The sequence below is a fragment of the Flavobacterium chungangense LMG 26729 genome, from assembly GCF_000735715.2.
Taxonomy (GTDB): domain Bacteria; phylum Bacteroidota; class Bacteroidia; order Flavobacteriales; family Flavobacteriaceae; genus Flavobacterium; species Flavobacterium chungangense.
Genome location: NZ_JASY01000011.1, coordinates 1 through 57,671 on the forward strand (window position 1 = coordinate 1; position 57,671 = coordinate 57,671).

The window sequence follows — 57,671 nt, forward strand, 5'->3', positions numbered from 1 at the left end:
TTTTGTTTTTCGCTTGTCGTTTGTTTCTCAAAGCGGGTGCAAAAGTAGGCACTTTATTGAGATATCCAATACTTATTACCGGTTTTTTTTCAATATTTTTCGTTTTTTTTCTTAACCTACTGATAACATAAATTTTATAGTTTTTAAAAAATTAACAAAAAATAGGTTTTTTCTTATTTTAATTAATTTTTAAATAAAATACAATTTATAAAGTGGAAATTTAAAAGACATATTTTCCTGTATTTCTATTATTCAAAATAACATACACACACATGTAAATTGTAAAAACTGAAAATAACTAAGAATTTGTAATAATAAAAAACTTAAATAAAGAGGTAAGGTATAAAAACAAAAAAGGCATCTAATAATAAGATGCCTTAATTTACAAGATAACAAATAAGTTAAAATTAATAGAGAATATAATATTCTCTTAGTTTTTAATAATTGACTTGTTTACAATTGAATTTCCGGTTTGAATACTTAGTAAGTAAACGCCTGAAATTAAATGACTACAATTATAAGAAAGATCAATTCTACCAATATCATATATTTTATCTGTGATTACGTCTAATTTACGTCCATTGATATCAAATAATGAAACAGTAACTTTTTCATGCTCTGTTTGCATAAAAGAGATAATCAGATTACCTCCTGTTGGATTTGGATAAATATTTAAACTCACATCAGAAGAAGGATCTTCCTCCTGAGTTGCTTTTTTAGCGGTAACTGTAGTAACTGTACAATTTGGAGTTGTGCTAAATGCCATCGTCGCTGCCGAAAAATTGGTGAATGAAGCATTGATGTCAACGTTAGAAGTATCACTGGCACCTTTACCATCACAATCTGTTCTGCCATTTCTCCAATAAGGAAATTGCAAATAAACACCCGGAGTTGAGCAACTGCCAATCTCTGCATCTCCGCCCACTACAACTGAACTTCCAAAATTTCCGGCAAAAAGCATTGCATTTCCTTTAATATTAGCTGTATTTGAAACCGATCCACCTTCCATCCAGGCGTTTCCTTCTACTATTGCACTATTTGATATAGTTGCATTGTAAACACAGGCATTTCCTCTTACAATAGCATTTCCATTTATTGTTCCTCCATCTACCATAGCATAATCTTCTATACGAGCATTTCCTGAAACGGTACCGGCTCTGACCACCGCATAAGGACCAACATAAACTGTCGATGCAACATTCGCATTATTGGATACCCATCCTCCACCGTTAGTATGTATGTGCCCATTTGTTTTAAGAAAACTTCTAAAATTAGCAGAAGGCTGAAATCCTTCAGGAGTTGCATTTGCAATTTTAAGCTCATAAGGATATCTTCTCTGCTTAGGATAACCCACATCCATATTGTAATTGACATGAACTTTAGGTGCTGCAAAAACTACAAGAAAAATATTTGCTTCTGTAGACGTATTAAGTGTAAAAGAAGCTTCTCCATCTGTTTTATACATTGGACTGTAACGAGATATTGTCCCATCTGTTTTTGTGGTAACAAAACCATATCTCCATCCGGCCTGGGTAGTATTAACCTCTGTATGCCCTTTGAATTTAATGGTGACTTTCTTTTGGGTTCCACTGCAAGTTGGATATAGAGGAATAACATTCATACCATAATCCTGTGGAGCCCAGTCATTATTAGTATAAAATTGATCTGTGGTCCCTGTAACTTTAGTAAGAAGCGTATATTGTCTGCTGGTATAACGTGGCATATTGGTCTTTATACTATTGTACACGTTTCTAATTGTCTTTCCAAAATTACTGGTTGCATTTATTTGTGAATTCCATTGAATAGGATAGTCGAATGCAGGCTGTCTTTGAGCATATCCCCAGAGATAATCATCGAGTTGGTCCTGTGTAAAGCCTTTTAGTCGCTTAATTGTCTGAAGCGGGTGTTCTTCATTGATAGATTCTGCCCACATTCTTCTTGTAAAATCAAATCCTTCCTTTTCCTGAACATAATACATCAAGTGAAAGTTTGTGTAGTGATGTCTATTCGATGACCACATAAAATGTTTGGTCTGTATCCACCTGGTTAAAGTACCATCAATCTCTGCCCATTGGGGATAGGCCTGAGCTCTCATAAAATTGGCATGTCCTTCAAAAAATGGACCGCCCCAGTCATATCCTGCAAATGCAGTTCCGTTGCCCGGATTTTCCTGAATACGCATCATCATTTGCAGCGTATGCGCAAATTCATGCGATAATGCCCCTCCATCTCTGGTGGCTTCCGGATGTACAAACATAGCACCAATAGTATTACTAAATGAACTTGCCTGCGCAAATGCCTCTAATCTCGGATCTGTAGAATTCCATGTATTCATCATCATGATAATGATTTTGTACTTGCCTAAGTTTGTCGTTGGGGCATTATTGACAAAATGTAAATCGGTAATAAACCGTTTAAAACTGGTTTCAAGCGTATCTGCAACAGATTTTGGGGTAAACCTTAATGCGGTATTAGAATAAGTAGCAGGATTGGTACCTACTTTATCTCCCCAATATAGAACAAAATTGGTAGATTCATATTTTCTTGAGTTTGATACTTTATTGTAAAACTCATTATTGGGGTCGCTCCATTCTGTTGGAGTAAATAGGGTTTTCTGGGCTATTGCAAAATAACTGCACAGAAAAAGGGTAACTAGAAAGAAAAGTTTTTTCATGTTAACTAATTTAGTAGGTTAAGAACTTATGTTCTCTGCAAATATAATATTAAATTATAAGTTTTATAATACAATATTAACCATATTTAATACTATTTTACCTAATTAAAATTTACATATCTACCTACTAAACAAGAACTTAACAAACACAACAATACTTTAAAGCTAAAAAAACAAAAGATTCCTGAGAATTAATTCTTCAATTCAATATCAGTGATTTCCAAAATAACACTATATTCTGGTTTGGAAGAAGAAACTTTCAGTCCAATTTTCATCAGGAAATCACCAGAGAAAATAGTTCCAGATTCTTCAAATGTATTTTTGTTGTTTGACATCAAATTAATTTCTTTTACCTGATATTTTTTTGAAGCATCCAGTCCTTCTAACTTTACCAGACTATAATTAGGATCTGTAAGCGGATGCAAAGTGTATGAAAAAAGCACTGAGTGGGTTTTATCTTCATTAACATACATTAGTACTGCCCTGCTGTCCTCATACGGTGATACCAATCGATATAAATCTCCCTGCCAGATTACAGGAGCTAATCTTTTGTAATTGGCAACTGCCTGTTGACAAAATTTTAATTCGTCTTCCCTAAGTCCGCCAACATGAATATCAAAACCTAATTTTCCCATCATAGCAACATCGGTTCTGAATTTAATAGACTGATTTCCCATTGAAGTGACGTGATTGCAGGTTGCCAAAGCGGGATAAAAATTCGAATATCCCCATTGAATTAAAATCCGATCGAAAGGATCTGTATTGTCGCTTGCCCAAAATTCTGTAAAATAGTTCAGTAGTCCGTAATCAACCCTTCCACCTCCGCCCGCACAAAGCATCATCGGAAGATTTGGATATTTATTTTTTATTCGATCCAAAACTTTATACAATCCTTTTGTATATTCAATAAATAAATGCGATTGCTGATTTTTTAAATAATTAGAATAAGCGCTTGTCATCATTCTGTTACAGTCCCATTTAAAAAAAGCAACACCCGATTTGGTCTGCATAATATCATCAACTACCTTAAAGACAAAATCCTGCACTTTTGGATTGCATAAATCCAGAACCAACTGTGTCCTGTAGATACTTTTTTCACGATTGGGCAAACTTAAAACCCAATCCGGATGTTTTTCATACAGTTCGGTTTTTTCATTAATCATTTCGGGTTCGATCCAGATACCAAATTTGACATTGGTTTCTTTGGCTTTTTCCATCAGAAAACCAATTCCATCCGGCAATTTTGCTTTTGTGGCTTCCCAATCTCCCAAACCGGAAACCGAACCACTTCTCGGATATTTATTTCCAAACCAACCGTCATCAAGTAAAAACATATCAACGCCTAATGTTTTGGCATCTACAAACATATTGGCTAATTTAGCCTGGTCAAAATCAAAAAAAGTAGTTTCCCAATTATTTAATAATGTCAAGCGTGGCTTTTCTCCGTCTTTCAATCCATATTTTCTAGCCCAGGCATGTAAATTTCTGCTGGCTTGCCCCTTTCCATTATTAGAAAATGTATAAATAAAGACCGGGGTTTTAAATACTTCCTCTGGTTTCAGATTATATTCTGAAGCAAATTCATTTATTCCGGAAATGATTCGCAGTTCATTGTTATTATCAATATCAAAAGTATACTTAAAGTTTCCTGACCATGCAATTGTTCCTGCAATAACCTCACCTTCATTTTCTGCTGACTTTGAGTTTAATGAAAGAAAAAAACTTGGTGCGGCAAACATATTCGTTCTGACTCCCAGTTTTGAATCGATAACTTTTGAGCCTCTTGTAAGCTGACTTTCTTCCATTCGCATTTCTTCGACAACATCACTGTAAAATTGGGTCAGCCAATATCTATCAGCATCGAGATGCAAAGCTGATGATGCATAGTTATAAAGTGTCAGAGCCTTTTTTTCCTGATGCTGAATTTCTGTCCAGGACTCAATTACATTTTCTTTAGCAAATGTTTTATAATGAAGCGAAACATAAACAGGATATTGGGGATCTTTTAACTTAATAATGGTCTCTGTTGTATTCGAATCAATTTTCTGTGTGGTATGATTTTGATATTCCAATTCTAAAGAAGGATTTCCATCATTGTGCGTCATTCGTATTGCCGGTTCAAATAAATTATTGGTACCAAAAGTCGGATATGCCGAATGACGTAAATCGATTAAAGGATTTCCATCATTTATGGCAAACTTTTTTGTATTTTCTTTTGAAATAAATTCATACTCCTGATTATTATTCAGCTTTGAACCAAAATATGTTTGATACAATTTTTTATTTTTACCTACTTTTAAAACCAAAGCAGCACTTTTAGTTTCAATACAAATCAAAGGGTTTTCCTGTGCCTGACCTGAACAATATACAATGGTCAATAGTAAAAGTAATAAACGTTTCATATTTTATTTTTTAATAAAAATTAATACTCAAACGGATTCTCAACACTATCCATCGGAGCCGTAAACCATTTTGGTCCGTTTTCAGTCATGTAAAAATGATCTTCATGTCTGATTCCGAATTTACCAGGTATACAAATCATAGGTTCATTACTGACCACCATTCCTTCCAGCAGTTTTATCTTGCTACCGCGGACTAAATACGGGTATTCATGAATATCAAGTCCGGTGCCATGTCCTACTCTGTGTGGCAATCCGGGTAAATCATAATCAGGGCTTAATCCGGCTTCGGCCAATGTTTTACGGGCAGCATCATCTACAGATCCGCATTCAGTACCAATTTGTGCAGCTTCAAAAGCAGTTTGCTGTACCTTTTTTTCCAGATTCCAAATCGTTTTATATTCTTCTGAAGGAGTTCCAAAAACGTACGATCTTGTAATATCAGAAAGATAGCCTTCTAACCTGCAGCCTGTATCAACAATCACAGCCTGATTTTCTTTTAAAAGCTGAGGAACTGCTACTCCGTGAGGATATTGGGTATCATCACCAAACAAAATAATACAGAAGTAAGCTCCTGAAGTTATTCCTGCTTTTATATGTGCTTTATTTACAAAATCTGTCACTTCGCTAACGCTGATTCCAGGCCTTAATATTATGGCTGCGGCTCGTTGAACCTCCATTGTTATGTCTTTAGCTTTTTGAATGATAGCAATTTCGTTTTTAGATTTTTGCATTCGGCATGATGATGTAATGTTTTGTGCCGTTACAAAATCATAAACATTATTGGTTTTTGAAATTCCGTCAACTAAAAAATAAGCTGCCGATTCATCTATAGAAACAGTTCCGTTAGTCAAATTCTTTTTATTCAGTAATTTTCCGAATAAAACGTAGGGAGATTCATGTTCTTCCCAACAATTAATCGTTGATTCGACTTTCCTATATTTTTTAAAAGTCCCTTCCTCAAATTTTGGCACTATGTATTCTAAAGAACCGTCTTCAAAAAGTATTGCTCCAACCATTCGTTCAGAAGCACTCCAAAGTGTTCCTGTAAAATAATACAAATTTGTTCCCGCGTTAAGATACATTGCTTTAACAGAAAGTTGTTTCATTAAGTTTACCGCCTTTTTGATACGTTCCTGATATTCTTCTAATTGAATAGGTTGAACATCGAGTATTCTGTTTTCTATTTTTTCTAGTTCAATTGCAGCGCTTGAACCGCCTACACCTATTGTCATTTTTTTCTAATTTTACGTTAACCCGCTAAATTAATCAATCTTATTTTATTCTTTTTTAGGTTTTGTCTGGTTCATCATTTTTACTACTTCATCCTGATTTAAAGCATAATCATACATTCGTAATGAAGCGATAAATCCTGAAAAATTCTCTCCAATATCTGAAGCACCAATTATAATTTTAGCTTTATCGATGGCCGAAGATAAAAGCATATTTTGCGAATTATTTAAAACTCCGTCTACGTATACTTTCTCAACAACACCGTCAAAAGTCAGAACCAGATAATGCCATTCATTTGCTTCAGGAAGTTTGTTGAATTTCATATCAAAATGTCCGTCTAAATGTACTCCTGCGCCATAAGGCCCACTGTTGTAAGCTAGGGCATTATATGAATTTGCCAGACCAAATTGGGCTCTGTCACACCATGAAGCCAGAATTTCTCCTTCTTTTGCTATTTCCGGATTTTTAACCCACGTTGCTACGGTATAAGAACCATTCCATGATAAGGATTTTGGCAATGATTTGTCTAATGTAAGAGCACCTTTTTTGAAATTTAGTGCTTTTATTCCTTCGGTTTTTTCTAAAAATACTTCTCCACTTTTACTGAATATTCCCCCAATAGTTCCTTTATTTTTTATAGTAGCAATTGGTGTTTTATCAGCAATAGTAGCAGCGTCAAGATCAACCAATAATTTCTTAGTGCTTTTTGCTGCAGAAACTGTATTGGATTCTTTGTTTTTTAAATTTAACGGAACATCAAATAAGGAGCTGTATACTTTTATATTCCAGACTGCAGCATAAAGCCCGGTTTTTTCGGTTCCTAAAACAGTCAGTTTTATATAACGAGTCGTTACATCATGATCATCAATCATTGGGCTGCCGGCTGTTTTATTTTTGGATTTATCCGCATATTGCAACCATTTTATTCCATTTAGTGAATATTCTAATTTATATTGATAATAATAACTTGCAAATTCAAATTGGGTCATTACTCTTTTTACTTTTTTCTCTGAACCTAAATCGATAATTAAATGTTGTGGCGTTGAATTGTCTGCTGCTTTCCACATAGTGGCATTATTATCATCAGTCGCGTATGAAGTTTTATATTCATAATCGTATTGAGTCGATTTTAAATGATAAAACGACGAAGCCGCTGTTTTTGCTCCAAAAGCGATGTCTTCAGGAGCCACCGATTTTACCAAATCTTTTATTCCTCTACTTGAAGGAACAACTGTTTTGATTATGGAATCGTTTTCAAATACCATCTTATCCATGCAAACCTGCCTGGCAAGTCCGCCTCTGGTCATTGGATAATCGTGTTTATGATAAACAATATAATAATCGTCATTCTCTTTCAAAACCGAATGATGTCCCGGGCCATGTACCGTTTGATCGTTATTGGTACTCAAAATCGGATTATTTTTTCCTGGAATAAAAGGTCCATATGGTGAATCAGAATATGAATAGCGAACATTGTAAGTTTCATCATGACAGGATGCACCGGAATACATTAAAATGTATTTTGATCCTTTTTTCATCATGTAAGCTGCTTCAAATGGTGCCGGGGTTTGTTCAAGTGGAATGTTGGTTGAGTTTTTCATTTTACTCATCGAGTCTTTATCTAATTCACCCACTGCATAACCTCCGTTATAATGCACCCATGTACCCCAATAACTGTAGATTTTACCATCTGTATCTGTAAAAAACTGTGCATCAAGAGATGGAAAATTTTCTCTCGGATAACCATTTGAAATTACCGGAACATCTTTTTCGCTTAATTTTTTCCATGGACCAACAGGAGAATCTGAAACATAACCGTAGATATTACAGCCAATTTCGCAATTTCCAAAATACAAATAATATTTTCCATTATCTCCTTCTATAATATCAGGAGCCCAAAAATTTGTAATTGACTGGGCTGAAAAGGATGGGATTTCCATGATATAATTATACCAGTTTTTAAAGTCTTTGCTATACCAGACCGTTGGAGCTCCAGATGCGAGCATTTCATTATCTGTTGTCGCATATATATAATAAATGTCTCCAAACTTTTTAATTGTAGGATCGGCAAACCAACCCGGTAAAATTGGATTTTTTGCTCCGGGGGCATTTACATCAACATCTTTTTGTGCAAAAATAGTTCCTGCAAATACAAAGATAATTAGGCAGTAAAATAGTTTCATTTTCAACATTTCATTGTATGAATTAAATTGAATTAAATCTGTGGCTATATTTTATTCTCACTCTGATTTTGCAGATTCAGCGGATTTATTTTTAATGCTTTGATACAAAAAGACGCTTGCTTTTATAACGAAACATACCCCTGATTATGTTTGAGAAATGAGTTTTTTTTCAAACTGATACATAAAATCTATCCGTTGTGTGTTAGCAATTATTACATTCCAAATAAGTCCTGTTTAATATTTCCAAACCAATACACCAGTGGTTTTTATTGAAGGATTTCCAATAAAAACTTTAGTGTTTTTTGGTAAATTGATATTATAAACCTTATCCGAATAATTAACTGCTATCCCAAATCCATCACGATAATCGACCATTATTCCTTCAGGATAATCTTCTATTGCAACATTTTGTTTTTGGTATAGTTTTCTTAAAACCTGTTTTTCCAGATCGCCATTTTTAGAATCTACTCCAATATAGGTAACAGTTCCTTTTCCTAATTTGTGAGAAATAACGGCCGGTGTCCCTGCATAAAAATCACCTTCGTAGGTTGCCCAGATTTCGGTTTCTTTATTCGGTTTTAACAAATCTCCCCAACTTGTCCATCCAAATTCCTGATTATCAAGCTTTATTATTCCCGGAGATTGTGGCATCAGCAGATCGTACGATTCTATTTGAGAACCAATTAAATTCCACATTGGCTCATAAAATTTAGCTTCCCAAAGGTGTCCCTGACGATTTTGAATTCCGGACCGGCAACTCAAAACTAAATTCCCGCCATTTTTGGCATACAACGTTAGTTTATCAATCATTTTCTGATCAATCATCTGATATGCGGGAACAATTAAAAATGGATAATTCATAAAATTTGTAGTATCACGAACAAAATCGGTCGGTGTGCCAAAAGATTTTACTGCTTTGTAATATTTTAAAAAATGTCCAATAGTGTTCCATTCTTTTGTTTGCTTGTTCAATTCAATTCCCATGACATTATCACCATTGAACAGGATTCCTGTTTTACGTTTTAGATAATAATCCGGTAATGTTGCTTTTGCGTCGTATTTTTTTCGCAGCGTATCAATTTCTTTTATAAACAGCTTAAATTCTTCACCGCCCGGAGTTGGTGTAACGCCATCTGTACCTACAATTCCATAGTGAAATTGCTCATACCCATACAATGGCGAACGATAGCGATAGGTACATGCAAATTTACTTCCTCCTGCAAAAACGTGCCAGAGCCACATGCGTACACTTCCCGGTAACGGCTGCGGATTTATGCTTCCCCAGTTTACCTGTCCAGGCTGTAATTCCATACAGCCATACATACCTTTTAAGGGACGGAAAAAATCATTCGACATTCCGATAGCAGTATAATCGCCAAGGCGATACCCTTTTGAACCAATTCCGGTGCTTCCGCCATAAACTAAATAACGGGTGTAGCAATCAAAGTCCAGTTCTTTACTCATCCCAACAAAACTTTCATTATAATTAGACCTGTAATTAGAAGTAATCCATTGGTCTTTACTTACAAACTGGCGTATAGTAACTGCCTGTTCATCCAGAAAAGTGGCTGTTTCCTCATCGGCAAAACGATAATGATCTAATTGCGAATGTAAATTCATTCCCCATTCTTTGTGCAATGGAATATTTATCTGAGTAAAATCACTGTACGTTCCGCTCCAGAAATTGTTTCCCCAAGCCTGATTTAAGGTGGCGATGTTTTTATATTTCGCTTTAAGCCAATTGCGGTAACGCTGTTGTGCATCAGCACCATAATCCAGAAAACGTGACGGTTCGTTATCTACCTGCCAGCCTATTATATTTTTATTCTGTCCATATTTTTTTGCCAGTTGCTCAATCATCTTCATGGAATACGATCGATAATAATTGCTTGAAAATGTAGCATGCTGCCTTGAACCATGATCAGTTTTGGTACCGTCCTCATAAGTAGCGAGGATATCCGGGTGCTTGCGAACGAGCCATACGGGGGGTGTGGCTGTCGAGGTACACATCACAATTTTTAATTTATACTTTGTGGCAATTTCTACAGCTTTATCAAGCCATTTAAAATCATAAACACCTTCCTGAGGCTCTAATTCTGCCCATGCAAATTCACCAAAATGGGTAAACTCAAAACCCATTGCAGCAATATTTTTCAAATCACGATCCCATTGCGACGGATCCCAATGTTCCGGATAATAATATACTCCTACTGTGGTCAGGTCTTTTTTGGGAAAAAATTTGTCGAACTTTTGAGCCGTCAGATTTAAACTTAACAATAGGCCAAATACCGTAAATAGTATTTTTTTGAAAAAGTGTTTTGGTGATCTTTGCTTCATTTGATACTCTATAATTTAATTTGAATGGCTTTGCTTTTTAAAGCTATTTTGTATGCGCCTCTTACTTTTTCGTAAGGTAATTTTACATCGTGATCCACTCTTAAATATGCATTTGGCGTGTATGCTGTTTTAGGATCTAAAGTAATACTCACTACCCCGGTTTTAGTATTGTAGCTTACTTTATTAAAAGTTCCCGCATCCAATGTTAACCATAGTTTTTTTGGCGCAATAAATACTTTAGATTTTGCCGCAGTTGTAATGGTTACTTCAATCTCATCTCCTTTTTCTTTTAAGTTTCCTCCAAAAGCCAGCCAGCCGTATTCTTTTTCATTGGTAATAAAAGTAGCTGTATTGACCGCATAACCAAAGAAACCGGATCCGTAATCTCCGGATAAATAATCGATTCTTAAAGTTTCCGGATAAGAATGAAATGCAGCGGCCCCGAAACCATCTTCTGTAATATTTGAAATTCCGCCTAGCAGTCCGCCGTAACCCACTTTTAGCAAATGAAAATCATCAGGTGTTTTTCTGAATTGTTCCAGCACAGGAATAGCATTCAAAGTCGACCCATAATGATGAATCTGACGTTCTACTCTTGATAATTTTCCTCCGTATAAAAAGTCCCAGTATCTGCGGGCATTTCCATTGTAAGCCCAGTGTGGCATTGTTGGCATGTAGGCTAAAATGGCGTCCAGAGTAACTTTTGCTTTATCGTTATATCCAAAATAATCCGACCACATATAAACTTCTTCCTGACCTGTAGAATCCCAAGGCATTTCACTTCCAAAAGGATAATTTAATGTTCTCCAATGGTCTGCTCTTTCTTTCATTTTTGCTTCCAGATTATTCGCCATTTCCGTATAACCTTCTGCTTTTAAATCTTTCAGAATCAGTAAAAAAACAGTGCCTTCCATTTGTCCAAACTGAGCGTAATAAGGTGCTAATGTGGTCATGGCGATACTGGTTTCGTACGCATTTTTCAAATACCAGTCCCACGGATGGTTTGTAACCAGACCTTCGTGATATCTTGCTAAACGATACATTGTCCAGTGCGCTGCTGCAACATGTGGATAATTATAAGATCTTCCCGGATCATCAGAACCTTTTTTGTCCCAGGCCGCCCATGTTTTATAATTTACATCTTTGCTGTAAGTTCCTTCCGGCATTAACTTTGGTTCGTAATAAAAGACACTTTTTTTGACTCCATATTTAAGCGTATCCGCCGTATTATACTGAATTCCGCCCCATAGTGTTTTGTCGACAAACTGTTCCAGTTTCTGAATTTCTTCTTTATTTGGAGCAATTAATTCTTTCATCATAGCCCCCAGCCATCCGCCTGCTCCACCTTCGTCGCTTAAACCGGCAATCCAGACACGACTGTCCTGGCTTACTTGTTTTTTGGTTTCATAATCATAAGAAATCACCGAAGGATTTCTGTGAAAAGGATCATTTTTTTCATCAAACCATTGTGCTGTGGTCAGGAAATGCCCGAAATCATTAATTACGTTTGTTTCTGATTTTATTATTTTATAATTAATGGTTTGCTCCAGTCCGTCTTCATAAATCACGGTTAATCTTGCTCTCCCCCATTTTTTTCCATGAATGGTGTATTGAAAATATCCGTTTTTATTGGTTGGTTTTGCATCTATTACCAAAGCTCCTTCGGGTTCTATTTTAAAAGATTTTACTTCTTTTTTGTATTTCAAAAATAACTTCCCATCAACATCTTCTGGCAAAACATAACCCGGAACTCCAACAGCTACAGGACGTTGGTTTTGAATTAAGGATTTCTGAATATTTTCTATTTCGTCAACCAATACAAATCTCAAAGAAAAACTTTTAGACTCCCCGGCTTTTAATACTAATGAATTAGGTGTATTCCATTGGTCGGCGTTTTTCCATTCCTGATCTGCGTACGCTTTACTGAAAGGCATCCATTCGTGGAAACCTTCAAAGACAATACTCCTTGGAGTTTCATCATCCAATAAAGGGCGATAAGCTTCAAAAGGCATATTTTCCTCAGGAAGTAATAACAATGCCGGTCCGTGACCGCTTAATCTTTTTACTTCCAGATAACCCGCATCTTTTCCAATATAAGGATCAAAAAATACATTGTGAAGGTGTGTTTCGTCTAATGTTTTTCCTTCCAGGATGTTATTAAAAATCATTGGAACTCCCAAAGCTCCTATTTCCTGAGTGGAATTTGATTTGTTTGTAATTTCGAAACGCAGAATTAAGTTTCCATCTTTTTCTTCATAAAAACGTTTTATGGTCAAAGGAATATCAGCAGGCAAAGTATTCGAAAGATCGGCTGCTGCCAGAACATTTCCCGAAGCATTTAAAGCCGTTACCGAGGCGCGTTTTACAGCCGTTGAATAGCTTTTCCAGCTTCCGTCTGCTCCTTTTATGCGGAGATTGATATCTCCCAATTGATACAAACCATCTTTATCGCGAATCGACAGTCGGTCTCCCGGTGTAAAATCAAAAGTTTTATCTGAAATCGGAGATAAGGCTGCCACCGTTTGTGAAGCTTTTACTAATTTCAATTCAAAAGCTTTTGTATTCAGATTAATAAATCCCTTGTCTGTTTCCAGTGTTGATTTTTTTGCTTTAATCTTATCCCAATATTCCTGTGCCTGTACATTATCTGAAGCAATTAAGCAGCAAATCGTCAAAGCCAATACTTTTATTTTTTTCATAATTTGATATTTTAAAACTTGAATAAAAGCTATTCAGCATTACTTTTTATTTTTTAAAATCAGTCGAAAACTTCCAGTTTGTTTTATAATCTTCTGCCACAGGCAAATCCTCCAATAAAATCCGGAGCATCTCTACCGGCATGATATTCTCTTTTAAAACCCGGTCATGAAACTGTTTTTCTGTCCATCCTTTGACTAACAATTCATTTCTTAAAGCATAAAACTGTAAACCTCCAGTCATGTAGGCAACCTGGTATAATGGTGCATCTCCGCTGGCAAAAGAACGTCTTACTTCTGCTTCTGCGTTTGCATACTCATGACCTACTTCGTTTACTAACAAATTAATACATTGCTGCGGGGTCATTTCTCCCAAATGATATTTTAATGAAAAAATGATTCGGGCACAACGATGGATTCTCCAGAACAGCATGCCTAATTTTTGTTCGGGCGTTTGGGGAAATTCTTTGTTCCAAAGATTGATTTCCCAATACAAAGCCCAGCCTTCCATCCAGAAAGGGGTATCAAAAGGCTGGCGATATGATTTGTAACGACTGTTCATGAAAAACTGCAGGTTATGTCCCGGAAGCAGTTCATGCTGTACTGTTCCAAAAGAAAAATTAGGATTGTTACCACGCATGCTCATCAATTTGTCTTTCTGATCCATATCTTCAGTTGGGTACGAAATACTGATTTCCCAGCCTCCGGTAAAAAAAGGATTCACTTTCTGACGTTCCGGAGTCATCATAATCATCTGCCAGGTTTCTTTTGTCAAATCAGGTAAGGTGATCAAATCGCGGTCTTCTATAAATTTTACCGATTGATTGTAGAGATTCGTAATGGCCTGTGGCTGCTCGCCTGCCGGAACATAAGTATCTTTAACGTGTTCCAGTGCCTTTTTCCAGTCATTCCCATAACCTAATTCTGTAGCTGCTTTGATCATTTCTTTTTTGCACCACTCAAACTGATTTTGCGCAGTCGCAATCAACTCTTCCGGAGAATACGGAATATATTCGAATGCCAGACTTTTAATGATAGCTTCTCTGCCAATCGGTTTTCCAATAATCCCGCTTCCATCATCTTTTAAACTTGTTTTGGAATAATTGTTTCTTAAAAAATCTTCGTAAGCTTTTAGTTTTTCAGATAGTTTCTTATACGGTTTTTCCATCCACCAAGTAAAATCGGGATCATAACTGTAATAGAAATCATACCCTTCTTTTACTGATTTCTCAAATGAAGCTGCCGATTTTGCGGCTTTGTCTGCTGCAAACCAGTCTTTAAAGGGTTTATTTTTAAGCTGTTCTGTTTTTTTATCGATTGTAATTGCGGCAATATCAAATGCTTTGGCCAATTGACTGGCAACCGGGCGTTTTCCTCTTCTTCTTTCCTGAATAAAAAGATTGATATCTGCAGAAAAATCTAAAACTGAAGCTATTTCTTTATACGATTTGTATTCAATCTGCAAAAAATAATCTTCCCTGCTAATTAGATTTTTCAGTAACAGATAATCTACTTTTCCGTCTTTAGATAAATTTTTAAAATCAATACTTTTTACCTTTTTTTCCCACTCTCCGTAAAATTTAGAAAACCGCACATAATATTCTTCGGATTCCCTATTGGAATAAAAATTTTGCAGCGCTGTTTTGTCTGCCTGAAAAGTATTCACTACGTCGATAAGTTCGCTGCAGAAGGAAGGTGTTACTGTAAATAAAAATAATATCAGGCCTAGAATTAATTTTTTCATGCTTTAGTTTTGATGATTTTAAATGCTATTTTACTATTATTTTAAAGTCACATCCAGATAAACAGAATGACGTCCATAGGTTTCGTAAAATGGCTTGTACAGCGTTCCGTCGATTTTAAACTCTAATTTCTTTGGATCGCCTTCTATTGTTTTTCCAATATTTTTTACATCTAATGTTACTTTGCGCCAGTCTTTTCTTGGTTCTGTTTCCTGCGCTGCGAGCAATATTGGTCCGTAAAACAAACTGGCGATATTCTGTTGATCCATTACGGGTTCTAAGTGAAAATCAAATGGCATTTGCAATTCGATTGTATCACCATCTTTCCATTTTTTATTTAGTCTAAGATAGCTTCCCGGCGTTGCTTTTATTTTTTCGGATTTTCCATTTATCTTCACAAAAAATCCTTTATTTGCCCAATGTGGTACACGAACATTAATGGTAAAATCTCCATTTCCTTTTATGGTCAGTTGTGTATGATCTTCGTTTGGGAAAGAAGTTTTTTGCTCTATTGTAACATTCTTTTCTGTCCATTTTAATGTTGACGGAATATAAAGATTTACATAAAGCGCATCATTCGCAGCACTTTTAAAATAAATTGAATTCTGGAACTTCGTATTGCTTTCAATTGCCGTTCCGTTGCAGCAGGTAAAACCCGTCATGTGGGGATTTCCAAACTGTTTTACAGCACCCGGCCTTAACGAAACATGATACGTATTTGCCGGACTATTTTCTGCAACTGAAGAAAGAATGTGATTGTAAAGTCCGCGTTCGTAATAATCCATCAATTCTCCACGCTGATCGTACAAAAATAAATCTCCGGTTAGTTTAAGCATATTATATGTAGCACAGGTTTCGTTTTGGCCTCCGGATGAAAAACCATTTTCATAAATCGTTGCCGGCTGGCCGATAAAACATTCTGCATTTGCAGGGTTTCGAGCTCCGGCTACTCCACCAATACTGTACATATAATCGTTTACGGTTTTGTTCCAAAAATTATCGGCAACATGGTAATAATCTGCAGTGTCTGAGTCACGGTACATTTCAAGCGCTCCCATAATCTGCGGGATATGCTGATTGGCATGTAATCCTCTAAAAGTATCTACATTTTTTGCCAGCCCATGTGAATGATTAGCATCACCGTAAAATACTTTGATATTATCGAACAATTGGGCTACTTCTAAGTAATGAGAATCTTTTGTAATCCTGTACAATCTTGCCATCGCTTCGTTCATTCCGCCAAATTCTCCTGCAATATATCGGTTCCACATACTGATAAGGGTTTCGGTTGGCAATTTTTTCATACGGGCATATACCCAGTCTCCCATTCCTTTGGCTGTTGCAAGTGCTTTTTCATTGCCGCTTACTTCATAGACATCCATCAATCCGGCAAGAATTTTATGAAGTGTATAATAAGGTGCCCAAATTTGGGTTTTCTGACCACCGTAAGTCGCCCCGTTTTCCAGCATGATAAATTGGTCCGGCGGATAGGCGCTAATAAATCCTTTTCCCCAATTTTGGTAATCTGTACGAATTGTTTCCGGACTCAAATCTGAATCATAAGTTGTTTTGCCAGGGCCGGGCGGTACTGCTGTTGGATCTGCTATAAATTTCCCTCCGGCTTCTCTTGGATTTCCGGAAAGTTGTTCTAATTGATACAATGTGTTGACCATATATTCCATTTTTCCTGCAAAATTGGCCTGTAGTGTTTTATCATAACCGGTACTTGCATATGCCTGAGCAATTGCAGTCAGGTAATGGCCTGTTGCGTGTCCGCGTAATTTGGTTTCCTGTGTATCCCAAACACCAAGTGGTTCGGCTTCTTTGGGCTGTTCTTGTCCAAAAGCATTACGAAACATATACAAAAATGAATCCGGATCTGTTGTAGCCAGTGTTGTCAGGAACTTATCTCGATTCTCAATGAATTTGTTCTGGCTGCCTTTAGAATCTTTATTTAAAACCACCTGATCTAATTTGAAAGTTTCCAGATTGCGATTCGGTGTTTTTGTTTCCTTACCCTCTTTTACGCTTACAATCGCTTTTGGTTTTAAATCAGTCCCAGGAATAGTTCCGGTTATGGTATATTGTCCACTTTTAAGTACTTGAGTGTTATCTTTTGGCGATGGCCAAATAACGCGAACTTCAGGACCCTGAATACCATTTTTATAAACTCCTTTTATATAACCCGGTAATCTTGGAAGTGATCCTACAACGGTTTGTGCTTTGACATCCGAAACACTTGTTAAAAATTGATTGTAAAGTTGAGGAGTTGTACTGGCAAACTTTGGCAAATCTGCTGTTTGTTCTTCCGCGGACTCCTCTTCTTCCTGGCCTTCTTTTAATGCATTGTTGTAAATTCTGGTAATTTGTTTGTCTGTCAAAGGAACTCTGTAAATTCTGAAATCGTGTAATTTTGCATTCAGAGAAATGTTATCCTCTGCTAAATATTTTCCTACATAAAGCCTGTTTTTTTCGGCTGAATTGTAATCGAATAATTTTGCCAAATCTAATGCTGCATTCTTGGTTTCACATGCAAGTACGCCATTCACGTAAGTACTGATTGATTTTGATGGAACATTGATTACAACTGTAACATGATTCCATTTGCCTGTTTCTAAAGCTTTTGCTGTTGATTTAAATTTAGCTCCCGATTCAGTTACGACTTCAGTCTGGATTCCATCTTCTTTTTCTGTTCCTGCCGGTGCAAAAAACAAATGTGAATTGTTATTTTTTCCAAAGTCAAAAAATCGCTGCCCTTTTTGTGCAGAACGTAAATAAATCCATCCTGATATACTTAAAGATTCTTCACCTATTAATCCGTCAGCCGGAATTGAAACAAATGCTTTACTGTCAGCAGGCAAAGAAAGTACGATACCAAATTGATCGTCATTTACAAACTTTGCTTTTACATCCTGAATTTTAGCGTGTAAATTATTCCGGGACCAGTCTTTAGCATCGCCATCAAAAACATAGCGGGCAATTAGTCCCGTTTCTCCAATTCCGTCTAAAATCTGATCGCCGTTTTGTGCACGCGTCGTTGTTGTACATGATGCCCAAAAACTGAATACGAAACAAATAAATAACTGATGTTTTTTCATCGTGAATTCTTTTTCTTGTGATTTACAAAATCTCTTTATTTTCTCTTTTCAGAAATTTTCTACTTATAAATTTCTTCCCAGGCTGGCGGTATAACTCCTAATAAATGCTGTACAAAATAATCCCTGCGTTTGCGTTCACCAAAATCGCCTCCGGCAGAATGCCCCATTCCCGGAACGGTTACCAATTCAAAATTTTTATTGGCTTTGATTAAAGCATTTGCAAACTGCATGGTTGAAGCAGGATCTACATTATCGTCTAATTCTCCAAGAATCAACATTAAATTTCCGTTCAATTGTGCCGCATTAGTAGTATTCGAGCAAGCTTCATATTCTGGCCCAACCGGGTATCCCATCCATTGTTCGTTCCACCACATTTTGTCCATTCGATTATCGTGACAGCCACAAGACGCTACGGCAACATCATAAAAATCAGAATTAAAGACCAAAGCAGCACCGGCATTTTGTCCTCCGGCTGATGTTCCGTGGATGCCTACTTTATCAATATTCATATAAGGATATTTGGCAGCAGCCGCTTTCATCCAGAGCTTTCTATCGGGAAAACCGGCATCTTTGAGGTTTTTATAACAAACATCATGAAAAGCTTTTGAACGGTTTGAAGTTCCCATTCCGTCAATCTGAACTACAATGAATCCTAATTCAGCCAAAGATGACATGGCCCAATAGTAGGATTGAAAATTCTTTGGAACAAATGAATCCTGAGGACCTGCATAAATATATTCAATGATTGGATATTTACGATTTGGGTCAAAAGTGGTTGGACGTACGATTACGCCCCAAATATCGGTTTTGCCGTCTCTTCCTTTGGCTGTAAAAACTTCAGGAGCTATCCATCCTGTTTTTTGTAATGCCGAAATATCTGCCTTTTGCATTTCTAAAATCGTTTTTTGTGTATCGATGCTTTTCAAAACGGTAATCGGGGGTAAATCTACTCTTGAATACTGATCGACATAATATTTATAATCAGGTGAAAAAGTAACTTTATGATTGCCATTTTCAGTCGTTAACCGGGTAAAGTTTTTGCCATTAAAATCGATTCGGCAAAATTGTAACAAATATGGGTCCTGATTGCTGTCTAAACCGCTGGCCGTAAAATAGATTTGTTTTTTCTCTTCATCAACTTTTAGCACTTCCCGAATGGGCCAGCTTCCTTTTGTAATTTGATTTTTGACTTTTCCGGTAAGGGCATCGTACAAATACAAATGATTCCATCCATCACGTTCTGATGCCCAAATGATTTCATTGTTTTTTTTGATGTCGTAACGGTATCTTTTGCCACTGTATTCTACAAATGTTGGACTTGTTTCTTCTATAATAACTTTAACTTTTCCGGTTGTTGCATTGACCTCCAAAATACGATACACCTGATGTCCTCTTTGATTGTATTCAAAAGTGAAAGCGCTGCTGTCGTCTTTCCATTCAATTCCGGAAATGTCGTATTGCTCCTGAAATAAATCGGTTGCCACCGGAATTTGCTTTTTTGAAGCCACTACAAACAATTGCGGACTTTTAAAAGGCAGCTGATCACCCGGTTTTAAATAATCACGGGTTTGTAATTTTGGCTGAAACTGATCTTTTGGGCTTGATTCAACAAAATAGATTTTATGATCCTCGCCCGGACGTACTTTATAAGCCATAATAGTTTTGCTGTTTGGCGACCATTGCAAATATGACGAATAATAAAATCCTTTTGAACCGTCGTAACTCAGTTGGGTTTCTGTTTTTGTTTTTTTGTCTTTAATAAATAAATTATAGTTTTTTATAAACCCAACATACAAGGAATCCGGAGAACCAACAGGTTTATTGCCCAATTCATCAAAGTTATCTCCCCAATAATCCTCTTTTTTTAACGGCTTTTTATAGTCGCCGGTTTTCGTTAATTCACTCGTATTCAGATTATATAAAAATTTCAATGCTTCGGTTGTAAAAACTAATGTTGACAGGTTTTTATCAAATTCTAAATTTTCAATCGGAAGATCTTTATAATTTACTTCTTTACCTAAAATCTTTGACAATGACTGTGCTAATTTAGTATGATCAAAAGCTAATGCCTGCTTGTGATTTTTCGCATCAGCCAAAATAAATTCTTTTCCTTTCAATACATTATTACTGTACCATACGTAGTCATTCCCAATCCAATGAAACTCTTTTGGTGTATGGATTACTTTGTTCTTAAATAACGAATCGACGGCATTCGCTCTCTTGTACTCCTTTAACGTACCCTGAGCCTGAGCGATGAAACACCACGAAAGTGTTAAAAACACACTTATTTTTTTATTAGTTGTCTTCATAATTTTAATAATAATAAAAATATGTATTATTTATTGACGAATATGGGTTAATATTAGCATATAGTAAGATTATATTACCCATAGAAATAAGAATGTGATAAAAAACAGTTATTAAATACTAATTTGTATTGAAACGATAGACCTAACAGGTTTTAAAAACCTGTTAGGTCTCCAATAAACGTCAAATTAATTAGTAATTTTTTTCTTTTATCAAATAGTAAATCGGAATCCCAATTAGCATAATCAAAACACCCCATCCACAAGTAGAAAATTTTGTAAACAATAACGACACACACACTGCTGAGGCTATTATAATATACAATAAAGGTAAAAAGGGATAACCTAAAGCTTTATAAGGACGAACTGCATCCGGCATTTTTTTGCGGAGAATGATAATTCCGTAAATGGTCAGGATGTAAAAGATAAGTACGATGATAATTACAAAGTCTAATAAATCACCGTATTTACCGGTAAGACACAATACAGAAGCCCATAAACATTGTGCCCAAAGTGCCCACGAAGGAACACTATTGCCATTAAGATGAGCTGCTTTTTTAAAAAACAAACCATCTTTTGCCATTGTATAATAGACTCTTGCTCCTGCCATAATCAATCCGTTGTTACAGGCGAATGTTGAAATCATAATCATGAGTGCAATAATCAGTGTTCCGATATCTCCAAAAATATATTGAGCAGCCACCACCGCTACCCTGTCTGATTTTGCTCCGGCTATTTCGTTTAGCGGAATTACGGCAACGTACATTAAATTGGTCAATACATAAATTATAGTCACAATGAAAGTTCCTAAGAGCATGCTTAATCCCACATTGCGTTTTGGATTTTTAATTTCTCCGGCAATGAAGGTTACACCTGTCCAGGAATCGCTGGAAAACAAAGTTCCGACCATAGCTGCAGAAATTCCGGAAATTAAAGCTGTAGTACCAATTGGCATCCATGAACCTGATTCGGTATTAAACGCATGCGGTGTCCAGGCATCTGTCCAGTTGGCATTCCAAACAGAAGCTTTAGCGGCTAAAGTAAATCCGAAAATAATTAATCCTGAAATTGACAGAATTTTTATAATGGTTAAAATCGTTTGCAGAATTTTGCTGTTTTTTACACCCCTAGTATTCAGATAAGTTAGAAAAACAATCGTTATTATAGAAACAATCTGAGCAACATTAAGCTTGAAACTTCCTAGTTCATATAAGATATTTTCATCACTGACTGCGGGAATCAAATACGCTGCAAATTTAGAAAAGGCAACTCCCACTGCTGCAATTGTTCCGGTTTGTATAACGGCAAAAAAACTCCAGCCGTACAAAAACGCTATTAATTTATTGTAAGCCTCTTTTAAATACACATATTGTCCGCCTGCATTTGGAAACATGGCGCTTAATTCGCCATAACTTACAGCGGCAATCATGGTAATTAATCCTGAAATCAGCCAGATTAAAACGAGCCACCCCGTAGAACCGACCTGTCTGGCAATATCAGCACTCACGATGAATATTCCTGAGCCAATCATGGAGCCTACTACAAGCATAGTTCCGTCTAAAAGGCCGAGTTCTTTTTTAAATTCTTCCTTGTTATTTGTCATTTTTGGTTTGTTTGTTTGGTTGTTTTTTGTTTAGGTATGCAGAATTCTATTTTTAAAACCTAAATCTGGTTAATGATTTAAGTTTTTGAATCATCATGTAAAAATTGTATGCAAAAAAAAATCAGCTTCATTTTGATTAAACATGAAGCTGACTTTTTAGAGTTGAAACATTTGAGTATTGACAGAAGTTGGCTTTTCAGAAATAATCTCGGCCACTATTTTTCCCGTTGCCGGAGCCAGACTTAATCCCATCATTGCATGTCCTGTTACTACTGTCAAATTTTTAAGTTTTTTATCCCGGGCTATAATTGGCATTCCCGAAGGTGTACAAGGTCTGAAGCCAAACCATGTATCTTCTTCTTTTGGCATTTCTATTTTTAAATCAGGATAGAAATCATTGATCGAATTCACAATTCCCTGTAACCTGTTTTGATTAATTTTGGTATCGTTTGTATGTGTAATTTCCATAGTTCCGCCAAAACGAATATCATTGTTCATAGGTGTGACAGCCACTTTTCCTTCACATAAAATACTTGGGATTGATGGCTTGTGATTCTGGTCTTTTAACGTAAAACTATATCCTTTTCCTGGCAAAATTGAAATATTGACATTCAGTTTCTTAGCAATATTCGGACTCCAGGAACCAGTTGCCAAAACCATTTCATCTGTTGTAAAATTGCCTTTGTCGGTAATAATTTCTGCAATAGTATTATTCTTAATAACAAAATCTATTACGCTTGTCTGCGAATGAATTTCTACATTCAGTGTCTTCAGTTCGTCTTTTAAAAACTGCATAAACTTTTGCGGATAGATGTGTGCATCGCTTTTGTAATGAACACCACCAATAACATTTGTAGCGGTTCCTTTCTCTAAATTTGAAACTTCCTCTTTGGAAAGAAAATCAACTTCTAAACCTAAATCTTCTGCCAGCTTTCCTTCGTGATAAATTTCTTCTGCGGTTTTATCCGTTTTATAAAGCATCAAAAGCCCTTTTTCTTCATAGAAAAAAGAATTATTCTGTTTTGCCAGATCCTGATAGAGTTCCTTACTTAGAAGTGATAAATCGCAAAGTGCGGGCATCGCTTTTTCTACATGTTTCAAATTGGCATGTTTGTAAAACTTTAATCCCCAATTCATTAAATCTAAATTTAATCTGGGTTTCACATAGAACGGACTGTGGCTATCAAACATCCATTTTATTCCCTGTGCAATCATTCCGGGCTGAGCCAGCGGGATGATGTGCGACGGAACAATCATGCCTGCATTTCCGTAAGAACAGCCATCATTCATATCTGATTTATCAAAAACAACTACTTCATAACCTTCTTTAGCCAAATAATAAGCTGAACATAAGCCTATTATTCCTCCGCCAATTATACTTACTTTTTTCATTATTATTCTAAATTTAAAATTTGGCGATAAGATTTTTTTCAACCTTTGAATTATAGTTTATTTTTTTAAATCACCTGAAATCCAAATGCATACGGATCATCCTCTTCGTCAATGATAATATTGTTATAACCGTAGACTTTTGCCCAGCCCTGAATACTTGGCACAATGGCTTTTATATCTCCTATGGCGGTTTCTTCTTCGACTCGTCCAATAAACTTGCTTCCAATAAAACTTTCGTGAATATAATCTTCTCCCTTTTTAAGTTTTCCTTTGGCATGAAGCTGTGCAATTCTGGCTGAAGTTCCGGTTCCGCAAGGTGAGCGATCGATAGCTTTATCGCCATAAAACACGGCATTTCTGCCTGACGAAGCCGGATCGATTGGATCGCCTGTCCAGAGCATATGACTTACATCACGAATCGTATCATTTTCGGGATGAATGAAAAGATTTGGGTATTTCTCGTTAATTCGTTTGCGGACTTCCTGGCTGTATTGCACAATTTTTCCGGCTGTAAAATCCTGAATCCCTGAAAAATGAGGCTGTGGGTCTACAATGGCGTAATAATTTCCTCCGTAAGCCACATCAAAAACAATCTCGCCCAGTTCCGGACAATCAACTGTCAGACCTTCAGCTGCCAGATACGATTTTACGTTTGTCAAACGTACCCAGTCTACTTTCTTTCCCGTTTGCTGGTATTCAATCTGAACTAAACCTGCTGGTGCTTCCATTTTTATTTTACCTGGAATTTTAGGAACAACTAATCCTTCTTCGATAGCAATTGTGATGGTTCCAATGGTTCCGTGTCCACACATTGGCAGACAGCCTGAAGTTTCGATAAACAAAATTCCAAAATCATTTTCAGGATTGCTTGGCGGATACAAAATACTCCCGCTCATCATGTCATGTCCTCTCGGTTCAAACATAAGTCCTTTGCGAATCCAGTCATATTCTTTTAAGAAGTGCTGCCGTTTTTCACTCATATTGTCTCCAACGAGATTTGGGCCTCCACCGGCCACCACTCGCACCGGATTTCCGCAAGTATGTGCATCAACGCAAAAAAAGGTTTTTCTGGGCATATATTAAATAGGATTCTGGGTTATTATATCATTTACTGTTCTGTTAATTCCTAATGGGTTTTCATTCTGCAAAGCAACGGGCAATACTTTATTTGGCCAATCCTGAAACGTAACCGGACGAACCCATCTTTTTACTGCCGTTAATCCTACCGAAGTAAATTTATTGTCAGAACTTGCAGGAAAAGGTCCGCCATGTGTCATTCCCGAGCAAACCTCAACTCCTGTAGGTACATTGTTAAAGATTAATCTCCCTACCTTATTTTTAAGGTTTTGGATTACTTCTTTGAAATCTTTTAATTCACTTTCATCCGAATTTAAAATAGTACCTGTGAGCTGTCCTTCCAGATTTTCAATAATTGTATTCAATTGCTGAATATCATCACATTTAACAACCACAGAAAAAGGCCCAAAAACCTCCTTATGAAATGTTTTATTTTTTAAAAAGGTATTTCCATTTACCGTGATTACATTTTGCAGAGCATAGTTTGGCTTTACCTCTTTCTTTAAATTTGTCTGCTGCGTATAACCTTCCTGTCCAAGAACTTCTGATTTCAGGATTTCATATTTAGCTTTAATATCGGGATGCAGCATACAGGCTGGCTCTAATTTGTCTGTCTCTAAAGCTAAAATAGTAATAAAATTCTCTAATTCATTACTATTTATTCCTAAAATAAGTCCAGGATTGGTGCAAAACTGACCTGTTCCTGCTACAATAGATGCAGCGTAGTTTTTAGCCCATTTTTCGCTCTCGAGTTTTAAGGCCGATGGTAAAATTACCACTGGATTAATGCTTCCCATCTCTGCATAAACCGGAATCGGAACAGATCTGTTGGCTGCAATTTTACAAAGAGCAGTTCCTCCTGTAATACTTCCTGTAAAACCAACCGCTTTTACAGAGGAATGTTCAACCAAAGCTTTTCCTACCTCGATACCGCTGCTGTTTAGGTTCGAAAAAACACCATTTGGCATTCCGGTTCTTTGAGCTGCTTTGATAATTGCCGAAGATACCAATTCGCCAGTTCCCGCATGAAGAGGGTGTGATTTTACAATAACCGGACAACCTGAAGCCAAGGCGCTCGCAGTATCACCACCGGCGGTAGAGAAAGCCAGCGGAAAATTACTGGCCCCAAAAACCACTACAGGACCAAGCGGAATCTGCATTCTGCGAATATCCGGTTTTCCGTCTGTTTTGTTGATAATCGCTTCTACCCAGGAACCTTCTCTAAGCATTGTGGCAAAGGCTCTCAATTGTCCGGTTGTTCTCCCGCGTTCACCATTGGCTCTGCCGGCTGGAAGACCTGATTCCTGAATATAAGTCGTTAATAAATCATCCCCTAAAACTTCAATTTCATCAGCAATAGCATCCAGAAAATCAGCTTTTTTGGTGTCTTCAATTGTTCCGTATATTTTAAAAGCTTCTTCGGCTAAAGCTACAGCCTGAGCAATTTCGTCTTGAGAAGCTTCATAAAAAACAGTTTCATTTGCGGAATTCTCTTCCGGATTTATGGTCTTAAATGTAGTTTTACCTTTTGCGGAAAGCGTTTCTCCAATATAATTTTGTCCTGTAGTCATAGCAGCTTTCTTTTAAAATTTGATTAAATGTTTTTGTAAGCCGGCAAAATGGGTCTGTTTTTCATTGCATTGTCAATAATTGCTAACACGCGTTCTCTCTCTGCTCCCTGCAATGGAAGCCTTGGCGCTCTTACGTTTTCTGTACCAAGTCCGGTAGCAACCTCAGCCAATTTAATATTTTGTACCAGTTGAGGAGAAATATCCAGTTCAAGTAATGGCATAAACCATCTGTAAATAGCCAAAGCTTCTTCTACTCTTCCTGCTTTTACCAGTTTATAAATAGCAACTGTTTCAGCAGGATATGCCACTACTAAACCGGCAACCCATCCATCGGCTCCTGCTACTATGCTTTCAAGCGCTAATGTATCTACACCACAAAGTACTTTTAAACGGTTTCCAAAACGGTTTCTGATTCTTGTTACGTTGCTAATATCTCTTGTAGATTCTTTAACCGCCTGAATATTATCAAGTTTTAATAACTCTTCGAACATATCTAGTGTTACCTCAATTTTATAATCTACAGGATTATTGTAAATCATAATAGGCAGCGATGTACTTTTTGCAATCTCCTGAAAATAAACAACCGTTTCATAATCGGTTGCTTTGTATCGCATTGGAGGCAGTAACATCAAACCATTTACACCTAACTCTTCGGCACGTTTTGCCAAAGTAATGGCCTCACTGGTTGTTTGCTCGGCAATGTTTACGATAACCGGAATTTTTCCTGCTGCTATTCTTAATGTGTTATTAATTAAAACCTCTTTTTCTTCTTTTGTCAATGTACTGGCTTCTCCCAGAGTTCCGCCTAATATAATTCCATTAACTCCAGCCTCAATTTGGGCTTCAATATTTTTTTCGAACATTACGAGGTCTAATTGACCTTCTTCTGTAAACTTAGTCGTTACAGCTGGCATTACGCCTTCCCAGTTTATCTTCATATCATAATTTTTATCAAAAATAAAACTTATAAAAAGAGACGTCTTTGTTATTATTAGCCTTTATCAGGACTATATTACCCCATCTATTGTATAATTTGATTTTTTTGATAATATTTACATAACAAAAAACTAATCCCTTGAAAATCTTACCATTTAAAATTCCAAAAACAGAGAGAGAAGCGCTGATTTATCAGGAAGATATTGAGCGTGTTTTTTATGATCAGCTGCACCAGCATGAAGAAATTCAAATTAGTTATATCATGAAAGGTGCCGGTTCACTGATTGTTGGAGATTCAATTAATGATTACAAGGAAGATGATATCCTGGTCATTGGTGAAAATGTGCCCCATGTTTTCAGGAGTAATGTTGAAGCAAGTCCTGAGTCTGTAATGCTGACTTTGTTTTTTACCAAAACTTCTTTCGGGAAAGATTTTTTCAGCCTTAACGATATGAGTAGTGTCGAAGATTTTTTTAAGGAATCTGAATACGGAATGAAAATCCTTTCGAACCACAAAAAAATCATCCATCATTTTGAGAAGCTGAAAAAGCAGAATAAAATACAGCGAATCGCCTCTTTTTTAAAAATTATAAACATCATTATTTCTTCTGAAAAAACTCCTCTGTCTTCTTTTGTTTACAAGAAAAAATATACTGATGATGAAGGAAGAAGAATGAGTGCTGTTTTTGAATATGCGATTGAATATTACCATCAGAATATAACGCTGGAAGAAGTGGCAGAGAAAGCCAATATGAGTAAAAATGCTTTTTGCAGGTACTTTAAAAAACGTACCAATAAAACTTTTTTTCAGTTTCTGATTGAAATCCGAATTGAAAATGCGTGTAAATTACTGCATCATAAAAAAGATCTTTCTATAGCCTCCATATCTGAATTGTGCGGGTTTCAGGATATTGCCAACTTCAACAGGAAGTTTAAGGAACTGAAGGGAATTTCACCTTCGCATTACCGTGCACAGTTTTAAGATTTTTTTTTCACGCAGATTTTGCAGATGATAGCTTAAATCTGCGTGAAAAAAACTCAACTCACGTATTTTAAAGTTTAAAAATAGCTTTTCTAATTTCTAATTGTAAACCCGAAGCTTCTGGCAGTTCCTTGATTTTAAAACTTCTTTCGATTACATTTTCTTTTTTAGCCGAAGTATTTATCGGACTTAAGTCAACCTGAAGTCCTGCGTATTTTAGATATTTTTGATAATCAATTTCGTTTACCGTTTCAACATACGATCTTATTTCAGTTAAAGGATTTCCAGCTATTTGTTCAGCGATTTGCCAAAATTCAGCTTCGGTAAAACCCCTTTGCTTCTTCTCATAAAATTCATTGTACAAATAACGCATTACATCATCTAATGATTTTTGATTTCTTGTATTATTTCTAATTTCTAAATCTAACAGAAAACCAATTATTGGTCCTTTATTGTAATACGATATTGTGGTTTGCTGCGCATTGCTTTCACGGTTAAAAAAATTCAGCCAAATATCAAAACTTGATCTGGATAACGACATGTGTTTATTTCCTTCAATATTTTCGTATCGTTTTATGGATTCTGTAATATACTTTAAAGCTTCATTGCCATCAAGCAAACCTGCTTTCATCATAATAATGTATTCGTAATAAACTGTAAAACCTTCGGAGACCCATAACAGAGAAGTATAATTTTCTTTGTTGTAATCAAACGGTCCTAATTCTATTGGACGAATGGCTTTTACATTATAAAGATGGAAATATTCATGTGTTACAAAATTCAGAAAATCAGTGTATTCTTCATTGTTTTTAAAATCGAATGTTCCGTTGGTAAAAATAGCCTGCGAATTCCAGTGCTCCAATCCTCCGCCTCCTGCTTCCATCATAATGTAGCAGTAATCATCATAAGGAACTTTTTTCATGATGGCAGTTGTTGCCGTCATGATTTTTTTGAGATCTGAAGTGAATTTTTCTTCGTTTAACCCTTGTGGAGTTGCAATTCCTAAAGAATATGATTTTTCTTCATGCTTAAAATTGATAATTTTTTGATTGCCTAAATATATCGGACTATCATACAAAATATCCATATTTTTAGCTGTAAAAATAAAACTGTCCGGAGCAGCAGATTGTAATCCTGTTGAGATTTTTTTCCAGTTTTTATACGGATTAATCGTCAGCGTTACGGGATTATTTATCGCATTTTCTACATGCATAAAAATAGTATTAGGCATTAAAAAAGCTTTATCTGCATCTACTAATGATTCTGCTACCGATTTTTTGTTGGCAAAAACGCGGTATTTGACGGTTATTTTAGAATTTTCCCCGTTTTCTGCCACCCAGCAGTTTTTAGTTTTTTTATGCCAGTTTATTTTGTTACCATTGGCATCTGTTACGTCAAAATCTATAATATAGCGCGGTGTATCTAAAATCAGATAATATCCAGGCGTCCAGACCGGAAGTACTAAATTAGTTTGTGCCGATGAAAGGTTTTCAAAATCTAAAACCACTTCGAGATAATGAGATTCTGGATCTTTAAAGGAAACTGAATAATTTTGTTTTATCTCTGCATTGACTGCTTTTTCCGATGTTTTACAAGAAATTGCGATTTGAAAAACAAGCAGACAAAAACAAATTTTTATGATGTCTATTGTATATTTCATAATGATATTACTTTAAAATGAAAAGCCATCCCTGAACAGGAACAGCTTTTCACACACTTATAATTACAAGCAACCAACTTGTAAAAGTTTAATATTTTATGGCAGGTAACCCGGATTTTGTTTTAAATTGCTGTTTCTTTCCAATTGAACTTTCGGTATTGGAAGAATAGCTCTGAAAGCACCGGCAGGATTGGCTTTCTTTGAAAACCATGATTTTTTTGAATATACTCCAAATCGTATTAAATCTTGTTTTCTATGAGCTTCACCAACGAATTCCCAAGCTAATTCATCAAGGAAACCTCCGTAAGCAATATCCGCTCCTCCTTCGTAATTTGTAATTACTCCTGCTTTATACGTACCGTATTGATAAACACTTCCTCCTAACAGTTTCGCTCCTGTAACAGTTGCTTTGGCCGGATTAGTCTTTCTAAAGTTTCTTTCTCTTACTTTTGTGACAATTACTGCAGCGCCGGCAGCATCTCCTGTTCTTAATAAACACTCGGCTTTAATCATCATAGCATCGGCTAATCTGTAAAAAGGAACATCATTACTCAATTGTGCAATTTGACCTTTACCAATTTCATATTTAACCATTCTATACCCTTCGTTAGGTTCGCAGCCATTAACATCTGTCAAGTAATTAAGATACTCGAATTGTATCTTTTTATTTGAATCATTTGGATCAGTTATCATTATTGGTTCTCCTTTACTATCAAACTGTTTTCCTCCTAACCAGGAATCTTTTAATCTTTGATCATCAGGATCATAAGTATCTATAAATTGAGGTATTCCACCAGAACCATTCCAGGGTCCTCCAGCTAATTCATAAGTTGCCTGACTTGGAGCCGCTAATGTTTTAAATGGCCAGTAACTTCCACCTGCTTTTTTTTGATCAAAAGGAATAGAAAATATCTGTTCTGAAGAAAATTGATTTTCTATTATGAAATTATCCAAATAATTAGTTGTCAAAGCAAACCCACCATTATTTATAACATCATTAACTTCAGCTAAAGCTTCGTTCCATTTTGGCGTTCCTATATAAACCTCAGCATTTAAATACAGTTTTGCCAAAGTCATCTCAGCAGCCCATTTTGTAACTTTCCCATAATTTTTAGATTCTTTCTTATCACTTAAATAAGGCAAAGCTGCTTTTAGTTCACTTTCTACAAAATCATATACTTCTTTACCTGTATTTTGTTCTGGCAAATATCCTTTAGGTAAATCATATTTGGTTACAATAGGAACATTTCTAAAATTATCTAATAATAAATAATAATAAATAGCTCTTAAAGCTCTTAGTTCCTGAAAAACAGTTTCTTTATTTTCAAGATCCGGTATTTGTTCTATCTGAAAAATAGCTTTATTGACATTATTTACACCACCAAACAAATAAGCCCAATTCCCTTCTGCATGAGGTAGCGGAGCCTCATAGGTGTGTTGGTGCATTGTAATGTAATAATCTCCCCAGCCAATACCGTTTCTTAATGGCGTTACTATTAAATCTGATGATTCTTCGTATAAACAAAATGCCGCATCCCAGCCCCAATAAACCTCTCTTAATGACGTATAAGCTGGTGCCATAAGACTTGCCAGATCTTCTGCCTTAAATTTAGTTTCCTCACCAATTACTGTATCATAAACATTCTCATCTAAATCGGTGCATCCTGTTCCTAAAAGCAGTAAGCCCGAAGCAAGGATTTTGTATATTATATTTTTATTTTTCATTTTGAATTAATTTAAAAAGTTACATTTAATCCCAAAGTCATCCCCGTTATACTTGGATATTTATCCCTATTATCCATTCCTTGAGACGTAGGGTCTTCTCTTTTTATTTCAGGATCTAAACCTTTGTATTTTGTAAACGTGGCTAAGTTATTCCCGGATACATACAATCGCATTGCATTGATGAATTTAAACGGCTTAACATCAAAATTATAAGATAAAGTTATGTTGTCAACCTTTACATAATCTCCTTGTTCAATATAATAACTTACATAAGTTGGATTATAATTTAGTACTGCCTTACCATACACTTTGTCAGATGTACTGGATAGCATATTATAATCGGTTTTAGAATTTCCATAAAACATACGTTGACTATTTAGTATTTGAAAATCGAAAGCTCCTGTGAGCACCATACTTAAATCAAAGTTTTTGTAGCTAAAAGTATTGGTCCAACCTGCATAATATTGCGGAATACCATTGCCTAAATATTGCTTATTAGTATCATTGTACATAGAAGGATCAAGTGTTTTCCTTGTACCATCCGGCAATTCAACAATCCATTGTCCATCATCAGTAATATCTACCGATTTTAACCCCCAAAAATTACCTAATGATTGTCCAACTTCTAATCTATGAGTATCAAATGAAATAGGATCTCCAGTATTTCCTCTATTAACATAATCTCCTTCAATTTGATATAAATTATTAGAAAGACTTGTTAACTTATTTTTATTGTGTGAAAAAGTCATTGAGGAATTCCAAAGAAAATCATCTGTTTTTACAGGAATTGTATTAAGAAGAATTTCGATACCTTTATTTTCCATTTTCCCAACATTGGCAATAGTCGAATCATATATATTAGGAGGTCTTGGCACAGCGTATCTCCATAACATATCACTTGTTTTTTTACTATACACATCAACACTTCCGCTAATTCTATTATTGAAAAATCCAAAATCAAGACCTATATTTACTTCTGTCGTTTTCTCCCAACGCAAATCAGGATTAGGGTTACTTACTGGTTCCAATCCTCTCACCCATTTTCCATCATTATAAAAATAGTCTCCATAATTGTACAATGTCAGTGACATATAAGGATCGTTAGGAATTACTCCTGTTACTCCATAACCTGCTCTTAATTTTAAAGCATTTACAATTTCAACATCTTTTAAGAAAGACTCCTTATTAATACTCCATCCTGCAGAAACCGCAGGGAAATTTCCCCATTGGTAATTTGCACCAAATTTAGAAGAACCTTCTCTCCTGATACTAACTAATAAATCGTATTTACTATTAAAGTTATAGTTAACTCTACCAAAGAATCCAATTAATGTATTATCATCTTTATAACTTCCCATCCCTGCTAATCCATCCGTCAAAGCATTTCCTGAACCCAAATTATTATAGGAAAAAGCATCAGTAGGAAAATCAGAATTACTGGCCGAAAATCCTTGATTTACGATATATTGATAACTATAGCCTCCTAATACGGTAAACTCATGCTTATCTAAAATTTTATGGTATTTGGATGTTATCTCAACTAAATCAGTATCCGTCGTACCTGTATTCCTTGAAGCCACACCATTTCGGGAATTTATCGTATTTGAATAATGTTTTTTGGTTTCTGCGTATCCGTTTAAGCCCGTGTTTTTATTCTTTGAAAATTGTGCCCCTACATCCCATCCTGGCAATAAATCAAGTGTCAGATTCGCTGTAAATCTTTGCCATGTATTATTTCTATCTTCTATTGTTTCATTTATAATGCCTACAGGATTATAATATTGAAACTTTGTTTGACCATCTTCTTTTTCAAGATAAGTTCCATCTGAATTATATATAGGCGCACTAGGATTTCTAATCATTGCCTGTCTGTAGGCATAAGCTACTGTTCCTTCTGAAAGCCCCATATTTTGGGTTCCATTTAGTAAGTTCAAATTAATTTTTAACTTATCATTGAACATGCTATGATTAACATCAAATGAGAATCGATACTCTTTATTAAATGTATTAGTAAAAACACCGGTTTCATCTATATAATTAAGATTCACAGTATAGTTTGTTTTAACATTTCCTCCTTTTAAAGCTAAATTATGATTTTGAGCAAATCCACTTCCTGAAATTTGATCCAGCCAATTGGTATCAGCACCACCATCTTTATAAGGTATTCTTAATCCCTGAGCGCGAAAATTTCTTTGTTGTGTAGCATCTAAAAAATCAGCTTTATTATAAAAATTACTTATTGTAGCAAATGTTGAATAGGTAATAGTGGGTGCGATATCTTTGTTTACCGTTTTTGTGGTAATAAGAATAACCCCATTTGCACCTCTTGTTCCATAAATTGCTGCTGCAGAAGCATCTTTCAATATATCGATAGAAGCAATGTCATTTGGAGCAACGGTATTCATACCTCCCGGCACACCATTAATTAAGACCAAAGGACCAGCGTTTCCTTGTAAAGTAGAAACTCCACGCAATGAAATATTAGATGATGCTGCCGGATCACCGGAACCATTACTAATAGTTAAACCCGCCACTTTACCTCTAATAAGATCTGAAGCATCTCTAATAGCACCTCTTGTAAAATCCTTTTCTTTTATAGTAGCAATAGCACTGGTTACTCTTTCTTTTTTTTGAGTTCCGTATCCTACAACAACAACTTCTGTTAATTCATTTAAGTCAGATTCTAAAATTACATTGAGAGTCTTTCCGTCTGGTTGTACTTCTTTTCTTTTTAATCCTACATAAGAAAAAACTAATATTACGTTGTTTCCTTTAGTAGTAATTTCAAAATTTCCATCAAAATCACTTGTAACTGCATTGGTTGTGTTTTTCTCTAAAACGGATACCCCAGGAAGAGGTAGATGATTTACATCTGTAATTTTACCACTAATTTTCTGTTGAGAAAAAGAGCAAAAAACAACAAACAAAAACAAAATAGTAAAGAACATCTTATTTCTGGAATAAGGTATCTCTGTACTTTTAAAAGCTTGTGTGGTTGGTTTCATAATTTAAACAGTTTGGTTTGTGTATTATTAACACTTGTAAAATTATGTTAAAACGGAGTTAAGGGAAATGCTTATATTACCACATGATAATACTATATTATCCTATTTTTATTGTTTTTTGTTATTAAGTAACAATTTGCACAAACATTTGACAGAATTATACACATAAAAGTGTATTATACACAATTTAAAAGCCAAATTAATAAATTTAACACATTACTAATTTAAGAAAGAGGAGTTGCTATAACTAAGGAAACTTTATATACTAAGAAACTTCGATTGTCTTTAATATGGGAGCATCTGGCAGGAATAATAAAAATCAAGAATTCATTAACCTTATTAATGTGATACCTAATTTTAAATCGATTCAGTTTATATTGAAATGTTTTACCAATTAGAGAGTGAAACAGATACCTATCTATTCATTAAAAGAGTGGAGATTATAAAATCATAAAACCCCCAAAATCAATGACTTTGGAGGTTATTCATTCTGATAATTCATATTATAAATAGAATATCATTCTGTTTGATTTTCTATTTCAATATTTTAAGGAATCAACTTATACTTAAGATAAAAGTCTATTTTACTACAATTTCAAAAGAACTTATTGTACAAAATCTTCCCCAATCAGGTTGCGAAGTTGATATTCCAACAGTAATTGGAGTAGTCTGATCAATAGTAAATTCTAAAATATATTCTGTTTTACCTATTCCATTGCTAAGGACTCTTTTATACTTTAAAACTTCTGTAGCAGTACTAACAGATTCTACATTAGGCAATTCTACATCACCTTTGGAAACGATAATATAAAATCCGCCCGGATCACTTTCTACATGATTAGATTCAAATACAACAACCTTTAATTGATAGGTTGCCGGTTCAGCCGTAACGCTCTGATAAAGCTTACCATTAGTGATGGCAGGCGCTCCCCAGCCTGATTCAAAATTTACAGTTGCATTATTTGCTTTACCACAGCATCCACCATCATATCCACCATAACCATTATGATTTTTGGCTGCAGCATTCGTTGTCCAATTTGCAATTACGCCCCATCTGCCACCATCGTATGATGAATAGCTAAAAGGCTGTTTTGCATTCACTAAAACCGGTGTAGGAACTGGTCTCACGTCTTTATAAACCGCATAAAAAGTATCAATTGATTTTACTACAGGTTTATAAAGGGTTGTATACCTGTAAGTAGAACCACTTTTAAAATCACTGATAACAACACTCCCTTTACTAATGTCAGTAAATACGGTTTTTAGCTGATCAGAAGAATTGGTATATTCTATTTCTGTCCCCAAAGCTCCGGAATCTGCATTTAAATTTATGAAATTTACTGTCAGCTCACTACCAATAAGCACGTTATTAAGAATTGGTCTGTTGATCAATGAGCTTATATATCGATCTCCATAAACCTCCGCAGAAGCTGTTACAGCTATTGATGAATTGCCTTTTGCATCGAAGGTTCTAAACTCAAAATTATAAATATTCTCTTCTAAATTATCTATAATTTTTGAAACGGCATCTATTCCGGAAGTTCTGGTAATGGGTACCACAACAGAATCTCTTTTATTATTCCAATAAATTCGAAGTTCTGTAACCTTAGGGTCTGATATTATAAGTCCCTGAACTTCCAGACGATTTCTTCCAGGAAATAATTTTAATGAATCTATTTTTCCTGTATATGAAATCGCTCCCCCTTTGGTAAACTTCAGATACTCATCACCACTTGTACAAGAATTTATAATGAGAACTGACAAAACCACAAAAATTGCGACTAAAATATTCCTTAAATTTTTCATTGTTTTAGTTTTAGTATTAAAAATTAGGATTACCATATACCTGCACTTCAGAAACAGCCATAAACTTACCTCCTACCCAGTTTTCTAAACATTCAATTCTAAGATATCGAACAGCAGGTTTTTCTAAAGCAATTTCATAATCTGCACCATCTCTGGCTGCTAAAAGATCATCGTTATTTTCCTGCCCATAAGGTAACCCTGAAGGTTTTTTGATTTCATATTCTCCCATCAAAGTCCAATTACTATTTAAAGTACCATCATTCAGGGTATTACTACCCCAGATTCTAAACTTTTTTACAGCTCCCAGATAGTAATACATTCTCTGGCCTCCAATAGGTTCCGAAAAATTCCACATTCTCATACGGCTTAATTTAGTGGTCTTTCCGATATCAAAAGTCACCAAATGATTGCCTACATCTACAGTTCTGTCTGTAAAATAAGAGCCCCAATATTCTAAAAACTGACCATCCCACAAATTTGTAACCGGGTAAGCATTATTAATTGTTTTGGTGTCATTATTAAGATGCACGGTTACAAAACCAGATTTTGGCATCATAACTTCAAAAAACGGTTCAATATTAGTAAATAAAGTATCTGTATAGTTGAGCCAGCGATCTCTCACAACTACAGCAAAATCTTGTTTTACAGGTTCCATCCCTCTCAAACTTTGTCCGATATGATCTACAGAAGTATAGATGCTTGTAGGTAATGGCACCCAGTCTCCCTTGACATCTTTTTGCATTACTAAAATACCTATTTCTTCTTTTGTAATATTATCTGCGGTAATGCGAATACCTCCAAAATCAGGCTGAACTTCTAATGAGTCAAAAACATCATAAATTGGGGCCTTGGTTGGTGTTACGGTAACGGTAACAGGTTTAGATTCTGTTTCGCTTTTATTAACTGCATAAATTTTAACCTCAGTAGCAGACTGACCGGCAAAACCTTCTAAAAGCATTGAATTAGAATAGTAGGAAGATTTAACTTCCATAGGTTTACCATTTTCTAAAGTATAACGGGCAACAACATACAAAAGGTCTTCATCTGAAGGCAATGTATAAGTTAGTTTCGCTTTTCCCTGCAAATTTTGCACTATAACATTGGTTACTTCGGCTGGTGCTTTTGAATTGTTCTCTAAAGGTTCAGGTTCCTGATTATCATTACAAGATACAATAGCCAGAATTAAAGACACTACAAGTACCCTTACGGATGATTTTATAATTCGTTTCATAATTTTATTTTTTTATGATTACTACCAACCTGGATTCTGAATCAGATTTGGATTTTGAATAAGTGTTGTTTCGTCAAGTGGCCAAAAATAATCCCTGGGTGCAACAAAACGTTGCTGGTTTAGAGTGCGTACCTGATAATAGGCTCCTTCGGTAACTCCAAAAACATTCCACCCTTTTACAGGTTCATTGAATTCCTGGTTTGCTTTTTTCCATCGTCTGATATCCCAATAATTCTTGCCTTCATAAGCCATTTCAATACTGCGTTCTCTATGAATAATTTCACGCAAACCTTCCTGAGTAGTATATTTGACCGGATTACTGGAAAAATTTGTCCAGGACTCCACCACTCCTTTTAATCCTGCACGCTGACGAATAACATCCAAGTATTGCAATACTTCACCAGAAGCCGCAATTCCATCAGCTTCATTAAGTGCTTCGGCGTACATTAGATATAAATCAGCCAAACGTAATTCTGGCCAGGCATATTCTTTGTATAAACTTCCGTTTCCAAAATGTTGCTCCCAATTCACCAGTTTTTTAATGTAGTAACCTGTAATATTAAAATCAAAAGCATCTGCGCTTCCTGCATAATCCTGATATTTTGCTTTGATATAATATTTCGTCTCATCAGAACCGCTGTCATATTTATAGAAAATAGCTCCGTCAAAACCTAAATCAGCATAAAAACGAGGCTCTCTGTTGAAATTTAAAACTGAAGTACGGTAGCCTTCTTTAATGTCGAATTTATCAGCTGCCGTTGCTTCTCTTATTTCTGTAATATCACCAAAGGTTAAGGTTTTATCCTCCTCAATAGGCACTCCATTTTTAGTGTAGAAATTAGATGCAGATTCAATGGTAGGCGAAAATACTTTTCTGGCCTGAGTATGCGCAATAGTATTGTCTAAAGGCATCATACAAAGTCGCTGTAATTCGTAAGTACGACTGTTAGGATTTGCCCAGATAACTTCATCGTTCCAGGGTTCAGTTATTGCTTGTGTTATATTCAGTTTAGTTTTTGCAGTCTGAGAAATAGTAAAGGCAACATCGTTCTTATAGAAAATTTTATGCCCGCCACTTTCAGCAGCTATTATAGCTTCTTTGGCTGCATTTGCTGCTTTTTTCCATTTGGTTACATCGTAAGTCGTATTAAACAATGGGGTTCCGTTTTTTGTATTAAATCCTGCCATATCCGAATTTCCATTAAATAATGGACTGGCCGCCATAAGTAACAATTCGGCCTTGATTCCTAAAACTATAGGCTTTGTAATTCTTCCTAATTCATTTTGAGTATCTGTAATTTGTGGTGGCAATGCAACTGAGGCTTCATCTAATAAACTTACCAAATAATCAACAGTAGCATCAATAGGCTCTCTTGCTACCTGAATTTGTTCTACAGGAGCATCAATAGGGAGACTAACGCGAATCACCGGAATTGGCCCATACATTCTCATTAAATAATAATGATAATATGCTTTTAAAAATTTAGCCTCACCTATCCATCTTAAACGCTCTGCTTCAGTTAAATCTGCAACTTTAGTTCTATCTTCTACATTTTCAAGAAAAACATTGCAATGTCTGATTCCATCAAAAAGCGGATAACGATCTGATGGTCCGGCTGCCTGATAGTTTCCTTCCCATGCATTCATATAAGGACTTGCTTTTCTTTGCGTACCGGTTGCAATATTAAAAGCATAACTTGTTATAGCAGCACGATTTGGTGCAACCCATGTTTCATCTCCGGCCAGCATTCCTATATTATACACTCCATCTCCGTTTTTAGGAATATAAGAATAGCAGGTGAATAAATATTTTTGAGCTTCATTTCTCAGTTTAAAGGCATTTTCTAATGTCGTTACATTGTCCGGAACTACATCCAGGAAATCTTTTTCACATGATTGCAAACCTACCAGACAAAGTATCGTCATTACTATCGCGAAAAACTTTCTTCCTTTTTGGAGGCTTATTTTTACTGAAATTATATTTTTAATTTTCATGATTTTTATCTTTTTAAAAATTAACCTTAAGACCCACATTGTAAACCGACTGAATTGGATATCCTAAGCCACTTCCGCCCATTTCCGGATCCCACATTTTGAAAGCGCTCCAAACAGCAATATTACTTCCATTAATATAAATTCGAAGATCTTGTAATCCAATTTTAGTATTAAAACTTTTAGGAGCATTGTACCCAATTTCGATAGATTTTAATCTTAAAAAAGAACCATCCCTCATCCACCAGGTTGATACCTGATTATTATTTTCAACAAATTTGTCACTCAGTCTTGGCCAGAAAGCATAGGAGTCTCTATTATCCTCAGACCAGTGATCTTGTGCAATAACATTTAGTAAATTATTCTGATAGGTTAACTGTCTGTTATTATCATCATTTAAAACAAATGGGGCGATATTTTCTGGATTAATAAAAAAAGAAGTTCGGGCTGCTCCTTGAAAAAATATGCTGAAATCAAATTTTTTATACCCAATTGTACCTCCAAAACCATAAACAATTTCAGGCGCTGTAGGGTATCCCAAAGGAACCATATCACTTGGAGAAATAATACCATCTCCATTAACATCGCGGTATTTAATATCTCCTCCTGTGTAATCTCCAAATTGAGTTGGTGAATTATCAACTTCATTTTGATCTACAAATAATCGTTCTGCTATATAACCGTATGCCTGATTAAAATTCTGTCCCACTCTTGAACGATATTTCATATTCTCAGGAAAGTTAATCTCATCGAATACTAATACCTTATTGGTTGAAAATGTAAAATTTCCTCGTAATTCTGTATACCAATCCTGATTCAGTTGTTTGTTATAAGTAATGGCTAAGTCCAGTCCTTTACTTTCAATTTCTCCAAAATTAGTTGACGGCACTGCGGTAAGTCCCATTGTTGAACCTATATTACTTCTTGTCTGAAGAATATTTGTACGATGCTGTTTGTAAATATCTACAACAAAATTTAGGGAGTTAAAAAATTGCATATCTAATCCTAAGTTGATCTGCGTAGATTCTTCCCATCCAATATTTTCATTAGCATAACGGGCAATATAAACTCCTGGCTGATAATAACTGTATTGTTCTCCAAAAGCTGCACCGTAATTATTATCTCCAATTCTTACATCAGATAAATAAAAGAAACGCTGATCAATATTTCCAATTTGATCATTACCTACTAAACCATAAGTAGAACGTATTTTAAAATTAGTTACTACATCTTTAATAGGCTCCCAAAACTTTTCATTAGAAATATTATAAGCTAAACCAACTGAAGGAAAAAAGCCATAACGGTGTCCATCAGCAAATCGTTCAGAACCATTATATCCAAAATTAAATTCGGCAAGATATCTATTATCATACCCGTATGTAAACCTTCCTGAAATTCCCAGATTTCTCGATGGCAAAGAACTCTCCAGAGAGCCGGCATTTCCTTGCTCATAACTTGACATCAAACTGGTCACCATACCCGTTACAGCATGCTTATCATTAAAAGTTCTATTATAATTAATGGTTGCCTGAGCATAAATACGGGAATCTAACAGTTTGGTTCCCTGAGCATAATCTAAATATTCTGTTCCTGTAGGCCTTGCAGTACCCTGATCACCATCATTCAATGCCTCCAATGCAAGCTCTCCCGTTTCTGGGCTTATGTAAGACTTATAATAAAACGGATTATATTTCCTGGCAACGTCAAAATAAGAATATCTTCTTATATAAGCCATTGCATTAGCACTAAGTCCGGGTATCAGAGCTTTTAAATCCTGCTGCAATTCAAGCTGAGTCTGGATTGTTGAGGCTTTAGAAACCTGATAACCTTTTACCATTTGAGCATAAGGATTAACCAACAAATACCCCGTTGTTCCTCCAGATAAGGCCCCGCCAAATAAAGGATGTTCAACAAAAGGTAAATAGCTGGACGGATATACTTTAGCAAAAGCAACAGGATTAGACCACATGGTAAGGTTAAAAATATTCGCACCTCCGTCTATAGGGCCGTTATAATCGTCAAACTGACCATAAAAACGAACAATTGCTTTTGTTGTCGGGGTTAAAGACATATCGACATTTGACCTCATGGAATAATTTCTTAATTTAATATTACTATTAAAATCATTCATACCGTCAACTTTCAAAACTCCATTGTCTACATTGTATGTACCAGCAACATAGTATCTTGCTTTTTCTCCACCTCCACTAACATTCAGATTATATCCCTGATTAATGGTATATGGCTTGATTAATTCATCAATCCAGTTGTTACTTGGATACAAATATGGATCATCACCAGCAGCAGTTCTTGCAATTTTATTTTGATTGTAAATATCCCCTCGTTCCGGATTACGGGTCCTGACAGCTTCGTTAGCTAAATTCATATAGGTGATATTGTCTGCAAAATCGAAATTTTTAGTATTAGAGGATACTCTGGATTCTACTCTAAAATTAAATTTCGTGACACCATTTTTACCCATTTTTGTAGTAACCAATACAACACCATTAGCTCCTCGGGCTCCATAAACAGCGGCGGCGGCGGCATCCTTCAATACCGAAAAGCTATCTATATCATCAGGTTGCAAACGTGCTAAATCATTTGTGGTAGATTCTATTCCGTCAACTAATATCAAGGGATTAGAGGCACCTGAACCAAAAGAACCTAAACCACGAATAAAAAAATTCGCATTATCTTTTCCCGGTTCACCACTTCGCTGATAAGCAATCAAACCTGAAATCCTTCCTGCCAACATAGTGGTTAAGTTACTGGTTGGGCCTTTTAGCTCTTTGGGTTTAATTGTTGTAATAGAACTCACCATACTGGCTTTTTTCTGAGTTCCAAAACCAACAATAACTACCTCTTTAAGACTATTATCGGTAGCAATTAATTTTACATTTATAACACTCTCACTACCCACTTTGATTTCCTGAGTATTGTACCCTACAAATGAAAACATTAATACATCTTCATTTGAATTGACTTCAATTGAATAATTCCCGTCCATATCTGTAACGACTGACTTTTTGGTTCCTTTTATTATTACATTGGCACCAGGGACACCCATCCCTTCATCTGACGAAACTACTTTTCCTGTTATTAATCGCTGTTGTTGAAATATGCTTTCAACTGAAGTCGAAAAGGTTAAATTTTTCTTTGCATAACTTGCATTTGTGCTGAAGACTATCATTATAGCCATTAAAAATTCAATCCTGATCGTAAGAGACTGAATTAAATAGTTTTTTTTCATTTTGGTTGTGGTTAAAGGTTAGTAAAATTGCAGACAACATTTAGCTGTCAAGGTTTCTTCATGCTTAATTATTTTTATGATTATTATAAGTGTGTTTTATACATTTTTAAAATTGAGTAAATTTTTTTTTTACTTCATTATACTACTGAAAAGAAATCTTAAACCCAATAAGATAGTTCCGAAATGATTTTTTTTTAATAAAAACTAATCTTAAAAACAGTAAATGGAATTTGGTATTTTTTATAACACCCTCTTTAAATTAGTTATTACTAATCAATATAAGTGTGTTTTTTACATTTGTTTGACTGAGCAAAATTTTTTGTCTATTGTAAAATAAATGTAAAATAGAAGATTTAAAGGGGGGCAAATTCGCAAAAAAGAATGGTCAAATCAGCAATTAAATAGCCTTTTAACCAAAATAAAAAAGAAAATTAGTGAATTAATTTAAAAAAATTAATAATAATTATTCTTATTTCATAAAATAAAGAGATAATTACTTTTTATAATATCACATTAATATCAACAAATAATGGTAATTTCATAATAAAGAGGCAGATATTTTAAAATATAAAGATCTCATTACAGAAGCAAAAAACTTTCCATAATGAGATCCTGATTATTACTAATTTAATCCCCATCCGTATCTCAGACGAAATACTCCTGTAGTACTAACTGTAGATAAGGTAATATTATTTCCGCTGCCGCCACGGGTTTGAATACTATAACTATCACCATCCCTTAATCCAGGCCAATAAACACTGGCAATTTTATCATTTCTACAAACATCACTTGTAGCCACTATATATGCTATTTCGTTATCTGATTGTGGTCCGTTTTGATAGTCCTTACCGGTATTCATCGTAGCTCCAAATTCAGTAATAACAGTACGAGAGCCATAACTTCCTATTCTGCTTCGCCAGTCTGCCTGCCATTGAGCTGCGGTACGTGTTGCCCAAAAAGCATAATTATGTAATGATAACAAACAACCAGTAAAACGACTATCTGCACCAACACCTGTCACATTTTCACTGTATCCTGTGCCTGATAATAATATCCTGCCTTTAGGAACACCAGAGTAATTTACTATAAAGGTGTTGTAAATTGTCGTCAATTGGCTTAAAGTATATCCATAAGGCTCATTGAAAACTTCAAAGTATACTTTGCTATTTGCACTGTACTTATTTACAACGGTTGTCCACATTGCCCAAAATTTGGCCGTATCATCTATTTTTCCATCTCTGGCTGAAGAAGATTCCCAACAACAGATAATAACATTCCAGCCTTTGCTTGTTGCCTTATCAATAACAGCAGAATAACTATTCCACCAGCTTTCAGAAACAGACGAAGGATTGATTGGAATACGAACGGTATTCACACCGCTTATATTCGCAGTAAATGAATCAAGGATAGAATTTGTCTTTGCTTCAACTGTAGCATAACTATCACCAGCTGTCAAACCTGAAGGGATGACCCATCCATCAACAAAATTATCCCTGCCATCAGCCCAGTTCACTCCTGCTATACCACTGGGTGCTGTTGACTTAGCTGTAGAAGCGCTTACTTTTGCCAGAAGATTTTCATTTTGTTCATTAGAAGTGTCAGATTCATCAGAGTTACATGAATTTAGCATTCCAATAAGAATTAATCCTACCAGTAATAAAGAATTTAATTTTTTCATAAATAAGGTTTTTGAGGTTAAAATAAGACTCAAAATTATACCTCTTTTACTTACAAATAAGGGTGTAAATTGGATAAAATAAGGGGGCTTTTTTGCATTCGTTAAATAATTAACCTTTTTAATGTTAAATTAATATTGTTTTAAAATTATTAATGAGTATATATAAGAATTACATCTTTTTATTATTATAATATAAAATACCGAAAAATTAATATTCTATCATAATTTTAAATATTACATTTAATTATACAAATAATCAGTAATAAAGATATAAAGATCATTCTATTTTTAGAATGAACTTAGCGTATACTAATGATCAGAAATTTGTTTTATTCTAATACTTAAAATAAATTGTAAACATAAAATGGAAGATTATGTTTATATGGACGCTCGTCTTATACGCAAGTATTTGACGGGTTTTCCATTTTATCTAATCCAGCTTCATCTATATCAAGAAAGAAGATTTATTCAATCATTGCTCCCTATCAAAACAAAAAAGTCCTGAAAATATTTCAGGACTTTTAAAACTTATTATTTTTATTTATTTCTAATCTAAAACAAAACTTACGCTTACGTTTGCCGTTATTTCGATTTCTCCTATTGCTAATGTCTCGTTTGAAGGCGCATTGTCTGCAGATTCCTTCATTCGCATAGCTGCATACATAGGCTGAGGATGATAAATCTGTGAATTATCAGAGATAACAAAAGCTTTACCTACTTTTTGTCCCAATACCGAAACATAATCATCTGCTTTAGCTTTAGCATCTTTCATCGCTAATTTTCTGGCCTCAGACTGTAATTGTAATTCTTTAGAAGATTCAAAAGTAACATGATCAATACGATTAATGCCCTGTTGTACTAAACCTTCCATTAGTTCGTCATATTTAGACAAATCTTTTACTACAATCTCTATAGTTTGTGTTGCATTATAATTTGTTTTCTTTTTTTCATAATCATATTGCGGATTAAGCGCAACTTGTTTTGTTTTGAAATCTGCTGCAGGAACATTCATTTTTTTAATGAATTTTAAAACAGCGTCAATTTTTTCATCGTTTTGCTTTTTAACCTCTTTAGCATTATTCCCTTTTGTTTCAACTGTAGCTGAAATACAAACCCGATCAGGCGCTACTTTAACTTTTCCTTCCCCATTAACATTAATTAGAGGAATTTGCTTGGTTTCCTGGCTATAAGACATAGTTATAAACATGATTGTTAAAAATAATACTAGTTTTTTCATTTTTGTTGTATTTTAAATTATTGATAAGGGCATTTCAAAAGTTATGCCAGCATTATAATTTATCCATTTTAGCCATTACAAAAAGTATTACAATAGGAATTGCTAGTAAAATAGTCAACAAACTATGATCCGTAATTAATGACGGCTCTCTTATCAGAGTAATCAAATAACCTCCTACTGCACCTCCAAAATGGGCTGTATGTCCAATATTGTCATTTTTGGCTTTCATTCCATAAATAGAATATAATAGATACAAAATTCCGAAGACATAACCCGGAATGCCTATGAAAAAATACAAATAGATATCTTTGTCAGGGTGAAGCAAAATTGCAGAATACAAAACTCCCGTAACAGCTCCTGAAGCACCTACAGCACGATAACTATAATCATTTTTATGAAATACCATTGTGAGTAAACTTCCGAAAATCAAACTCCCAAAATAAACTAAAATGAATGAAAAATTGCCTAGATAACCAATAACGGTTGGCGCAAAAAACCAAAGTGTCAGCATATTGAATACCAAGTGCATCATATCAACATGCAAAAAACCCGATGAAACCATCCTTACTTGTTCTCCCGAACGAATGCTTCCAACATGAAATTCGTATTTTCTAAAAAACATAAGATCGCTAAAACCTTTATAACTAATCAAAACATTGGCAATGATAATTCCTATCAAAATGAGATTCATAAACTTTATTTTATTTGAATTGTAAATATAGTTAATCTTACAGACAACTTTCAAACTGTGTAAAATATATGGCGCTATTCATTTTTACTTTATCTTTGCCAAAAAAAAGTTAGATGCAGTTTTTCGTTTATATCCTGGCCTATCCATTACTTTGGCTTATTTCAATACTTCCTTTTAGAATATTTTATTGGTTTTCAGATTGCGTTTATTTACTCGTATATTATATTATTGGATACCGCAAAAAAGTTGTCAGTGCGAATCTTGCACTCGCTTTACCTCATTTAAGTGATTCTGAACGAAAAAAAATACAAAAGAAATTTTATCAGCATATGTGCGATATGTTTTTAGAAATGATCAAAACGATGAGTATTTCTGCTGAAGAAATGGAAAAAAGATTTCATGTAACTAACTTGGATTTGATATTGGATTATGCAAAAAAAGGGAAAAGTGTAATTCTTGTAGCCTCACATTATGCAAGCTATGAATGGCTTTTGACTATTAATCCAAAAATTGGCTTTCAGGGTGTAGCAGTTTATAAAAAACTTGCTAATCCGTATTTTGATAAATTGATTCGAAAAATTCGTTCAAAGTACAATACTGAATTAATCGAAACCAAAAAAGCAATTCCGCTCATGGCGCAAAACCAGCGTGAAGGAACATTAAGTTTATATGGATTAGCAAGTGATCAATCGCCAAAATTAGACCGCATTTTTCATTCCAGTAAATTTATGGGAATTGAAGTTCCCGTACATACCGGTGCTGAAATGCTGGCAAAAAAATACAATTTAAGTGTAGTTTTTGTAAAAGTCGAAAAAGTCAAAAGGGGATATTATGAAGCAACTTTTGTTTCTCTTGCCGACAATCCTAAAGATTTTGGAGATTTTAAAATTACAGAATTATATTTAAAAGAAGTCGAAAAACAAATTCTTGAAGCACCTGAATATTATTTATGGACTCATAAAAGATGGAAACACAAAAATAAAAAAAGCTCAAAAGTCTAATAACTTTTGAGCTTTTTTTATTTTTGTGAAACCAAATTTTACTTTATTCTTTTATTATATAAATTCCATCTTCCTTAATTTCAATTAGTTTGTCTTTATACAAAGCTCCAATTGCTTTTTTGAAGGTCTTTTTACTCATCTTTAATACTGTTTTAATATCTTCAGGATGAGAGTTATCATTTAAACGTAAAAAACCCCGATTCGCTCTTAATTCATCTAAAATTTTCTCAGCATTAGGCTCAATACTTTGATATCCCTGAATTTGTAAAGCTACATCTATTTTATTATCAGGACGAATGTTTTTAATATAACCTCTCATTCTGTCTCCGGTTCTTATCGCATCATCATATACTTCATCTTTATAAAGCAATCCTTTATGCTGTTCGTTGATAATGACGTTGATTCCTAATTCGGTAATATGTGAAACGATCAAATCAACTTCTTCTCCCTTTTCAACTGTAAGGTGATCGTTATTCAAAAACTGGTTTAGTTTACTGGAAGCCACCAAACGCTTAGTCTTTTCATCCATATAAAGATATACGAGATAACGTTTTCCTTTTTCCATAGGACGCGCCTGTTCTTTAAACGGAACAAGAATATCTTTTTCCATTCCCCAATCCATAAAAGCTCCTACCTGATTGATATAATTCACTCTTAATAGCGCAAATTCATTCAATAATATATAAGGCTCAAGTGTTGTTGCAACGGGGCGCTGTTCGTGATCCAAATAAACAAAAACAATAAGTTCTTCGCCTATTTCAAATTCATTAGGAACGTATTTATTTGGTAATAATATATCATGAATTCCTTCCGGGTCTTTTTCAGGATTTCCTAAAAACAAACCAACTTTGGTGTCACGTAATATGCTAAGTGCATTGTATTTTCCTATTTCAATCATATTTTAAGTGCTAAGCTGCTAAGCAACTAAGTTTCTAAGCGGCAAAGGTACGAAGTTTGAAAGTGTTTAATCAAAAACTCGAAATTTTATTTAAACCAATTCTTTAAAAAACTGTTTTAAAACAACATCATTTTCAGTAGTTGGAGTAAATATTTCTAAAATACCCGGAACATCATTTATTTCATAAAATGATGTTATGCTTTTTTCTAATGAATCCAAATCTGTTGCAGTAAAATAATTGAGTTGATACATTTTAGCTAAATGTTCTGCTGTTAAATGATGCGAAGTTTCAAAAAAAGTATTAAAAACGGGTTTTTCCTCATGTCCTGGTAAAATCCTGAAAATACCTCCTCCACCATTATTAATTAAGATAATTTTGAAATTTTTAGGAATATAAGAATTCCACAGAGCATTGCTGTCATATAAAAAGCCAATATCACCGGTAATAAAAACGGTTGGTTTTATACTTCCTACAGAAGCGCCTATTGCTGTTGATGTGCTTCCATCGATTCCACTTGTACCTCTGTTGCAAAAAACTTCAATTGACGGTTCGATATCAATCAATTGTGCATATCGAATAGCTGAACTGTTGCTTATTTGTAACTGACTATTTCTAGGTAGAGATCCTATTACTTTTTCAAATACTTTAAAATCAGAAAATGGTATTTTTTCTAAATATTTTTCCTTTTTAATTTTTCGCAACTCATAAACCTCATTAATTTGTTTAAAATAATCGCTCTTAACAAAAACTTTTTTAGGTAATAAAGCATTGAAAAAATCATTTGGCTGCATTACAAAATGTTTTGTTAAAGCATTGAATGTATCGTAAGCACGTAAAGTATCAATATGCCAATGATGTAATGGTTTGTACTTTCTCAAAAAACCTTTAATGCGTTTCGACACCACCATTCCTCCAAAAGTTATTAAAATTTCTGGTTCAAACTCTTTAAAATCAATATCATCAAAAGGCGTAATTAAAGTATCAATACTGTTAATAAAATTGGAATGATGTAAATTAGAAGTCGTTTCTGTCAGCACCACAATTGATGGGTCATTCGCCAGATTTTCTACTATTTTTTTGTCAATTGAATTTGCTTCGTTTACTCCAACCAAAACTAGCTTGCGCTTAGCTGAATTCCAAATTGAAACGAAATCTTCTATATTTTCAATGATTTTAGTTTCAGGGGTTTCTTCAGAATGAGTTAGTTTTGGTTGAACAGAAAGACTCTCTACAGTTTCATACAAAGGCTCCTCAAAAGGAGCATTAATATGCACAGGTCCCTTTTGAAGAATCGCTGTTTCTATGGCTTTATTTATTTTTAAATCATTTTCTTCAGAAGCATTTTCTGTTAAATTGGCATTGAAAACCGAATGATTTTGAAAAACATTCTGCTGACGAATGGTTTGTCCATCGCCAATATCAATCTTATTTTGCGGGCGATCTGCCGAAATTACAATTAATGGAATCTGGCTGTAAAATGCTTCAGCTACTGCCGGATAATAATTTAATAATGCAGATCCAGATGTACATACAATTGCAGTTGGCTTTTTTGTTTGCTGGGCAATTCCCAATGCAAAAAATGCAGCACAACGCTCATCTGCTATGCTGTAACATTTAAAATTAGAATTTTGAGCGAAACCAATAGTTAAAGGGGCATTTCTGGATCCTGGAGAAATTATAATATTATGAATTCCTTTTGCTGAACAAATTTCGATAATGCTTTGTGCAAGCGGTATTTTGGGGTAAATCATGCTTAATGGCGTATTATTTTTAAAGAAAATCTAAAGCTCAGATTTCTTTTTGACTACACAAAGTTACAAACTTCACACTTGATTTAACTTATAAATACGAAGATATTAAGTCTGGTTTTAGAAAAAGGGAATATCTTTGTAAAAGCTGATTTTTCAACAAGAATAAACTTCTTTCTGTATTTTCTATCATTATGAACTTAATACTCAGACCTGCAACATCAAACGATTTAACTAAAATCCTGCAGATTGTAAACCATTCTATTTTACATACAACAGCAAATTATAATTATGAAATTCAAAATTTGGAAGTTCAGACAAAATGGTTTGAAGATAAAAAAGCTAAAAATCTGCCTGTGATTGTAGCTGATTTGGATGGCGAAGTAGTTGGTTTTGGGAGTTACGGACAATTCCGTGAAAAAATTGGTTACCAATATACAGTAGAACACTCAGTATATGTTGTAGATAATGTTATTGGAAAAGGTGTTGGGTCAAAATTATTAACTGAATTGATTCGATTGGCAAAAACGCAAGGTTATCATGTTATGATTGGTGCTATTGATGCTGATAATGCAGGAAGTATTGCCTTTCATGAAAAATTTGGATTTATTGCTGCAGGTACAATTCGTGAGGTAGGCTATAAATTTGACCATTGGCTTGATTTGGTTTTTATGCAATTGATTTTAGAATAATTAGTAAAGAAAAGAATAATATAAATTCATAACCGTTTACAAATAGTATCTTTGCCGCATTTCAAATACTATGGACTTTACATTACTCTCTTCGCCTTTACAAGGATTTACCGATTTTCGTTTTAGAAATGCTCAAAACAAACTTTTTGGAGGAATAGACACTTTTTACTCTCCTTATATTCGCTTAAACGGAAAATTGGTTATAAAATCATCTTACGAAAGAGATTTACTTCCTGAAAACAATTTAGGTTTAGAGGTAATTCCACAAGTAATTACAAACGATGCAGATGAATTTTTATTTGTTGCTAAATATGTTCGGGAATTAGGATACAAAGAATTAAACTGGAATTTAGGCTGTCCGTATCCTATGGTTACCAAGTCCGGAATGGGTTCAGGTTTAATAAGCAATACTGAAAAAATCAATCATATTTTAGACAGAGCACATTCTGAAACCGATATTATTGTATCCATGAAAATGCGTCTTGGATATGATACTACTGAAGAAATTCTCGGCGTTTTACCAATTTTAGACACTTATCCACTTAAAAACATTGCTATTCACGCCCGTATTGGCAAGCAATTATACAAAGGTGGTGTTCATCTGGATGCGTTTCAGCAGTGTATTGACAATACGAAACATAAATTGTATTACAATGGAGACATTACTTCGGTCGCTAAATTTCACGAAATGCAGCAGCGTTTCCCAACGATCGACCACTGGATGATTGGACGAGGCTTAATCTCGGATCCATTTTTGCCTGCAATGATAAAAAATAATACATCAGAATATCCTAAAAATAAAATAGAGCTATTCAGTGCATTTCACGATACCCTTTATGCAATTTATAGTGAATCGTTATCCGGACAAACCCATATTTTACTAAAGATGTATCATTTATGGGAATATTTCTCGGCAACTTTTTCAAATCCTCATAAAATATTAAAACAAATAAAAAAGGCAAAAAGCATTCGAAATTACGAAGCAGCAGTTGCATCCATTTTCAAAAACGAAAAATGAGATTTTTAGTAATCTAAAAATCTCATTTCGAATTATTTTTTAATACATTATCCTTTAATCCAATTCACAATTTCTGAATCTGTAGGCAATGTTCGTGGCTTAATTACTTTAACCAATTCTCCTTTTTCATTAATTAGATATTTCTGAAAATTCCATTCTACTTCTGAATCCTGTAAACCATTTTTAGATTTCTGCGTCAGGAATTTATAAATTTCACACATATCATCTCCTTTTACAGAAACTTTATCCATCATTGGAAAAGTTACACCATAATTTTGCTGACAAAAAGCACCAATTTCTTCATTTGTTCCAGGTTCCTGGGAGGCAAAATTATTAGCCGGAAATCCAACAATTACGAAGCCTTTATCTTTGTATTCTTTGTAAATCGCTTCAAGATCTTTATATTGAGGAGTTAATCCGCATTTTGAAGCGGTATTTACAATCATAATTTTTTTCCCTTTTAGAGAAGAAAAATCAAAAGTTTTACCCGATAAATCTTCTACTTTATACTGGTATATTGTTTCTTTGGTCATAACATTATCTGTTTTAGGCGATTTTGTTTTATTCGTTTGTGCCTGATTTTGGCAACTAAATAATACTACAGCCCATGTTATAAATAATAATTTTTTCATCGTTTATATTTTTTATAAAATTAATTAAATTATAAGTTAAACCAAGAATATCCAATGCCTAATTTTGCTAAACAAAAGTTAAATAAATAGTGAAGCCTAACGTTAATCACGCGTTAGGCTTCTACCATACAAACAAATCAAACCCATGTTTTAATATTACCGAAAGACAGAAACTTCTACTCTGACCACAATATTTTATTTATAATTTACTAAATCAAATGTATTATGATTAATATGGTTGACGCTTCGGGAACAAAAAGTTATTATAACTAAAACATTTTTTAAAAGACTTATAATATTGTGGTATTTTAAATAATAAATCCTGATTGTTAAAAGTGTTTTATATTATTATAAATTTTGAACTGGAAGGCCGAAGTCATCAACCATTACATTTTGCAAGAAATTTATTTTATTTCATAAAAATGTAGAGTTTATTTTCTCCCCCTTAAAAACGTGATTTCGAAAAAAAATTTCATTTTTGCTATTATAAATAAATATTAACTTTTATGTTATAATAGCATATACGTAAGATGATTATCTATGGTTTTAAAAAAGACTAAAAAAATCATTTTTTTTTTACAATCTCTTATTTCACTGGTAGTTGAAAGGATAAAAAAAATAGAAAATAAAGCAAAAAATAAATTATCTTTATCTTAAGATACAAAAAAAGTAAATTAAATTTTGTTAAAACTTAAATCTAAATTTATGAGTCAGGAAGAATTATTAGTTTTAATCTACAAGAAAGATGAAAGGGCTTTTACCCACTTGTATGATATGTATTCCAAAAGTTTGTTTTCGGTTATCAATGTTTTAATAAAAAACAGAGAGGAAGCTGAAGATGTTTTACAGGAAGTTTTTGTAAAAATCTGGAAAAATATTGATTCATATAATGAAGGTAAAGGACGTTTTTATACCTGGATACTTAATATTGCCCGAAATACTTCTATTGATAAATTGCGATCTAAGAATTTTAATAACAGTCAAAAAAACCTTTCCTCAGATAATTTCGTACATCTGTTAGACGACAGTAATAAACTGACTAACAAAATTGACACTATTGGAATTCAGGAATTTGTAAAAAAATTAAAGCCAAAATGTATTGAGATTATCGATTTGTTATTCTTTAAGGGATATACCCAGCAAGAAGCTTCAGATGAACTCGCAATGCCTTTGGGAACTATCAAAACACAAAACAGAAACTGTATTAACGATTTACGTAATTATTTAAAAATATAATGGAAGCAAAAGAATATATAGAATCAGGAATTTTAGAACTATATGTTTATGGTTTATTAACCGAATCTGAAAACCTGGAAGTAGCCGAAATGGCAAAAAACAATCCCAAAATTGAACAGGAGATTCTTTCGATAGAAAAAGCTATCTTGGCATTATCATCGAGTTTTTCTCCCTTTCATTCGGTTGCAAATTTTGAGAATATAAAAGCCCGTTTAGAACTGAAACACGGCAAAATTGTCGATTTCAAACCGGCATCAAAAAGAACTCAGTACATAGGCTGGGCTGCTGCAGTATTATTGCTGTTGGGATTAGGGTATCAAACTTTAGAACTAACCAAAACAAAGGGTGCTATTACTACCATTGGAAATGAAAAAAACAAAATTGAAAGAGAATTTGCTTACTTAGACCAGGAAAATAAGAAAACGGAAAAAAGTTTAACCATTGTCAGAGATATTAAAAATACCAGTGTTACGCTTGGAGGCCAGGCTGTTTCTCCAACAGCATTTGCAAAAGTGTATTGGAACAAAGAAACCAAAATAACCTATATTGATGCCGCCGGTCTTCCGAAACCTCCCAAAGGAAAAGTTTATCAGGTCTGGGCACTTAAATTAAGCCCTACTTTAACCCCAACAAGTATTGGTTTGTTAAGTGATTTTGAAAGTAATTCTCAAAAGATATTTGCAGTAAATCAAACTGTTTATGCAGAAGCATTTGGTATTACTCTGGAGCCTGAAGGAGGAAGCTTATCCCCTACTATGGAACAATTATATACTTTAGGAAAAGTGTAAAAAACAAATTTCAACTTATGATCCTCAAATATAAATTTGAGGATTTTTTAACTATATAGATTTTTCGGACAAAAACTTTAAATTCTACTACATCAACACCTGTTATTAAGTAAAAACTCTTATTGAATTTTCAGGTTTTTTTAAAAAATGTAATAAAAATTAATTTATTCTTATAAATACATAATTAAAGCATACATTCACTTAAAACTCAATTAAAAAATTATAATTATTATATAAAATTATTTGTTTTAAATTTTAATAAATTAAATTTGTGCAATCGATTACATTAACCACTTTGTAATAAAATTTTAAAACAACTAAAATTAATTTTTAAAATGAAAAAAACATTACCCCTTCTCTTTTTCCTGCTAGGTTTATCCACTATGTTTGGACAAAACTATTATATGTCTGCTCCTGAAGGTTTTGGTGCTGCAGCTACAGGAGGCGGAACTCCAACTGCTTCTAATACTGTAACAGTTTCAAATTATACAGATTTAAAAAATGCTCTTAATTCAACTGCAACTGCCAATTCGGTTATTTTAGTAAATGGAGTAATTGACTGTACTTATACCAGCGTATTATTAAATAATAAAACTATTATTGGATTGCCAGGCGCAAAACTTCGAAATCTCCAAATTACAGTTGGTAATTCTACTACATCAGCAGCAAATTCTGGAATACTATATATAAAACCTGCTTCAAATAATGTCATCATCAGAAATTTAATTTTTGAAGGACCTGGAGCATATGATGTCGATGGACGTGATAATCTTACTAACGAAGGAACCAATGTTTGGGTAGATCACTGTGAATTTCAAGACGGAATGGACGGTAATTTTGACATCAAAGGTAGTGCTGACAATACGACTGTGTCATGGTGTAAATTTACTTACCTGAAAGCTCCAACAGCTGGAGGTTCTGGAGGTTCTGCTGATCACCGTTTTACAGATTTGATAGGATCTAGTATAACAGATTTTCCTGCTGACGGGAGATTTAGTGTTACCTTAAAAAACTGTTATTGGGCAGAAGGTTGTAAAGAAAGAATGCCTAGAGCAAGAAATGCCGAATTACATATCCTGAATTGTTATTACAAAACTAGTGTGGCAAGTGCAAAGGCTATTGGTCTAGGTGCTGGTAACAGCGGATCTACTTGTTATGTAGAGAATTCTAATTTTGAACAAATAGCTACTATTTCGAGCCCAGTTACCGAAGGTTCAGGAACTGCTGCATTAATATTCGATAATTGTATAAAAGGAACAACTTCTACAGCTGTTACTGGTCTGAACTACGGAACGGCACCTACAAAACCTTCTTATAACTATACGGTACTTCCTGTAGCAGATGTAGCGACTTATGTACCAAATGCAAATTGTGGCGCAGGAGCTACACTTCAGGTTAGTGCGACTGGTGTAATATCAACAAATTGCCCAAATACTCTTGGACTAAATGAGAATGTTGCTAACTTAGACATTAAATATTATCCAACAGTAATTGATAATGTTTTAAATATTGAATTTTCAAGTATTGATAATGGTAAAGCTACTGTAGAAATTTTCTCTCCTAATGGGTCTAAAGTTTATACGACTTCTAAAAACGTTACAGGTAGCGAAAAATTAGAATTAAACATTTCAAATATTACCAGAGGAATTTATATCTGTAAAGTGCAAATTGGAAATAAAGTAAAAGCTTTTAAAATTTTAAAAAGTTAATTATAAATCAAAGTAACACATAATTACAATTTAAAAACAGCGGTAAACTTAAATATTTACCGCTGTTTTTTTATTTCTTTATCTAATCGAAAGTATTAAAAACTTCCTGCAGATCCACCTCCACTAAAATCTCCACCACCAAATTCCATTGGCGATTCAGATGGTTTTACTTCAGTTTTCATTCCGAATGTTGAGGCGATTATTAATGCTTCTGCATTTAAAAAAGTATTTGGATTTGATATCCTGCCTGGTTTAAAGGTAATACCAGCTTCTTTATTTTTAAGTTTTCGTATTGAGAAGTAAGCAATAGCAAATAAAATTAGACCGCCTAATGTTAAAGCAACTTCAGGAGGCAAAACATGGTGATAAGTTCGAAATGTGAAAAATGAAAAACAAAGGCAAAATAGACCAATCCATAATAAAATTCTTTCTTTGCTTTTAAGTGCAAGAAACAAATATAAAGCTGGAACTATAAACGTAAAAATCCAAAAGAACCAGGCAAACGGAATTTCAAGACTTTCACCATAATAATTTTCTATTAAAAGGGCCGAAAATTCACGTACAACATAATAATTTCCTGAAAAATATAACAGTACTAAACTTGTACTTTTTACCAAAAGAATCCCATTATTATAGAAAGTAATTCTTAGATTATTTATAAGATTTTGACAAAAATAATAAGTTCCAATACTAAAAAGCATCATAAGAAATGGTAAAATCATTTTTGCTGATTCTCTAAAATCAATTATTGCATAGCCTATCGTTAGTGTTAATCCCAAATAGAAAACCAAAACAGATAACAAATGCAAATAACGCAAAAACAAAATAAGCGAAACTATTGCTACGGTTATTGAAACAGCTAAAAAATTATTTCCATCTGTAGAAATTGCAACCGCTATACCTGCATTTAATATTGTTCCAAAAACAAAAGCCTCGTCTAAACCGTTTCTGTAATAATTATTTCTTGCCAAAAATTCACAGCCTGCCAATCCTACGATAGCAAAAATATAACAACAGATATCAAGATAATCGCTGGGTAAATTATTATATCCAACGATTGAAATAGCACCCCCGATAGAAAAATACAGCAATATCCCTAACAGCAAGAATCCTATGCGTATTAAAATATTATTATGAATTTTAAAAGATGGCAGCTCTTTTTCTATTAAACTTTTTTGAGCTTTATTTATAAAACCTCCTTTAAGTAAAGAATCAGCTTGTTCATGTAATTGCAGATTCTCTAATAATGCTTTATCATATACTATCATTGTAATATTCTCTTATTGAAATCCTTAATTAATTTGATAAATAATAGTATCGAAACTGTTATATAAATGGGAGATGTAAACAAAATAAAATCATCCCTCCTATTCGCCTCCATAGCATCTATGATTCTGAAAAGAAAAATTGATACTCCGATAAAAGCATAAATAATCATAAAAAC

36 protein-coding genes (1 of these 36 running past the window's edge) are annotated in these 57,671 nt (G+C 34.4%); 7 read left to right on the forward strand and 29 right to left on the reverse strand.

What is annotated here, in order from left to right:
• Positions 1-430: 430 nt before the first annotated feature.
• The 14 genes from JE46_RS17090 to JE46_RS17155 form a co-directional block, all read right to left on the reverse strand.
• Positions 431-2,674, reverse strand: a complete 2,244-nt coding sequence (locus JE46_RS17090) for a DUF6055 domain-containing protein (protein ID WP_031456496.1) — start codon at positions 2,672-2,674, stop codon at positions 431-433.
• A gap of 191 nt (positions 2,675-2,865) precedes the next feature.
• Positions 2,866-5,076, reverse strand: coding sequence for an alpha-galactosidase (locus JE46_RS17095; RefSeq protein WP_031456497.1), 2,211 nt, complete (start codon positions 5,074-5,076; stop codon positions 2,866-2,868).
• Positions 5,077-5,096: 20 nt separating this feature from the next.
• Positions 5,097-6,308 carry a M24 family metallopeptidase gene (locus JE46_RS17100; RefSeq protein WP_031456498.1) on the reverse strand — a complete coding sequence of 404 codons (1,212 nt, stop codon included), beginning with the start codon at positions 6,306-6,308 and terminating at the stop codon, positions 5,097-5,099.
• Positions 6,309-6,353: 45 nt separating this feature from the next.
• On the reverse strand, positions 6,354-8,489 hold the full coding sequence (locus JE46_RS17105; RefSeq protein WP_236010678.1) for a family 43 glycosylhydrolase: 2,136 nt from the start codon (positions 8,487-8,489) through the stop codon (positions 6,354-6,356).
• A 234-nt stretch (positions 8,490-8,723) separates the two neighbouring features.
• Entirely contained in the window at positions 8,724-10,826 is a 2,103-nt protein-coding gene (locus JE46_RS17110) for a beta-galactosidase (protein ID WP_031456500.1), read from the reverse strand.
• An 8-nt stretch (positions 10,827-10,834) separates the two neighbouring features.
• Positions 10,835-13,525, reverse strand: a complete 2,691-nt coding sequence (locus JE46_RS17115) for a DUF5695 domain-containing protein (protein ID WP_031456501.1) — start codon at positions 13,523-13,525, stop codon at positions 10,835-10,837.
• A gap of 46 nt (positions 13,526-13,571) precedes the next feature.
• Positions 13,572-15,266 (reverse strand): DUF885 family protein, encoded by a 1,695-nt coding sequence (locus JE46_RS17120; RefSeq protein WP_031456502.1) that lies wholly within the window; start codon positions 15,264-15,266, stop codon positions 13,572-13,574.
• 36 nt (positions 15,267-15,302) lie between these two features.
• Complete coding sequence (locus JE46_RS17125; protein WP_031456503.1) at positions 15,303-18,362, reverse strand: beta-L-arabinofuranosidase domain-containing protein; 3,060 nt, start codon at positions 18,360-18,362, stop codon at positions 15,303-15,305.
• Positions 18,363-18,421: 59 nt separating this feature from the next.
• Positions 18,422-20,671 carry a S9 family peptidase gene (locus tag JE46_RS17130; protein ID WP_031456504.1) on the reverse strand — a complete coding sequence of 750 codons (2,250 nt, stop codon included), beginning with the start codon at positions 20,669-20,671 and terminating at the stop codon, positions 18,422-18,424.
• A gap of 190 nt (positions 20,672-20,861) precedes the next feature.
• Complete coding sequence (locus JE46_RS17135; RefSeq protein WP_031456505.1) at positions 20,862-22,271, reverse strand: APC family permease; 1,410 nt, start codon at positions 22,269-22,271, stop codon at positions 20,862-20,864.
• A gap of 156 nt (positions 22,272-22,427) precedes the next feature.
• Positions 22,428-23,663: an NAD(P)/FAD-dependent oxidoreductase gene (locus tag JE46_RS17140; protein ID WP_031456506.1), complete on the reverse strand. Its 1,236-nt coding sequence runs from the start codon at positions 23,661-23,663 to the stop codon at positions 22,428-22,430.
• A gap of 65 nt (positions 23,664-23,728) precedes the next feature.
• Complete coding sequence (locus tag JE46_RS17145) at positions 23,729-24,739, reverse strand: 4-hydroxyproline epimerase (protein WP_031456507.1); 1,011 nt, start codon at positions 24,737-24,739, stop codon at positions 23,729-23,731.
• A 3-nt stretch (positions 24,740-24,742) separates the two neighbouring features.
• A complete protein-coding gene (locus tag JE46_RS17150) occupies positions 24,743-26,311 on the reverse strand; it encodes an aldehyde dehydrogenase (NADP(+)) (RefSeq protein ID WP_031456508.1) in 1,569 nt (522 codons plus the stop codon).
• A 23-nt stretch (positions 26,312-26,334) separates the two neighbouring features.
• Positions 26,335-27,249: a dihydrodipicolinate synthase family protein gene (locus tag JE46_RS17155; RefSeq protein ID WP_031456509.1), complete on the reverse strand. Its 915-nt coding sequence runs from the start codon at positions 27,247-27,249 to the stop codon at positions 26,335-26,337.
• Between the two features lie 137 nt (positions 27,250-27,386).
• Here JE46_RS17155 and JE46_RS17160 point away from each other — a divergent pair, with 137 nt between their 5' ends.
• Positions 27,387-28,229 (forward strand): AraC family transcriptional regulator, encoded by an 843-nt coding sequence (locus tag JE46_RS17160; protein ID WP_031456510.1) that lies wholly within the window; start codon positions 27,387-27,389, stop codon positions 28,227-28,229.
• A 70-nt stretch (positions 28,230-28,299) separates the two neighbouring features.
• On the opposite strand, the gene JE46_RS17165 is transcribed toward JE46_RS17160, so the two are convergent.
• From JE46_RS17165 to JE46_RS17210, 10 genes are all read right to left on the reverse strand, one after another.
• Entirely contained in the window at positions 28,300-29,889 is a 1,590-nt protein-coding gene (locus tag JE46_RS17165; protein ID WP_031456511.1) for a M61 family metallopeptidase, read from the reverse strand.
• 96 nt (positions 29,890-29,985) lie between these two features.
• Positions 29,986-31,614, reverse strand: coding sequence for a RagB/SusD family nutrient uptake outer membrane protein (locus JE46_RS17170; RefSeq protein ID WP_031456512.1), 1,629 nt, complete (start codon positions 31,612-31,614; stop codon positions 29,986-29,988).
• Between the two features lie 11 nt (positions 31,615-31,625).
• On the reverse strand, positions 31,626-34,619 hold the full coding sequence (locus JE46_RS17175) for a SusC/RagA family TonB-linked outer membrane protein (RefSeq protein ID WP_035136760.1): 2,994 nt from the start codon (positions 34,617-34,619) through the stop codon (positions 31,626-31,628).
• A gap of 579 nt (positions 34,620-35,198) precedes the next feature.
• On the reverse strand, positions 35,199-36,425 hold the full coding sequence (locus JE46_RS17180) for a DUF4998 domain-containing protein (RefSeq protein WP_031456514.1): 1,227 nt from the start codon (positions 36,423-36,425) through the stop codon (positions 35,199-35,201).
• Positions 36,426-36,441: 16 nt separating this feature from the next.
• Positions 36,442-37,656, reverse strand: a complete 1,215-nt coding sequence (locus tag JE46_RS17185; RefSeq protein WP_031456515.1) for a DUF4959 domain-containing protein — start codon at positions 37,654-37,656, stop codon at positions 36,442-36,444.
• Positions 37,657-37,677: 21 nt separating this feature from the next.
• On the reverse strand, positions 37,678-39,651 hold the full coding sequence (locus tag JE46_RS17190; protein WP_157505941.1) for a RagB/SusD family nutrient uptake outer membrane protein: 1,974 nt from the start codon (positions 39,649-39,651) through the stop codon (positions 37,678-37,680).
• 13 nt (positions 39,652-39,664) lie between these two features.
• Complete coding sequence (locus JE46_RS17195; protein WP_051872918.1) at positions 39,665-42,898, reverse strand: SusC/RagA family TonB-linked outer membrane protein; 3,234 nt, start codon at positions 42,896-42,898, stop codon at positions 39,665-39,667.
• A 622-nt stretch (positions 42,899-43,520) separates the two neighbouring features.
• Complete coding sequence (locus JE46_RS17200) at positions 43,521-44,576, reverse strand: cellulase family glycosylhydrolase (RefSeq protein ID WP_031456518.1); 1,056 nt, start codon at positions 44,574-44,576, stop codon at positions 43,521-43,523.
• A 547-nt stretch (positions 44,577-45,123) separates the two neighbouring features.
• Positions 45,124-45,813: an SIMPL domain-containing protein gene (locus tag JE46_RS17205; protein WP_031456519.1), complete on the reverse strand. Its 690-nt coding sequence runs from the start codon at positions 45,811-45,813 to the stop codon at positions 45,124-45,126.
• Between the two features lie 52 nt (positions 45,814-45,865).
• Positions 45,866-46,504, reverse strand: a complete 639-nt coding sequence (locus JE46_RS17210; RefSeq protein WP_031456520.1) for a rhomboid family intramembrane serine protease — start codon at positions 46,502-46,504, stop codon at positions 45,866-45,868.
• A gap of 113 nt (positions 46,505-46,617) precedes the next feature.
• Here JE46_RS17210 and JE46_RS17215 point away from each other — a divergent pair, with 113 nt between their 5' ends.
• Positions 46,618-47,505: a lysophospholipid acyltransferase family protein gene (locus tag JE46_RS17215; protein ID WP_031456521.1), complete on the forward strand. Its 888-nt coding sequence runs from the start codon at positions 46,618-46,620 to the stop codon at positions 47,503-47,505.
• A 43-nt stretch (positions 47,506-47,548) separates the two neighbouring features.
• Here the strand turns inward: JE46_RS17215 and JE46_RS17220 are convergent, their stop codons facing one another.
• Positions 47,549-48,403, reverse strand: a complete 855-nt coding sequence (locus tag JE46_RS17220) for a CvfB family protein (protein ID WP_031456522.1) — start codon at positions 48,401-48,403, stop codon at positions 47,549-47,551.
• 90 nt (positions 48,404-48,493) lie between these two features.
• Entirely contained in the window at positions 48,494-50,155 is a 1,662-nt protein-coding gene (gene menD / locus JE46_RS17225) for a 2-succinyl-5-enolpyruvyl-6-hydroxy-3-cyclohexene-1-carboxylic-acid synthase (protein WP_031456523.1), read from the reverse strand.
• Positions 50,156-50,346: 191 nt separating this feature from the next.
• Here menD and JE46_RS17230 point away from each other — a divergent pair, with 191 nt between their 5' ends.
• Both JE46_RS17230 and JE46_RS17235 read left to right on the forward strand, forming a co-directional pair.
• Positions 50,347-50,844 (forward strand): GNAT family N-acetyltransferase, encoded by a 498-nt coding sequence (locus tag JE46_RS17230; RefSeq protein ID WP_031456524.1) that lies wholly within the window; start codon positions 50,347-50,349, stop codon positions 50,842-50,844.
• A 70-nt stretch (positions 50,845-50,914) separates the two neighbouring features.
• On the forward strand, positions 50,915-51,862 hold the full coding sequence (locus tag JE46_RS17235; protein ID WP_031456525.1) for a tRNA dihydrouridine synthase: 948 nt from the start codon (positions 50,915-50,917) through the stop codon (positions 51,860-51,862).
• A gap of 47 nt (positions 51,863-51,909) precedes the next feature.
• On the opposite strand, the gene JE46_RS17240 is transcribed toward JE46_RS17235, so the two are convergent.
• Entirely contained in the window at positions 51,910-52,494 is a 585-nt protein-coding gene (locus JE46_RS17240; RefSeq protein ID WP_031456526.1) for a glutathione peroxidase, read from the reverse strand.
• A gap of 705 nt (positions 52,495-53,199) precedes the next feature.
• On the opposite strand from JE46_RS17240, the gene JE46_RS17245 reads away from it, so the two are divergent.
• The 3 genes from JE46_RS17245 (at position 53,200) to JE46_RS17255 (ending at position 56,227) form a co-directional block, all read left to right on the forward strand.
• The gene (locus tag JE46_RS17245) at positions 53,200-53,730 is read left to right on the forward strand and encodes an RNA polymerase sigma factor (protein WP_031456527.1); all 531 of its coding nucleotides are present in this window, start codon (positions 53,200-53,202) and stop codon (positions 53,728-53,730) included.
• Positions 53,730-54,518: an anti-sigma factor gene (locus JE46_RS17250; RefSeq protein ID WP_031456528.1), complete on the forward strand. Its 789-nt coding sequence runs from the start codon at positions 53,730-53,732 to the stop codon at positions 54,516-54,518. Before JE46_RS17245 ends, JE46_RS17250 begins: the two co-directional genes overlap by 1 nt.
• A gap of 335 nt (positions 54,519-54,853) precedes the next feature.
• Positions 54,854-56,227 (forward strand): pectate lyase family protein, encoded by a 1,374-nt coding sequence (locus JE46_RS17255; protein ID WP_031456529.1) that lies wholly within the window; start codon positions 54,854-54,856, stop codon positions 56,225-56,227.
• 95 nt (positions 56,228-56,322) lie between these two features.
• Here the strand turns inward: JE46_RS17255 and JE46_RS17260 are convergent, their stop codons facing one another.
• Together JE46_RS17260 and JE46_RS17265 are read right to left on the reverse strand one after the other, a co-directional pair.
• The gene (locus JE46_RS17260; protein ID WP_031456530.1) at positions 56,323-57,495 is read right to left on the reverse strand and encodes a hypothetical protein; all 1,173 of its coding nucleotides are present in this window, start codon (positions 57,493-57,495) and stop codon (positions 56,323-56,325) included.
• Positions 57,492-57,671, reverse strand: the 3' end of a protein-coding gene (locus JE46_RS17265; protein ID WP_031456531.1) for a DUF2157 domain-containing protein. 816 nt of this gene lie beyond the right edge of the window; the window shows 180 of its 996 coding nt (coding positions 817-996); its start codon lies off the right edge, out of view; it ends in the stop codon at positions 57,492-57,494. The genes JE46_RS17260 and JE46_RS17265 overlap by 4 nt, the downstream gene beginning before the upstream one ends.

What these genes read in the sequence shown, in the direction of transcription:
- JE46_RS17090 (WP_031456496.1), bottom strand. Translation starts at nt 2,674, where the DNA reads ATGAAAAAACTTTTCTTTCTAGTTACCCTTTTTCTGTGCAGTTATTTT.
- JE46_RS17095 (WP_031456497.1), bottom strand. Translation starts at nt 5,076, where the DNA reads ATGAAACGTTTATTACTTTTACTATTGACCATTGTATATTGTTCAGGT.
- JE46_RS17100 (WP_031456498.1), bottom strand. Translation starts at nt 6,308, where the DNA reads ATGACAATAGGTGTAGGCGGTTCAAGCGCTGCAATTGAACTAGAAAAA.
- JE46_RS17105 (WP_236010678.1), bottom strand. Translation starts at nt 8,489, where the DNA reads ATGAAACTATTTTACTGCCTAATTATCTTTGTATTTGCAGGAACTATT.
- JE46_RS17110 (WP_031456500.1), bottom strand. Translation starts at nt 10,826, where the DNA reads ATGAAGCAAAGATCACCAAAACACTTTTTCAAAAAAATACTATTTACG.
- JE46_RS17115 (WP_031456501.1), bottom strand. Translation starts at nt 13,525, where the DNA reads ATGAAAAAAATAAAAGTATTGGCTTTGACGATTTGCTGCTTAATTGCT.
- JE46_RS17120 (WP_031456502.1), bottom strand. Translation starts at nt 15,266, where the DNA reads ATGAAAAAATTAATTCTAGGCCTGATATTATTTTTATTTACAGTAACA.
- JE46_RS17125 (WP_031456503.1), bottom strand. Translation starts at nt 18,362, where the DNA reads ATGAAAAAACATCAGTTATTTATTTGTTTCGTATTCAGTTTTTGGGCA.
- JE46_RS17130 (WP_031456504.1), bottom strand. Translation starts at nt 20,671, where the DNA reads ATGAAGACAACTAATAAAAAAATAAGTGTGTTTTTAACACTTTCGTGG.
- JE46_RS17135 (WP_031456505.1), bottom strand. Translation starts at nt 22,271, where the DNA reads ATGACAAATAACAAGGAAGAATTTAAAAAAGAACTCGGCCTTTTAGAC.
- JE46_RS17140 (WP_031456506.1), bottom strand. Translation starts at nt 23,663, where the DNA reads ATGAAAAAAGTAAGTATAATTGGCGGAGGAATAATAGGCTTATGTTCA.
- JE46_RS17145 (WP_031456507.1), bottom strand. Translation starts at nt 24,739, where the DNA reads ATGCCCAGAAAAACCTTTTTTTGCGTTGATGCACATACTTGCGGAAAT.
- JE46_RS17150 (WP_031456508.1), bottom strand. Translation starts at nt 26,311, where the DNA reads ATGACTACAGGACAAAATTATATTGGAGAAACGCTTTCCGCAAAAGGT.
- JE46_RS17155 (WP_031456509.1), bottom strand. Translation starts at nt 27,249, where the DNA reads ATGAAGATAAACTGGGAAGGCGTAATGCCAGCTGTAACGACTAAGTTT.
- JE46_RS17165 (WP_031456511.1), bottom strand. Translation starts at nt 29,889, where the DNA reads ATGAAATATACAATAGACATCATAAAAATTTGTTTTTGTCTGCTTGTT.
- JE46_RS17170 (WP_031456512.1), bottom strand. Translation starts at nt 31,614, where the DNA reads ATGAAAAATAAAAATATAATATACAAAATCCTTGCTTCGGGCTTACTG.
- JE46_RS17175 (WP_035136760.1), bottom strand. Translation starts at nt 34,619, where the DNA reads ATGAAACCAACCACACAAGCTTTTAAAAGTACAGAGATACCTTATTCC.
- JE46_RS17180 (WP_031456514.1), bottom strand. Translation starts at nt 36,425, where the DNA reads ATGAAAAATTTAAGGAATATTTTAGTCGCAATTTTTGTGGTTTTGTCA.
- JE46_RS17185 (WP_031456515.1), bottom strand. Translation starts at nt 37,656, where the DNA reads ATGAAACGAATTATAAAATCATCCGTAAGGGTACTTGTAGTGTCTTTA.
- JE46_RS17190 (WP_157505941.1), bottom strand. Translation starts at nt 39,651, where the DNA reads ATGAAAATTAAAAATATAATTTCAGTAAAAATAAGCCTCCAAAAAGGA.
- JE46_RS17195 (WP_051872918.1), bottom strand. Translation starts at nt 42,898, where the DNA reads ATGAAAAAAAACTATTTAATTCAGTCTCTTACGATCAGGATTGAATTT.
- JE46_RS17200 (WP_031456518.1), bottom strand. Translation starts at nt 44,576, where the DNA reads ATGAAAAAATTAAATTCTTTATTACTGGTAGGATTAATTCTTATTGGA.
- JE46_RS17205 (WP_031456519.1), bottom strand. Translation starts at nt 45,813, where the DNA reads ATGAAAAAACTAGTATTATTTTTAACAATCATGTTTATAACTATGTCT.
- JE46_RS17210 (WP_031456520.1), bottom strand. Translation starts at nt 46,504, where the DNA reads ATGAATCTCATTTTGATAGGAATTATCATTGCCAATGTTTTGATTAGT.
- JE46_RS17215 (WP_031456521.1), top strand. Translation starts at nt 46,618, where the DNA reads ATGCAGTTTTTCGTTTATATCCTGGCCTATCCATTACTTTGGCTTATT.
- JE46_RS17220 (WP_031456522.1), bottom strand. Translation starts at nt 48,403, where the DNA reads ATGATTGAAATAGGAAAATACAATGCACTTAGCATATTACGTGACACC.
- menD (WP_031456523.1), bottom strand. Translation starts at nt 50,155, where the DNA reads ATGATTTACCCCAAAATACCGCTTGCACAAAGCATTATCGAAATTTGT.
- JE46_RS17230 (WP_031456524.1), top strand. Translation starts at nt 50,347, where the DNA reads ATGAACTTAATACTCAGACCTGCAACATCAAACGATTTAACTAAAATC.
- JE46_RS17235 (WP_031456525.1), top strand. Translation starts at nt 50,915, where the DNA reads ATGGACTTTACATTACTCTCTTCGCCTTTACAAGGATTTACCGATTTT.
- JE46_RS17240 (WP_031456526.1), bottom strand. Translation starts at nt 52,494, where the DNA reads ATGAAAAAATTATTATTTATAACATGGGCTGTAGTATTATTTAGTTGC.
- JE46_RS17245 (WP_031456527.1), top strand. Translation starts at nt 53,200, where the DNA reads ATGAGTCAGGAAGAATTATTAGTTTTAATCTACAAGAAAGATGAAAGG.
- JE46_RS17250 (WP_031456528.1), top strand. Translation starts at nt 53,730, where the DNA reads ATGGAAGCAAAAGAATATATAGAATCAGGAATTTTAGAACTATATGTT.
- JE46_RS17255 (WP_031456529.1), top strand. Translation starts at nt 54,854, where the DNA reads ATGAAAAAAACATTACCCCTTCTCTTTTTCCTGCTAGGTTTATCCACT.
- JE46_RS17260 (WP_031456530.1), bottom strand. Translation starts at nt 57,495, where the DNA reads ATGATAGTATATGATAAAGCATTATTAGAGAATCTGCAATTACATGAA.